Annotated in this window: 43 protein-coding genes, 1 tRNA gene and 2 pseudogenes (1 of these 46 running past the window's edge); 28 read left to right on the plus strand and 18 right to left on the minus strand. The window is 70.8% G+C overall.

Features of this window, described 5'->3' with window-relative positions; all coding sequences use genetic code 11:
* The 12 genes from ACTWQE_RS06810 to ACTWQE_RS06865 all read left to right on the plus strand — a co-directional run.
* A partial coding sequence (locus ACTWQE_RS06810) for a Gfo/Idh/MocA family protein (protein ID WP_443327895.1) occupies positions 1 to 995 on the plus strand: 995 nt, incomplete at its 5' end.
* Complete coding sequence (locus ACTWQE_RS06815) at positions 995 to 2,002, plus strand: sugar phosphate isomerase/epimerase family protein (RefSeq protein ID WP_443327896.1); 1,008 nt, start codon at positions 995 to 997, stop codon at positions 2,000 to 2,002. The genes ACTWQE_RS06810 and ACTWQE_RS06815, both read left to right, overlap by 1 nt.
* 258 nt (positions 2,003 to 2,260) lie before the next feature.
* Positions 2,261 to 4,714, plus strand: coding sequence for a PQQ-dependent sugar dehydrogenase (locus tag ACTWQE_RS06820; RefSeq protein ID WP_443327897.1), 2,454 nt, complete (start codon positions 2,261 to 2,263; stop codon positions 4,712 to 4,714).
* 70 nt (positions 4,715 to 4,784) lie between these two features.
* Complete coding sequence (locus ACTWQE_RS06825; RefSeq protein ID WP_443327898.1) at positions 4,785 to 6,158, plus strand: ThuA domain-containing protein; 1,374 nt, start codon at positions 4,785 to 4,787, stop codon at positions 6,156 to 6,158.
* Positions 6,159 to 6,823: 665 nt separating this feature from the next.
* Positions 6,824 to 7,924, plus strand: a complete 1,101-nt coding sequence (locus ACTWQE_RS06830) for an inositol-3-phosphate synthase (protein ID WP_443327976.1) — start codon at positions 6,824 to 6,826, stop codon at positions 7,922 to 7,924.
* Positions 7,925 to 8,085: 161 nt separating this feature from the next.
* Entirely contained in the window at positions 8,086 to 9,042 is a 957-nt protein-coding gene (locus tag ACTWQE_RS06835; RefSeq protein ID WP_443327899.1) for an SCO3242 family prenyltransferase, read from the plus strand.
* Positions 9,039 to 10,157, plus strand: a complete 1,119-nt coding sequence (locus ACTWQE_RS06840) for a sugar phosphate isomerase/epimerase family protein (protein WP_443327900.1) — start codon at positions 9,039 to 9,041, stop codon at positions 10,155 to 10,157. The genes ACTWQE_RS06835 and ACTWQE_RS06840 overlap by 4 nt, the downstream gene beginning before the upstream one ends.
* Positions 10,154 to 10,993 (plus strand): EboA domain-containing protein, encoded by an 840-nt coding sequence (locus ACTWQE_RS06845; protein WP_443327901.1) that lies wholly within the window; start codon positions 10,154 to 10,156, stop codon positions 10,991 to 10,993. Before ACTWQE_RS06840 ends, ACTWQE_RS06845 begins: the two co-directional genes overlap by 4 nt.
* Complete coding sequence (locus ACTWQE_RS06850; protein ID WP_443327902.1) at positions 10,993 to 11,949, plus strand: TatD family hydrolase; 957 nt, start codon at positions 10,993 to 10,995, stop codon at positions 11,947 to 11,949. The genes ACTWQE_RS06845 and ACTWQE_RS06850 overlap by 1 nt, the downstream gene beginning before the upstream one ends.
* A 3-nt stretch (positions 11,950 to 11,952) precedes the next feature.
* Positions 11,953 to 13,131 (plus strand): metabolite traffic protein EboE, encoded by a 1,179-nt coding sequence (gene eboE / locus ACTWQE_RS06855; protein WP_443327903.1) that lies wholly within the window; start codon positions 11,953 to 11,955, stop codon positions 13,129 to 13,131.
* Positions 13,128 to 14,615 (plus strand): nucleotide pyrophosphatase/phosphodiesterase family protein, encoded by a 1,488-nt coding sequence (locus ACTWQE_RS06860; protein ID WP_443327904.1) that lies wholly within the window; start codon positions 13,128 to 13,130, stop codon positions 14,613 to 14,615. The genes eboE and ACTWQE_RS06860 overlap by 4 nt, the downstream gene beginning before the upstream one ends.
* A gap of 458 nt (positions 14,616 to 15,073) precedes the next feature.
* Entirely contained in the window at positions 15,074 to 16,606 is a 1,533-nt protein-coding gene (locus ACTWQE_RS06865; protein WP_443327905.1) for an aldehyde dehydrogenase family protein, read from the plus strand.
* Between the two features lie 82 nt (positions 16,607 to 16,688).
* Here ACTWQE_RS06865 and ACTWQE_RS06870 read toward each other — a convergent pair whose 3' ends face one another.
* Complete coding sequence (locus ACTWQE_RS06870) at positions 16,689 to 18,011, minus strand: DUF2254 domain-containing protein (protein WP_443327906.1); 1,323 nt, start codon at positions 18,009 to 18,011, stop codon at positions 16,689 to 16,691.
* 167 nt (positions 18,012 to 18,178) lie between these two features.
* Between ACTWQE_RS06870 and ACTWQE_RS06875 the strand changes: the two genes are divergently transcribed.
* A tRNA-Leu gene (locus ACTWQE_RS06875) sits at positions 18,179 to 18,266 on the plus strand.
* A 171-nt stretch (positions 18,267 to 18,437) separates the two neighbouring features.
* On the opposite strand, the gene ACTWQE_RS06880 is transcribed toward ACTWQE_RS06875, so the two are convergent.
* The 5 genes from ACTWQE_RS06880 to ACTWQE_RS06900 form a co-directional block, all read right to left on the minus strand.
* On the minus strand, positions 18,438 to 18,836 hold the full coding sequence (locus ACTWQE_RS06880; protein WP_443327907.1) for a roadblock/LC7 domain-containing protein: 399 nt from the start codon (positions 18,834 to 18,836) through the stop codon (positions 18,438 to 18,440).
* On the minus strand, positions 18,833 to 20,215 hold the full coding sequence (locus ACTWQE_RS06885; protein ID WP_443327908.1) for an ATP-binding protein: 1,383 nt from the start codon (positions 20,213 to 20,215) through the stop codon (positions 18,833 to 18,835). The genes ACTWQE_RS06880 and ACTWQE_RS06885 overlap by 4 nt, the downstream gene beginning before the upstream one ends.
* A 412-nt stretch (positions 20,216 to 20,627) precedes the next feature.
* Positions 20,628 to 20,897, minus strand: a complete 270-nt coding sequence (locus ACTWQE_RS06890; protein ID WP_443327909.1) for a CPCC family cysteine-rich protein — start codon at positions 20,895 to 20,897, stop codon at positions 20,628 to 20,630.
* Positions 20,898 to 20,929: 32 nt separating this feature from the next.
* Complete coding sequence (locus tag ACTWQE_RS06895) at positions 20,930 to 25,606, minus strand: DUF6531 domain-containing protein (protein WP_443327910.1); 4,677 nt, start codon at positions 25,604 to 25,606, stop codon at positions 20,930 to 20,932.
* Between the two features lie 205 nt (positions 25,607 to 25,811).
* Entirely contained in the window at positions 25,812 to 26,249 is a 438-nt protein-coding gene (locus ACTWQE_RS06900; protein ID WP_443327911.1) for an ATP-binding protein, read from the minus strand.
* A 161-nt stretch (positions 26,250 to 26,410) separates the two neighbouring features.
* On the opposite strand from ACTWQE_RS06900, the gene ACTWQE_RS06905 reads away from it, so the two are divergent.
* The 4 genes from ACTWQE_RS06905 to ACTWQE_RS06920 all read left to right on the plus strand — a co-directional run bounded on the left by ACTWQE_RS06905 (position 26,411) and on the right by ACTWQE_RS06920 (position 27,984).
* Positions 26,411 to 27,268 (plus strand): helix-turn-helix domain-containing protein, encoded by an 858-nt coding sequence (locus ACTWQE_RS06905; RefSeq protein WP_443327912.1) that lies wholly within the window; start codon positions 26,411 to 26,413, stop codon positions 27,266 to 27,268.
* A complete protein-coding gene (locus tag ACTWQE_RS06910) occupies positions 27,265 to 27,450 on the plus strand; it encodes a DUF397 domain-containing protein (protein WP_443327913.1) in 186 nt (61 codons plus the stop codon). Before ACTWQE_RS06905 ends, ACTWQE_RS06910 begins: the two co-directional genes overlap by 4 nt.
* Positions 27,451 to 27,531: 81 nt before the next feature.
* The gene (locus ACTWQE_RS06915; RefSeq protein ID WP_443327914.1) at positions 27,532 to 27,717 is read left to right on the plus strand and encodes a DUF397 domain-containing protein; all 186 of its coding nucleotides are present in this window, start codon (positions 27,532 to 27,534) and stop codon (positions 27,715 to 27,717) included.
* Between the two features lie 81 nt (positions 27,718 to 27,798).
* A complete protein-coding gene (locus ACTWQE_RS06920; RefSeq protein WP_443327915.1) occupies positions 27,799 to 27,984 on the plus strand; it encodes a DUF397 domain-containing protein in 186 nt (61 codons plus the stop codon).
* Between the two features lie 54 nt (positions 27,985 to 28,038).
* Here ACTWQE_RS06920 and ACTWQE_RS06925 read toward each other — a convergent pair.
* Positions 28,039 to 28,989: pseudogene (locus ACTWQE_RS06925) on the minus strand (RNA repair domain-containing protein); the annotation flags it as partial.
* A gap of 308 nt (positions 28,990 to 29,297) precedes the next feature.
* Here ACTWQE_RS06925 and ACTWQE_RS06930 point away from each other — a divergent pair.
* Complete coding sequence (locus ACTWQE_RS06930) at positions 29,298 to 30,134, plus strand: DUF429 domain-containing protein (RefSeq protein ID WP_443327916.1); 837 nt, start codon at positions 29,298 to 29,300, stop codon at positions 30,132 to 30,134.
* A gap of 266 nt (positions 30,135 to 30,400) precedes the next feature.
* Here the strand turns inward: ACTWQE_RS06930 and ACTWQE_RS06935 are convergent, their stop codons facing one another.
* The 3 genes from ACTWQE_RS06935 to ACTWQE_RS06945 form a co-directional block, all read right to left on the minus strand.
* Positions 30,401 to 32,473 (minus strand): serine/threonine-protein kinase, encoded by a 2,073-nt coding sequence (locus ACTWQE_RS06935; protein ID WP_443327917.1) that lies wholly within the window; start codon positions 32,471 to 32,473, stop codon positions 30,401 to 30,403.
* A 67-nt stretch (positions 32,474 to 32,540) separates the two neighbouring features.
* On the minus strand, positions 32,541 to 34,949 hold the full coding sequence (locus tag ACTWQE_RS06940) for a protein kinase domain-containing protein (RefSeq protein ID WP_443327918.1): 2,409 nt from the start codon (positions 34,947 to 34,949) through the stop codon (positions 32,541 to 32,543).
* A 45-nt stretch (positions 34,950 to 34,994) separates the two neighbouring features.
* Entirely contained in the window at positions 34,995 to 36,146 is a 1,152-nt protein-coding gene (locus ACTWQE_RS06945; protein ID WP_443327919.1) for a serine/threonine protein kinase, read from the minus strand.
* Between the two features lie 347 nt (positions 36,147 to 36,493).
* On the opposite strand from ACTWQE_RS06945, the gene ACTWQE_RS06950 reads away from it, so the two are divergent.
* From ACTWQE_RS06950 to ACTWQE_RS06975, 6 genes are all read left to right on the plus strand, one after another.
* On the plus strand, positions 36,494 to 37,111 hold the full coding sequence (locus tag ACTWQE_RS06950) for a hypothetical protein (protein WP_443327920.1): 618 nt from the start codon (positions 36,494 to 36,496) through the stop codon (positions 37,109 to 37,111).
* Between the two features lie 260 nt (positions 37,112 to 37,371).
* Complete coding sequence (locus ACTWQE_RS06955) at positions 37,372 to 38,748, plus strand: DUF262 domain-containing protein (RefSeq protein WP_443327921.1); 1,377 nt, start codon at positions 37,372 to 37,374, stop codon at positions 38,746 to 38,748.
* A complete protein-coding gene (locus ACTWQE_RS06960; protein WP_443327922.1) occupies positions 38,697 to 39,209 on the plus strand; it encodes an HNH endonuclease family protein in 513 nt (170 codons plus the stop codon). The genes ACTWQE_RS06955 and ACTWQE_RS06960 overlap by 52 nt, the downstream gene beginning before the upstream one ends.
* Positions 39,210 to 39,324: 115 nt before the next feature.
* Positions 39,325 to 39,924 carry an AAA family ATPase gene (locus ACTWQE_RS06965; protein WP_443327923.1) on the plus strand — a complete coding sequence of 200 codons (600 nt, stop codon included), beginning with the start codon at positions 39,325 to 39,327 and terminating at the stop codon, positions 39,922 to 39,924.
* Positions 39,921 to 40,541 carry a guanylate kinase gene (locus tag ACTWQE_RS06970; RefSeq protein ID WP_443327924.1) on the plus strand — a complete coding sequence of 207 codons (621 nt, stop codon included), beginning with the start codon at positions 39,921 to 39,923 and terminating at the stop codon, positions 40,539 to 40,541. The genes ACTWQE_RS06965 and ACTWQE_RS06970 overlap by 4 nt, the downstream gene beginning before the upstream one ends.
* 7 nt (positions 40,542 to 40,548) lie before the next feature.
* Entirely contained in the window at positions 40,549 to 41,991 is a 1,443-nt protein-coding gene (locus ACTWQE_RS06975) for a hypothetical protein (protein ID WP_443327925.1), read from the plus strand.
* Between the two features lie 49 nt (positions 41,992 to 42,040).
* Here the strand turns inward: ACTWQE_RS06975 and ACTWQE_RS06980 are convergent, their stop codons facing one another.
* A complete protein-coding gene (locus ACTWQE_RS06980; RefSeq protein ID WP_443327926.1) occupies positions 42,041 to 42,886 on the minus strand; it encodes a DUF1932 domain-containing protein in 846 nt (281 codons plus the stop codon).
* On the minus strand, positions 42,883 to 43,242 hold the full coding sequence (locus tag ACTWQE_RS06985) for an HAD family hydrolase (RefSeq protein WP_443327927.1): 360 nt from the start codon (positions 43,240 to 43,242) through the stop codon (positions 42,883 to 42,885). Before ACTWQE_RS06985 ends, ACTWQE_RS06980 begins: the two co-directional genes overlap by 4 nt.
* Before the next feature lie 440 nt (positions 43,243 to 43,682).
* Between ACTWQE_RS06985 and ACTWQE_RS06990 the strand changes: the two genes are divergently transcribed.
* Together ACTWQE_RS06990 and ACTWQE_RS06995 are read left to right on the plus strand one after the other, a co-directional pair.
* A complete protein-coding gene (locus ACTWQE_RS06990; RefSeq protein WP_443327928.1) occupies positions 43,683 to 44,138 on the plus strand; it encodes a serine/threonine-protein kinase in 456 nt (151 codons plus the stop codon).
* A 28-nt stretch (positions 44,139 to 44,166) separates the two neighbouring features.
* Entirely contained in the window at positions 44,167 to 45,123 is a 957-nt protein-coding gene (locus ACTWQE_RS06995) for a TIGR01777 family oxidoreductase (protein ID WP_443327929.1), read from the plus strand.
* Positions 45,124 to 45,243: 120 nt separating this feature from the next.
* Here the strand turns inward: ACTWQE_RS06995 and ACTWQE_RS07000 are convergent.
* Positions 45,244 to 45,517 (minus strand): annotated as a pseudogene (locus tag ACTWQE_RS07000) (excinuclease ABC subunit UvrA); the annotation flags it as partial.
* 551 nt (positions 45,518 to 46,068) lie between these two features.
* On the opposite strand from ACTWQE_RS07000, the gene ACTWQE_RS07005 reads away from it, so the two are divergent.
* Positions 46,069 to 47,778 carry a ricin-type beta-trefoil lectin domain protein gene (locus tag ACTWQE_RS07005; RefSeq protein WP_443327930.1) on the plus strand — a complete coding sequence of 570 codons (1,710 nt, stop codon included), beginning with the start codon at positions 46,069 to 46,071 and terminating at the stop codon, positions 47,776 to 47,778.
* Positions 47,779 to 47,917: 139 nt separating this feature from the next.
* Here ACTWQE_RS07005 and ACTWQE_RS07010 read toward each other — a convergent pair whose 3' ends face one another.
* Both ACTWQE_RS07010 and ACTWQE_RS07015 read right to left on the minus strand, forming a co-directional pair.
* Positions 47,918 to 49,813: an OmpL47-type beta-barrel domain-containing protein gene (locus tag ACTWQE_RS07010; RefSeq protein ID WP_443327977.1), complete on the minus strand. Its 1,896-nt coding sequence runs from the start codon at positions 49,811 to 49,813 to the stop codon at positions 47,918 to 47,920.
* Positions 49,814 to 49,827: 14 nt separating this feature from the next.
* Positions 49,828 to 52,374, minus strand: a complete 2,547-nt coding sequence (locus ACTWQE_RS07015) for a ThuA domain-containing protein (RefSeq protein WP_443327978.1) — start codon at positions 52,372 to 52,374, stop codon at positions 49,828 to 49,830.
* A 324-nt stretch (positions 52,375 to 52,698) separates the two neighbouring features.
* Between ACTWQE_RS07015 and ACTWQE_RS07020 the strand changes: the two genes are divergently transcribed.
* Complete coding sequence (locus ACTWQE_RS07020) at positions 52,699 to 53,601, plus strand: multicopper oxidase domain-containing protein (protein WP_443327979.1); 903 nt, start codon at positions 52,699 to 52,701, stop codon at positions 53,599 to 53,601.
* 77 nt (positions 53,602 to 53,678) lie between these two features.
* Here ACTWQE_RS07020 and ACTWQE_RS07025 read toward each other — a convergent pair whose 3' ends face one another.
* The 3 genes from ACTWQE_RS07025 to ACTWQE_RS07035 all read right to left on the minus strand — a co-directional run.
* Positions 53,679 to 55,241, minus strand: coding sequence for a GMC family oxidoreductase (locus ACTWQE_RS07025; RefSeq protein ID WP_443327931.1), 1,563 nt, complete (start codon positions 55,239 to 55,241; stop codon positions 53,679 to 53,681).
* A 109-nt stretch (positions 55,242 to 55,350) separates the two neighbouring features.
* Positions 55,351 to 56,928 (minus strand): APC family permease, encoded by a 1,578-nt coding sequence (locus tag ACTWQE_RS07030; RefSeq protein WP_443327932.1) that lies wholly within the window; start codon positions 56,926 to 56,928, stop codon positions 55,351 to 55,353.
* A protein-coding gene (locus tag ACTWQE_RS07035) for an aldehyde dehydrogenase family protein (RefSeq protein WP_443327933.1) crosses the window boundary here: on the minus strand, positions 56,925 to 57,671 show its 3' portion. 723 nt of this gene lie beyond the right edge of the window; only the last 747 of its 1,470 coding nucleotides appear in the window; its start codon lies beyond the right edge, outside the window — the gene reads right to left on this strand; it ends in the stop codon at positions 56,925 to 56,927. The genes ACTWQE_RS07030 and ACTWQE_RS07035 overlap by 4 nt, the downstream gene beginning before the upstream one ends.

A 57,671-nucleotide genomic window follows, 5' to 3' on the forward strand; every position in this document is an offset into this window, starting at 1 on the left:
TCGCCCGCGACGACGTCCAGCTCGTGGACATCTGCACTCCCGGGGACAGCCATGCGGACATCGCCGTCGCGGCGCTGGAGGCGGGCAAGCACGTGCTGTGCGAGAAACCCCTCGCCAATTCGGTCGCCGAGGCCGGGGCGATGGCGGAAGCGGCTCGCGCGGCCCGCGCGCGCGGCAGGCTGGCCATGGTCGGCTTCAACTACCGCCGTACGCCCGCCATCGCCCTGGCGCACCGGATGGTGGGCCAGGGCCGGATCGGGGCCCTGCGGCACGTCCGTGTGGTGTATCTCCAGGACTGGATCGTGGACCCGGAGTTCCCCCTGGTCTGGCGGTTGCGCAAGGAGCACGCGGGCTCGGGCGCCCTCGGCGACCTGGGGGCGCACATCGTGGACCTCGCGCAGTATCTGTCCGGCGAGCCGCTGGTCGGCGTGTCCGCACTGACCGAGACGTTCATCCGGGAGCGGCCGCTGCCCGGCGCGGCCCTGCCGGGGCTGTCCGCGGCGGCCGGCGGGGGAGCGGTCCGCGGCCGGGTGACGGTGGACGACGCGGCCCTGTTCACCGGTCGGCTCGCCTCGGGAGCTCTCGCGTCGTTCGAGGTCACCCGGGTCGCCGCGGGCCGTAAGAACGCGCTGCGCATCGAACTCAACGGGGAGCGCGGCTCGCTCGCTTTCGACCTGGAGCGGCTCAACGAACTGCACTTCCACGACCACACCGAGCCCGCCGCCTCCTCCGGCTTCCGCCGGATCCTCGTCACCGAGGCCGACCACCCCTATCTGGAGGCGTGGTGGCCCCCCGGCCACGGGCTCGGCTATGAGCACACCTTCGTGCACCAGGTACGGGACCTCGTGCACGCCATCGCCGCCGGAACCGAGCCCGAGCCCTCGTTCGACGACGGGCTCCAGGTACAGCGGGTGCTGGCGGCCGTCGAGGAGAGCGCCGCCACCAACAGCGTCTACACCCCCGTCCTCCCCGCCCTCGTCCAGGAGGCCCTCTGATGCCCCGACCCTTCACCCTCTTCACCGGCCAATGGGCCGACCTTCCTCTGGAGGAGGTCTGCCGGCTGGCTCGCGACTTCGGCTACGACGGTCTGGAACTCGCCTGCTGGGGCGACCACTTCGAGGTGGACCGGGCCCTGAAGGAGACCGGCTATACGGCCGGGCGGCGCGCGCTGCTGGAGAAGTACGGCCTGGAGTGCTGGGCGATCTCCAACCACCTCGTCGGCCAGGCCGTCTGCGACCATCCCCTCGACGAGCGGCACCGGGCGATCCTGCCGGCGCGGATCTGGGGCGACGGCGAGCCCGAGGGCGTACGGCGGCGGGCGGCAGCCGGGATGGCCGACACCGCACGCGCCGCCGCCGCGTTCGGGGTCCGTACGGTCGTCGGCTTCACCGGCTCCTCGATCTGGCATCTGGTCGCGATGTTCCCGCCGGTGCCGCCCGCGATGGTCGACCGGGGCTACGCCGACTTCGCCGAACGCTGGAACCCCGTCCTCGACGTCTTCGACGCGGAGGGCGTGCGCTTCGCCCACGAGGTGCACCCCGGCGAGATCGCCTACGACTACTGGACCACCCGGCGGGCCCTGGAGGCCGTGGACCACCGCCCGGCGTTCGGGCTGAACTTCGATCCGAGCCACTTCGTCTGGCAGGACCTCGACCCCGTCGGGTTCCTGTGGGACTTCCGGGACCGGATCCACCATGTGGACTGCAAGGAGGCCCGCAAGCGGCTGGACGGCCGCAACGGGCGGCTCGGCTCCCATCTGCCGTGGGGCGACCCGCGGCGCGGCTGGGACTTCGTCTCGGCCGGCCACGGCGACGTGCCGTGGGAGGACGTGTTCCGGATGCTGGGGTCGATCGGGTACGCGGGCCCGGTCTCGGTGGAGTGGGAGGACGCCGGTATGGACCGGATGCAGGGCGCGCCCGAAGCCCTGGCCCGGCTGAGGCGCTACGACTACGCACCGCCGACCGCGGCCTTCGACGCCCCCTTCGGCAGCGGCGACGGCTGAGGCCTCACGGGTCCGGGGCCGGGCCCGGCGGGGAGAGCGGAGGCCCGGCGCTTTGTCCAGACCGTGGATGAAGTCAACTGTCCCTGTTTCAAAGGGGTTTCCGTGCCGAATGAACCCGGCTACGGTCCTTGAGTTGTACCCGTCAAGCACCCCAGGGCGAGTCCTCCCGTACCCGGGAATCCTTTCGTCCGGCCGACGACCGGCCCCGGCGCGGCGGTCGCGCGCCTGTCACACACCGTCATCCCTCCGGAGGACACCGTGCACAGGAAACGGCTCAGATCCCGCAAGACCCTGGCGGTCCTCGCGAGCACCCTTCTCGCCGCCGCGACGCTTGGGTTCACCGCGCCGGGGACCGCGGCGGCACCCGCCGCCGACGCGCCCGCGGCCGAGGAATTCCAGCACGTCGCCCTCGCCAAGGGCGTCGAGGAGACCGGCGAGCCCATGACCCTCGCCGTGCTCCCCGACCGTTCGGTGCTGCACACCTCGCGCGACGGCACCCTCCGTATCACCGACGAGGCAGGCAACACCCGGATCTCCGGCAGGATCCCCGTCTACTCGCATGACGAGGAGGGCCTCCAGGGCGTCGGCATCGACCCCGGCTTCGCGGACAACCGCGCCATCTACCTCTACTACGCGCCGCCGCTCGGCACCCCGTCCGGCGATGCGCCCAACGACGGCTCCCCCGGCGACTTCGCCCCCTTCGACGGTGTCAACCGGCTCTCCCGCTTCGTGCTGGAGGCCGACGGCACGCTGGACACCGCAAGCGAGAAGGAGGTCCTGGACGTGCCCGCCTCGCGCGGCATCTGCTGCCACGTCGGCGGTGACATCGACTTCGACGCCCAGGGCAATCTGTACCTGTCGACCGGGGACGACTCCAACCCCTTCGCCTCCGACGGCTTCACCCCCATCGACGAGCGGGCCCGCCGCAACCCGGCCTACGACGCCCAGCGTTCCGCGGGCAACACCAACGACCTGCGGGGCAAGATCCTGCGCATCAAGGTCGCCGACGACGGCTCGTACACCGTCCCCGGCGGCAACCTCTTCGCCCCCGGAACCGCCGGGACCCGGCCCGAGATCTACGCCATGGGCTTCCGCAACCCCTTCCGGCTGAGCGTCGACCAGCCGACCGGCACCGTCTACGTCGGCGACTACGGGCCGGACGCGGGCACCGCCGACCCCGCGCGGGGACCTGCCGGGCAGGTCGAGTTCACCCGGGTCACCGAGCCCGGAAACTACGGCTGGCCGTACTGCACCGGCAGGAACGACGCCTACGTCGACTACGACTTCGCCGCCCAGACCTCCGGCCCGGCCTTCACCTGCGCGTCCCCCCGGAACGAGTCGCCGCACAACACCGGACTGACCGAGCTGCCGCCCGCGCAGGAGGCCTGGATTCCCTACGACGGCGGGTCGGTCCCCGAGTTCGGCTCCGGCTCCGAGTCACCCATGGGCGGGCCCGTGTACCGCTACGACGCCGCGCTGAACTCCCCGGTGAAGTTCCCCCAGGCGTACGACGGCGACTTCTTCGCCGGTGAGTTCGGCCGGCGCTGGATCAAGCGGATCGAGCACGGCGCCGACGGCACCGTCCAGTCCATCAACGCCTTCCCCTGGACCGGCACCCAGGTGATGGACATGGCGTTCGGGCCGGACGGGGCGCTGTACGTCCTGGACTACGGCACCGCCTGGTTCGGCGGCGACGAGAACTCCGCTCTCTACCGCATCGAGAACGTCACCGCCGGACATGCGCCGGTCGCCCGGGCCTCGGCCGACCGCACCTCCGGCACGGCGCCGCTCACCGTGGCATTCTCCTCCGCGGGCAGCTCGGACGCCGACGGCGACGCGCTCACCTACGCCTGGGACTTCGGCGACGGAGGAGGGTCGGCCGCGGCGAACCCCACGTACACGTACCGCGAGAACGGCACCTATACCGCCACGGTGACGGCCAAGGACGCCTCGGGGCGTACGGGCTCGGCGAGCGTCCATCTCACGGTCGGCAACACCGCCCCGACGGTGCAACTCCAACTGCCGGGCGACGGACAGCTCTTCACCTTCGGCGACGAGATCCCGTTCAGGGTGCAGGTCACCGACCCCGAGGACGGGACGATCGACTGCACCCAGGTCAAGGTCACCCACATCCTGGGGCACGACAGCCACGGCCACCCGGTCACCTCGGCCACCGGCTGCTCGGGCACCCTCAGGACCACCGCGGACGGCGAGCACGACCCCAACGCCAATATCTTCGGGGTCTTCGACGCCGAGTACACCGACCGGGGCGCGGGCGGGCAGCCGCCGCTCACCACCCACGACCAGAGCGTCCTCCAACCCAAGCACCGGCAGGCCGAGCACTTCGGCGACTCCCGGGGCGTCAAGGTCACCGTTCACACCCCGGCCCACGGCGGCAGGACGGTCGGTGACATCCACAACGGCGACTGGATCTCCTTCACGCCCTACCGCGTCGGCAACGCCACATCCCTGACCGCCCGGGTGTCCTCCGCCGGTGCGGGCGGGACGCTGGAGATCAGAACCGGCTCGCCCACCGGCACGCTCCTCGGGTCGGCGACGGTGGCGCCGACCGGCGGCTGGGAGACGTTCACCGACGTCACCACGGCTCTCGACCGGCCGCCGACCGGGACCACCACGCTCCACCTGGTGTTCAGGGGCAGCGGCACCCGGGCGCTCTACGACGTGGACGACTTCACTCTGACCACCGGCTGACCGTTTCCGGAGCCGGGGCGGGCAGGGAACCCGGGACGCGCCCGCCCCGGCCGGAGGAAGGAGCACCCGTATGCGCACCTCCGCACGCCTCCTCGCCACCGCCGCCGCCCTCGCCTCGGCAGCACTGCTGCTCGGCGCGTCGGCCCCGCCGGGCGGCGCGGCCGGGCAGGAGCACCCGGAAGGAGGACGGATCCTGGTCTTCTCCAAGACCGCCGGCTTCCGCCACGACTCCATCCCCGACGGCATCGCCGCCGTCAAGGACCTTGGCACGGCCGGCGGTTTCGCGGTCGACGCCACCGAGGACGCCACCGCGTTCACGGCGGACAACCTCGCCCGCTACGACGCCGTGGTCTTCCTCTCCACCACCGGCGACGTGCTGGATTCCGCCCAGCAGAGCGCCTTCGAGGGCTACATCGAGCGGGGCGGCGGCTATGCCGGCGTCCACGCCGCGGCCGACACCGAGTACGACTGGCCCTTCTACGGAGGCCTCGCCGGGGCCTATTTCCAGTCCCATCCGCACATCCAGCCCGCGACGGTCGACGTCGAGGACCGGGCCCACCCCGCGACCGCGCATCTGGGCGCGCGGTGGGAACGCACGGACGAGTGGTACAACTACCGCACCAACCCCCGGGAGCGGGCACACATCCTCGCGACGCTCGACGAGTCCTCGTACACGGGCGGTTCGATGGGCGGGGACCACCCGATCTCCTGGTGCCAGAACTACCGGGGCGGCCGGGCCTTCTACACCGGCGGCGGCCACACCAGGGAGTCCTACGCGGAGCCCGCTTTCCGCAGCCACCTCCTGGGCGGCATCCGGTACGCGGCGGGCGCGGCGCAGGCCGACTGCCGTCCGGAGCGCGGCTACACGCCGCTCTTCGACGGCTCCGGGACACAGGGCTGGAAGCAGGCGGGCCCCGGCTCCTTCCGGCTGGAGGACTCCACCCTCACCTCGGTCGGCGGCCTCGGCATGCTCTGGTACGGGGAGAAGGAACTCGCGTCGTACTCCCTGAAGCTGGACTGGCGGATGGCGGGGGACGACAACTCCGGTGTCTTCGTGGGCTTCCCGGCCTCCGACGACCCGTGGTCGGCCGTGAACCACGGCTATGAGATCCAGATCGACGCCTCGGACGCCCCGGAGAGGACCACCGGTTCGGTGTACGGATTCCAGGCCGCCGACCTCACGGCGCGGGACCGGGCCCTCAATCCGGCGGGGGAGTGGAACACCTACGAGATCCGGGTCCAGGGGGAGCGCCTGCAGGTCTGGCTCAACGGGGTGAAGATCAACGACTTCACCAACCGTGACCCGGCGCGCAGCCTGCGGCAGGGGCACGTCGGAATCCAGAACCACGGTGAGGCGGACGAGGTGTCCTTCCGTGACATCCGGCTCAAGGAGCTGCCCGACTCGCCTGGACCGGCCAGGGGCGGCGGCCACGGAGCCCCGTAGAACCGCTACCGGCCGGACACACCCACGGTCCGGCGCCCACGTCCGGCGCCCACAGCCGGACCCGCACGGTCCGGCTCCCACGGTCCGGCTCCTACGGTCCGGCGGTCCGGCCGGTGGCAGGGAGGGCCCGCCCGGCCGCTGTGGGCGGGGTGGCCGCCGTGGCCCGGCTGCCCTGCTCCGACCGACCGGCCGGGCGGACCGGCCGGACGGACCGCGGACGGACTGGCAGGACGGACCGGCAGGACGGACCGGCCACCGGCGTCCCGAGGCGGGCTGCCGACGGCTCGGGCGGCGGGCGAGGAGACCGCCCACTCCTCCCCGCCGCCATCCCGCCGACGTCCCCTGGGGCGGAGTCTCCGTCGCCCGCTGGCGGACACGGCCCCGCGCCACGCACCGCCCTGCACAGCACCTCATCCACAACCGGGAGGCAAACCGTGACCACCCGCTCCGACCCCAGCCGTTCCCACCCCGCACCAGGTGCCGGCACGGCGGTGGGCTCGCCCCACGGCTCAGCCGCGTTCGTGGGGCACCCCGGCAGGGCCGCTCCGGATGCCCGCCCTCCGGCCCGCGTCACCGCGCCGGGCGCCCGTACGAACGACGCGGCGGAGCCTGCCGCGCGGGGCGCCACGCTCGGTGACCGCTGCTCGCGGGCACCGCGTACGGGCGTGTGGTTCGTCGGTGCCCGCGGCTCCGTCGCCACCACCGCCGTCGCGGGCTGCGCGGCCCTCGCCGCCGGTCTGCACCTCCCCACGGGCATGGTCACCGAGACCCCGCCGTTCGCCGGCTCCGGCCTGCCGCCCCTGGGCTCGTTCGTTTTCGGCGGGCACGACCCCGCGAGTTGCCCCCTGCCCAAGAGGGCCGAGGCCCTGGCCGCGGCCGGTGTTCTGCCGTACGGCCTCCCCGCCGCCGTGCACGCCGAACTGGCCGCGGCCGACGCCGGGATACGCCCCGGAGTGCCACTCTCCGGTGAGGGGCGCAGTGACGATGAACTGATCGCGGCCTGCGCCGCCGACCTCGCGGGCTTCGCCATCGGACATGGCCTCGACCGCGTCGTCGTGATCAACGTCGCCTCGACCGAACCCGTACGCGTACCCGGGGCGGACGGGGACCGGCTGCCACCCAGCTCCCTCTATGCGGCGGCTGCCCTCCTGGCAGGCTGTCCGTACATCAACTTCACCCCCTCGACCGGGCTGCACCATCCCCGGCTGCGCGACACCGCCGCACGCTCAGGCCTCCCGTACGCCGGCCGCGACGGCAAGACCGGACAGACCTTGCTGCGGTCGGTGCTCGCGCCGATGTTCGTCCAGCGCGCTTTGGACGTACGGGCCTGGTCCGGCACCAACCTCCTCGGTGGCGGTGACGGGGCCTCCCTCGCCGACCCGGCCACCGCGGCCGCCAAGAACGCGGGCAAGGCCCGGGTCCTCGCCGACACCCTCGGCGAGGACCCCGTCGGCGAACTGCATATCGACAACGTCCCGGCTCTCGGTGACTGGAAGACCGCTTGGGACCATGTCGCCTTCGAAGGCTTCCTCGGCACCCGGATGGTCCTGCAGACGATCTGGCAGGGCTGCGACTCGGCGCTCGCCGCGCCGCTGGTCCTGGATCTCGCGCGCCTCGCCGCTACCGCCCACGCGGCGGGCCTGTCCGGCCCGCTACCCGGACTCGGCTTCTTCTTCAAGGACCCCGACACCGGTGCGTCGTCGTCCCTGGCCGACCAGTGGCAGGCGCTGCTCGGCTTCGCCGGCCGGCTGCGGGAGCGGGCGTGACGGGCCCGGGGCGGGGTGGCTCCCTGCCCAACGGCCGTGGCCCCGTCGGCACGGGGCCACGGACCTGCCGGACCACGCCCGGCGCGCCGGGGGATCGGCCGGGATCCGCCGCCGGTCCGGCGGCCGTGCGGGAGCCCCGGGGGCGCCGGCGCGGAGGAGCCGTGGCGTGGGCTGAACTGCTGCGGATCCCGGCCCTCTTCAGCGTGCCCGGTGATGCCGTCGCGGGCGCGGCAGCCGTCGGACGCCGCCCGAACCGCGGCACGCTGCTCGCTGCCGGAGCGTCCCTGTGCCTCTACGAGGCGGGTATGGCACTCAACGACTGGGCGGACCGCGACCTCGATGCCGTCGAACGGCCGGACCGGCCGCTGCCGTCGGGGCGTATCGCACCGGCCGCGGCGCTCGCGGCGGCCGGCGGGCTCACCGCGGCCGGGCTGGCCCTGGCGGCCGCGGCGGGCCGCCGGTCCCTGGCGACGGCGACGGTTCTCGCCGGTACGGTCTGGGCCTACGACCTGCGCCTCAAGGCCACGGCGGCGGGACCGGCCGCCATGGCGGCGGCCCGCGGCCTGGACCTGATGCTCGGCGCCACGGCCTCGATGCCCTCGCGTACGGCTGGGAATCCGGCCACCGGCCCTTCGTCGTACGGGGAGCCGGGCCCGTACGGGCGGTGTGCCGTACGGGCCGCGCTGCCCGCCGCCGGGCTTCTGGGCGCCCATACGTTCGCGGTCACCGCCGTCTCCCGCCACGAGGTCCACGGCGGCTCGTCGGCACCCCCGCTGGCGGCGCTGGCCACCACGGCCGGGATCACCTGGTCGGTTGCGCGCCACGGCGGACGCGGGAATCCCGCGCCCGGAGGCGGTCCGGCCGGCCGCAGGGCCGCCCGGGCCACGGCCACCGCGGTCGCCGTGGTCTACGGGGCCACCGCCGGGCGGCCATTGGCCCATGCCGCGCTCCACCCGTCGCCGCCGCTCATGCGGCGCGCCGTCGGTGGCGGTATCCGCGCCATGATCCCGCTGCAGGCCGCACTCGTCTCCCGCGCCGAATCCGTGCGGACGGCACTGCCCGTGCTCGCGCTGCTGCCCCTCGCACGACGTCTGTCCCGAAAGGTCAGCCCGACATGAGCACGCAACCGGAACCGGCGGGGCAGGACCCGCGCTTCGCCTACGGCACCAACGGACTCGCCGACCTCCGCCTCGGCGACGCCCTCGGCCTCCTCGCCGATCTCGGCTACGACGGCGTGGGGCTGACGCTCGATCACATGCATCTCGACCCGCTCGCTCCGGATCTGGCCGCCCGTACCCGGCACATCGCCCGGCAGCTCGAGGGGCTCGGCCTCGCGGTCGCCGTCGAGACCGGGGCACGCTACGTCCTGGATCCCCGCCGCAAGCACCATCCCACGCTCCTCGACCCGGACCCGTACGCCCGCGCCGCCCGGACCGGCCTGCTCCTCACGGCAGTCGAGGTCGCCGCCGAGCTCGGAGCGACCGCGGTGCACTGCTTCAGCGGCAGGACCCCGGAAGGTACCCCCGAGGCCACGGCGTGGCAGCGGCTCGCCGACGCCCTCACGCCCGTACTCGACGCTGCCCGCGCCGCGGGTGTGCCGCTCGCGATCGAGCCCGAGCCAGGGCATCTGCTGGGCGATCTCGCGGGCTTCCACCGGCTGCGCGCGGCTCTGGGCGACCCGGACGGCCTCGGCCTGACGCTGGACATCGGCCACTGCCAGTGCCTCGAACCGGTGCCGCCGGCCGAGTGCGTACGGGGAGCCGCGCCATGGCTGCGGCATGTCCAGATCGAGGACATGCGGCGGGGCGTCCACGAGCATCTCCCCTTGGGGGAGGGGGAGATCGACTTTCCGCCCGTCCTGGAGGCCCTGCGGGCGGCCGGTTACGAGGGGCTGGTCGGGGTGGAACTTCCCCGGGACTCGCACGCGGGCCCCGAACTCGCCCGGACCTCGCTCGACTTCCTGCGGCGGGCGGACCGCCCCGCCCGCGCCTGCCCGGACGACACCCCGCCCGACGAGCCGTCCCGGGCAGGCCAGGATCAGGGCGAGGGCCAGGGCCACGAGGCTCAGGGCCAGGATCACGGCCAGGGCCAGGACCGTGACGGGACCCTCGCCACAGGACTGCGACAGCCGTTGACGGCAGCGGACATCAGCCCTCCACCGTCGAGTACGTCCCCCGAGCGTTCCGAGCGGCTGCTGTCGGCGGGCAGCGCCGCCGCCGGGAGCGTACGGTGACGCAGCCTCAGGACCGAAGCGTCGCCGACCTGCACACATGGCTCCGGGACCGCCTCGGCGGGCCGGGCCGGGCCTGGCTTGAGCAAGCACTCGGTGACGCGGCCGCCGCGGCGGAGATCCCCCTGCCGCCCCAGAAGCCTGCGGATCTCGCGCCCCCGGACCTCGCGCCCGCGGACTTCGCTCCTGCCGCCTGGGAGCTGCACTTCGCGGCTGCGGGGCGCCACTGCGGCCGTTCGGCCCCGCGCGACGCGGCCGGCCCCGCCGCCGCGACACGAGAGGACGGGGCCCACCCCGCGGCCACGCCCCGGAACGCAACGCCGACGACGCCGACCGAGCCCGCGGACGCGGCCCGCATCCTGCTGCTCCACGCCGCCCGCGCCGACAGCACCACGGCCACTCGCCTCTACACCCACGGCACCGCCGCCGAGCGCCGTGCCGTACTGCTCGCGCTGCCCCACCTCGACGCCGGGAGCGCCGCGCTCGGGCCCTCCGCCGTACCGCTCGTCGAGGATGCCCTGCGCGCCAACGACACCCGGCTGGTCGCCGCGGCCGTCGGCCCCTACGCCGCCCGGTACCTGGAGCCGCACACCTGGCGGCACGCCGTCCTGAAGTGTCTGTTCACCGGCGTTGCGGTGACCGCCGTCGCACAACTCGCCCACCGGGCCCGCGGTGACGCCGAACTCGGCCGGATGCTCACCGACCACGCCCGTGAGCGCCGGGCAGCGGGCCGCCCCGTACCGACCGATCTCCACCACGTCCTGGCCCTCACCGGCACGACCGCCGCCACGGGCGGGACCGATGGCACCGGCACCACCTCCCCCTCCGAGGAGTCCTGATGCGCATCTTCGACCCGCACATCCATATGTCCTCCCGGACCACCGACGACTACGAGGCCATGTACGCCGCCGGTGTCCGTGCCGTCGTCGAGCCCTCGTTCTGGCTCGGCCAGCCCCGCACGTCACCGGCCAGCTTCTACGACTACTTCGACTCGCTCCTCGGCTGGGAGCCCTTCCGCGCCGCCCAGCACGGCATCGCCCACCACTGCACCCTCGCCCTCAACCCCAAGGAGGCCAACGACCCCCGCTGTACGCCCGTCCTCAAGGCGCTGCCCCGCTACCTCGTCAAGGACTTCGTCGTCGCGGTCGGTGAGATCGGCTACGACTCCATGACCCCCGCCGAGGACACCGCCCTCGCGGTCCAGCTCCAACTCGCCGCCGACCACGGTCTGCCCGCGCTCGTCCACACGCCTCACCGCGACAAGGCCGCAGGCCTCGAACGGACCCTCGACGTCCTGCGTGAATCCGCACTTCCCCCGGAACGCGTCGTCCTGGACCACCTCAATGAGACAACCGTGGACGACGCCCGCGACAGCGGCTGCTGGCTCGGGTTCTCCATCTATCCCGACACGAAGATGGACGAGGAGCGGATGGTGCGGATCCTGCGCAGCCACGGCACCGAGCGCATGCTGGTCAACTCGGCCGCCGACTGGGGACGCAGTGACCCCCTCAAGCCCCGCCGGGTCGGCGAGGCCATGCTCGCGGCGGGCTTCACCGACGACGACGTCGACCAGGTCCTCTGGCGTAACCCCGTTGCCTTCTACGGGCTCAGCGGCCGCCTCGACCTGCACCTCGACGAACACGCCGCGGACCGGGAGGCCACCCACGAGGGCAACTCGGTCCTCCGCGGCGGGGGGACCGCCCCGGCCCGGCCGGGGGAGAAGCGGCCCACCCCGGTCCGCCCGGACGCGGACGAGACAGGGCAGCCCGACCCGGCACGTCAACGGGGCGAGTGAACCATGCGCTTCCGCCACCCCGACGGCTCGACCATCCACCTCGCCTACTGCACCAATGTCCACCCGGCCGAGGACCTCGAGGGCGTACACCGCCAGCTCCGGGACCACGCCGAGCCGGTGCGCCGACGGCTGGGCCGCGACCTGCTGGGCATCGGCCTGTGGCTGGCCCGCGACGCCGCCCGGGCCCTCACCGCCGACCCCGCCGCCCTCCGGGCTCTGCGCTCCGACCTCGACGACCGGGGCCTCGAAGTCGTCACCCTCAACGGCTTTCCCTACGAGGGGTTCGGCGCGCACAAGGTCAAATACCGCGTCTACCGGCCCGACTGGACCGAGCCCGAACGTCTGGACCACACCACCGATCTCGCCCGGCTTCTTGCCGCCCTCCTCCCCGACGACGTCACCGAGGGCACGATCTCCACCCTCCCCCTCGCCTGGCGCACCGCGTTCAACCAGCCACGGGCCGAGGCCGCCGACCACGCCCTCACCACCCTGGCCCAGCGGCTCGACGCCCTCCAGGAACGCACCGGCCGTAACATCCGCATCGGCCTCGAACCGGAGCCCGGCTGCACCGTCGAGACCACCGCCGACGCCGCCACGACCCTCGCCGCCCCCGGCGCACCGCCGGCCGAGCGCATCGGCGTCTGCGTCGACACCTGCCACCTCGCCACACAGTTCGAGGACCCGCACACCGCGATCGACGGCCTCACCACCGCCGGAGTGCCCATCGTTAAGGCCCAGCTCTCCGCCGCGCTGCACGCCGAGGAGCCGCACCTCCCGGCCGTACGGGAGGCACTCGCCGCCTTCGCCGAACCCCGGTTCCTGCACCAGACCCGGACCCGTACCGACGACGGCGTCCGGGGCACCGACGATCTCGACGAGGCCCTGGCGGACGGCGCCCTGCCCACCACCGCACCGTGGCGGGTCCATCTGCACGTGCCCCTGCACGCCCCTCTCGCCCCGCCGCTCACCTCCACCCTCCCCGTCCTCCGCGACGCACTCGCCCGGCTCGTCGGCGGACCGGTGCCCCTCACCCGCCACCTCGAAGTCGAGACCTACACCTGGCAGGCCCTTCCGGCCGGGCTGCGCCCTCGTACGCACGGCCGGCTCGCCGACGGCATCGCCGCCGAACTCGGCCTCGCCCGCGACCTGCTGACCGGCCTCGGCCTCAAGGAGCTGCCATGACCGAAGACACCCCCACGAGCACCCCCGGTCACGGCGGCGTGCCGGCTCCGACCACACCCCGCCGACTGCTCGTTCTCGACGTGGTCGGGCTCACCCCGCGCCTCTTGGAGCACATGCCCCAGCTCGGAGACCTCGCGGAAGCCGGCTCCTTCGCCCCGCTCCGTACGGTTCTGCCCGCCGTCACCTGCGCCGCCCAGGCCACCTTCCTCACCGGCACCACACCCGCCGGGCACGGCATCGTCGGCAATGGCTGGTACGTCCGCGAACTGGGCGAGGTGCTGCTCTGGCGCCAGCACAACGGCCTCGTCGGCGGCGACAAGCTGTGGGACGCCGCCCGCCGTGTCCACCCGGGCTACACCGTCGCCAACATCTGCTGGTGGTACGCCATGGGCGCCGCCACCGACATCACCGTCACCCCGCGCCCCGTCTACTACGCCGACGGCCGCAAGGAACCCGACTGCTACACCCGCCCGCCCGGCCTGCACGACGAACTCACCGAGACCCTCGGCACCTTCCCCCTGTTCCACTTCTGGGGCCCCGGCGCCGGTCTCCGGTCCTCCCAGTGGATCGTCGGCGCGACCCGCCACATCTTCCGCACCCGCCCGACCGATCTGACCCTCTGCTACCTCCCCCACCTGGACTACGACCTCCAGCGCTACGGCCCGAACGACCCCCGCTCGTACGCCGCGGCCACCGCTCTCGACACCGTCCTCGCCCCGCTCCTCGACGACGCACGTGCCGCCGGGGCCACGGTCGTGGCCCTCTCCGAGTACGGCATCACGCGCGTGACCCGGCCCGTCGACATCAACCGGACCCTGCGTCGCGCGGGCCTCCTGGAGGTCCACACCCAGGACGGCATGGAGTACCTCGACGCCGGTGCCTCCCGGGCCTTCGCCGTCGCCGACCACCAGCTCGCCCATGTGTACGTACGCCGCGCCGAGGACCTCCCGGCGGCCCGTTCCGCACTCGCGGACCTCCCCGGCCTCGCCGGACTCCTGGACGACGAGGGGAAGAAGGCCCACGGTCTGGACCACCCCCGCTCCGGTGAGCTGGTCGCCGTCGCCGAGCCCGACGCCTGGTTCACGTACTACTACTGGCTCGACGACGCCCGCGCCCCCGACTTCGCCCGGCTCGTCGACATCCACCGCAAGCCCGGCTACGACCCGGCCGAGCTGTTCCTGGACCCGCTCGACCCGTACGTCCGCGTACGAGCGGGGGCCGCGCTCGCCCGGAAGAAGCTCGGCATGCGCTACCGCATGGCCGTCGTCCCCCTCGACCCGTCCCCCGTCCGCGGCAGCCACGGGCGACTGCCGGACCGGGACGAGGACGGCCCGCTCCTCATCTGCTCGCGGCCGGACGCGGTCGACGGGCCGGTGGCGGCCACCGACGTGAAGGCGCTGCTGCTCGGCCTCGCCGGGCTGCACCGGCGGCCGTCCCCGACGCCGAACCCCCACCCGCATCCCACGACCGGAGTCCCGCAATGACAGGGGTGCCGCAGTGACCGAACTCGCCCGTGCGCGCCGTCGCTTGCTCGGCGTCGCCGCGGGCACCACGGCCGCCGCCGTGCTCGGCGCGGCCGCTGCCTCCCCGGGTCGCCACCGCCCCGCCGGGCGGCGGGCCCGCCGTCGCGGCGGCCCCCTGCGGCACCGTCCTCGCTCCGGCCGGCGGCGGCCCGCCCCTCGCCCGCCCGCGACGCGAGGCCCCTCGTCGGGAGTCCGGGTGCGGTAACCACGCCGTACGGCCGCATTCGCACAGGCGGCGTACGCCACGCCATACGGCGGTGCGTGGCCGGAAGCCGCCACGGACCGTATCGCTCCGCTACGTGACGTCACTCATAGTTGACGCACAGCCCATATCGAGATCGCCCCCCGATCACTACCGTCCGGTAAACACGCAAGCGAGCGCCACCCCTCCCGTCTGTGCAACGAGAGCGGAGAACCCGATGGCACCCACCCTCATCCTCAAGCCCGGGACAGCGTGGTCCGACGCCTGGCAGCGATGCCTCGCCGTCGCACCGGAGGCGTTCCGGGACGACCGCGTACTGAACCTCTGGAACGGCACCTGGCAGGCCGACGGCCGCCCCCTGCCCGCCACCAGCCCCGTCGACGGCAGCCCCATCGCCGGACCGCCCCGGCTCGACGCCCCGACCGCCCAGTCGGCCGTACGCGCCGCCCTCGACCAGCACCGCGCCTGGCGGCAGGTGCCGCTGTCCGAGCGCCGGGCAAGGATCACCGCCGCCCTGGACGCCCTCACCGAGCACCGCGAACTGCTCGCCCTGCTCCTCGTCTGGGAGATCGGCAAGCCCTGGCGGCTCGCCCAGGCTGATGTGGACCGCGCCATCGACGGGGTGCGCTGGTACGTCGACGGAATCGAGCCCATGCTCGACGGCCGCGCGCCGCTCGACGGCCCGGTCAGCAACATCGCCAGCTGGAACTACCCCATGAGCGTGCTCGTCCACGCCATGCTCGTCCAGGCTCTGGCCGGGGACGCGGTCATCGCCAACGGCGGCCTCGCCTGCCTGACCCTGGCCTGTGCGCTCATCCACCGCGAGGGCGTCCCCGTCACGCTGGTCAGCGGCAGCGGCAGCGAACTCTCCGAGGCGCTCGTCCGCTCCCCGGAGATCGGCTGTGTCTCCTTCGTCGGCGGCCGCGACACCGGCGGGCGCGTCGCCACCGCCGTCGCCGACCTCGGCAAGCGCCACATCCTGGAACAGGAGGGCCTCAACACCTGGGGCGTGTGGGAGTACGGCGACTGGGACACCCTCGCCGGCCACATCCGCAAGACCTTCGACTACGGCAAGCAGCGCTGCACGGCCTATCCGCGCTTCGTCGTCCAACGGTCGCTGTTCGACTCCTTTCTCGCCGCCTACCTCCCGGCCGTACGGTCCGTGTGCCTCGGCCATCCGCTGGCCGTCGCGTCCCCCGACGACCCGCTGCCCGAACTGGACTTCGGGCCGCTGATCAACGCCGCGAAGGCCAAGGAGCTGGGCGACCAGGTGGCCGAGGCGATCGACCGCGGCGCCGTACCCCTGCACCGTGGCGGCCTCGCCGACGGCCACTTCCTCCCCGGGCAGGACACCTCCGCGTACATGCCGCCCGTGACGCTGCTGAATCCGCCGCCCAGCTCGCCGCTGCACCACGCCGAGCCCTTCGGCCCGGTCGACTCCATCGTGCTCGTGGACACCGAGGCCGAGCTGCTCGCGGCCATGAACGCCAGCAACGGCGCGCTGGTCGCCACCCTCTCCTGCGACGATGAGCGGACCGCGACCCGCCTCGCGACCGAGATCCGCGCCTTCAAGGTCGGCCTGGGCAAGCCCCGTTCCCGCGGCGACCGGGACGAACTCTTCGGCGGCTTCGGCGCCTCCTGGCGCGGTGCCTTCGTCGGCGGGGAGCTGCTCGTACGGGCCGTGACACAGGGCCCGGAGGACGAGCGCCCGCCGGGCAACTTCCCGGACTACCACCTGATGCCCGCCTGAGAGCCGGGCCCGCCGCCGTACCCGAGCCTCGCCGCGGCGTGCCCGCAGGGGGCTGCGCACGCCGAGACAGCGGCGGTGGGGATCAGCCGATGCCCTGCCGGTCGGGCCGCATCGAGAACGCCCGGTCGGCAGGTTCGGGCAGGGCGCGGGCCACGGCCCGCTCGAGGAGCGCCCGGTGCCGCAGCAGCGGCTCCCGGCGCCCCTCGGGCGCCGTCGGCAGCAGATCGTCCAGCGCGGCCACCAGCCGCCGTGACACCTGCGGTGCACCCGCCCCGGCGTGGCGGATCTCCACCAGGGCCAGATCCAGGAGCTCCGCCCAGCCGGGCAGCGGTTGCACGAGACGCAGCACGCCGTCGCCGTCCAGGTGGTGCACCTCGCCCAGCGGCCGCTCGACCAGGGCCGCGAGCAACTGGTGGAGACGGTCCAGGGCCTGTACGGCCGTCGAGGGGTCGTTGATCGCGGGGGAGAGGGCGCGCAGCGCGATGTCCGAGAGCTGCCGCAGCCCGTATCCGAGGTCCTGGTGGAACGTGCGTTCCACTCCGACCTGGAGGGCGAAGCGCAGCCGTCGGACGGCCGGCACCGGCCCGCCGTGGACCGTGCACACCGGGGTGCCCGGCACGATGAAGTCGCCGATCCTCGGCTCCAGCCGCACCACCACGTCGTGCCGGCGGGCGAGCCGGACGAGCCGCGCGACATGGATGCCCCGCAGCACCCCGGCGGGTCCGGAGTAGGTGATCCGCCCGTCGGCCGGCGGGAGGACCGCGCGCTCTTCGGCGACCGTGAGCAGCCGGTGCTCGCCGAGCACGGCCAGGGACTCGCGGGCCACCCTGTCGATCACCTGGGTGACGCGCATGAGCCGCAGGATGGAGTGCACATAGGCGATGAAGAGCAGCAAGCTGATCATGACCAGCGCCAGGCCCACGATCCCGGACACCACCGGCACCGAGGTCACGGTCCTCGGATTCGCGGCGCCCTCGTTGCCGAACTGGACCAGCAGGGTGAAGGCGAAGGTGGCGAGAAAGACCGCGAACGTCACCCGGGTGATCCGGCTGCGGACGTAGAGCCGCAGCACCCGCGGGGAGAACTGGTTGGCCATCTGCAGCGCGACGAGCGAGATGGAGAAGACCACGCCGATGAAGGTCAGCATCGATGAGCCGACGGTGTTCAGCAGCGCCTTGGCGTCGTCGGAGATCCTGATCAGATCGTCGATCGCTTCGGTGTCGCCCCCCTCCCGCAGCAGATCGACCACCAGGGAGTCACCGGCCGTGGTGAGAACCGCCAGCACGATCGCGCCGAGCAGCCCCAGCACAGGAGCGAACCAGAACGCCTCCCGCAGCCACTCCCGCAGCGGCGAGAGACGCGGAGGACGCCGCCGCATACGCCGTCCGATCACCGAATGTGTCATGTCGGGCACTGTATGTCCGCCCGGCGGTCACCCCGGCGCTGTCACGGCCGGGCAGCCGCGCCGAGCCCTCCGGACCGGCCCGGACCTCGGGATACGCGGGTGAAAGCTCCGTCGAACCCCTGGTATCGTTATGCCTGTCGCCGCGGGGAACTGCGGCTCATCACCTGGTCCGGGTGGCGGAATGGCAGACGCGCTAGCTTGAGGTGCTAGTGCCCTTTATCGGGCGTGGGGGTTCAAGTCCCCCCTCGGACACCACGGGGACGTTCACGGGATCGTCCCGCTTTCGTTCGCGCATGACCGGCTGGGCCCTGAGCTCGCCGGTCATTCGTCGTTCGTGGGCCGTTTGCGCCCTGGGTGCGGCGCGGGAAACGGTGCGGCTGTTCACCTCGTCGGTGAGCCGAGCGGGATGGGCCATGAGCCAGGACGTCAGGACGGGCGCGGCGGACTGGTCAGTTCCTTGCCGAGCCGGTCGACCAGCTTGTGCATGCTGTAGGTGACGGCTTCCATGTCGACGTCCTGCCCGGCGGAGACCGCCAGATAGGCGCCTGTGCCGGCGGCCACCAGAAAGACGTACCCGTCGACGAACTCGACCAGTGTCTGCTGCCACGGCGAGGCCTCCTGTGCGCAGAACTCGGCGGTGGTGCGACTGATCGACTGCAGTCCGGACAGCGCCGCGGCTTGCCGTTCGGCCTCGTCGCGCTCGATGCCCTGGGAGTGGGCGCGGAGCATGCCGTCCGCGGAGAGCAGGATCGCGTGGCGGGCTTCCGGGACCCTGAGGACCTCGTCGAGCATCCACCCGAGTTCGTCGGGCATATGGCCGGTCATTCCCGGGCCTTCCCTTCGCTGTCGGGAGAGGCGTCGCGGCCGGAGCGGGTGCCGCGGGCGAAGGCGCTCATGCGGGATGCGGTCTCGGCGGCGGGGCGGGCCGGTGCGGAATCGGAGCGGGCCTGGTCCGCGGGGTCGCCGGCCGCCTGGTGCTGCGGTGTACGCCGGCGGCGCTTGGGCAGGCCTCCGACGGTGGACGACGGGGCTGTCTCCGCCTCGGGTGACGATTCCGCGGACGGCCGGAGGCCGGCGGCTGCCGTGGCGGAACCCGGCTGGGCTGCTGCGTCCGCGACGGCTCCGGCCTCGGGTGGTCCGGGTGACCCCGGCTCCGGAGCGGGCGGTCCCTCGGCCTCCAGCGCGGGGATCGGCGGGCCCATGAAACGCACCCGGTTGAGCAGCGCGTTCGGGAGAAAGAGCACGGCCCGCACACCGCCGTACGGAGACTGCGAGTCGACCGAGACGCTGAATCCGTACCGGGCGGCAAGTGCGCCGATGACGGCGAAGCCGAACTTCGGTGGAGCGCCGAGCCGGTTGATGTCGATGTCCGCTTGGCCGGACAGGCGCCGTGCGGCTTCCTCGATGTCTTGCGCATCCATGCCGACGCCGGCGTCGTCGACGACGATGCTGACGCCGTTGTAGGCGGGCTGGATACCGACTTCGACAGCGGTGTTGGGCTGGGAGTGCCGCGCCGCGTTGTCCAGCAGCTCGGCAACCGCAAGGACGGCAGGCTCGACAGCCCGGCTCACCACGTCCATGTCGACCCGGGAGTGCACCGTGACGCGTCGGTAGTCCCGGATCCTCGACGTCGCACCGCGTACGACGTCGAGCAGCGGTGACGCGCCCCGCTGCCGCCCGGGCCATGAGCCGCAGAGCACGGCGATGGCCTGCGCCCTCCGGCCGAACTGCGAGTTGGCGTGGTCGATCTCCAGGAGATCCTGGAGCACATCGGGGTTGTCGTGCCGGTCCTGCATGTCCGAGATCGCCAGCTGCTGCTCGTTGGCCAGGGCCTGCAGGGCGCGCATCGCCGCCTTCAGCGTTGTCTTCGTCGACTTGTCCGCCCGGGACTGTGCGGCCGTGGCCACCCCGGCGAACTGCTGGATGATCTCCTGCAGGTTCCTTCCGTACGTCGTGCCGACGAGATCCGCGTGGAGCGGGCCGGGCACGGGCGTCGTACCGTGCGCCGCCTCGGCCAGAGCAGGGAGCCGAACTTCGGCGAGGTGCCGGACCTCCTCTTCACGGGCGAGCAGGCCGGCTTCGTGGATCGTCAGTCGACGGCGCAGGATGGCGCTGATCCGGTGCTGGCGTACCAGGAGCGACAGTCCGGCGAGCGTGACCGCGGCAAGGCACCAGAACACCGCCTCCGGTATGTCGTGTGTCATCAGGTCCTCGTGAAGGGGTAGTGCGGCAAGCCCGGAGGAAGCGGGACAGACAGAAACCGGCTCTGAGGACCCATCGGATTTCGATCGGCCGGGCCGGACGGGGGCACCGTGGCGTTGGTGATGCCAGGGGCCACCCGCGTCCATCAGGGGGCGTTGGAGGCCTGATCATGCTAGGTCCGACGTGCGGCTTCAAGCGCGGGGCGGGAACAAATGGATCTCAACGCATCGCTACTGCCTGGTAACTGTCCGTCCGTTACATCGGGTATGCCGGACAATTCATGCCCCAGCAGTGCTGACGCGATGGGCCATGACCAGGTAATTGCCGTAGAAGGGTCGGGTCATCCGTTCAGCCCGCAACTGCGAAACGAGTCGACAGGGACGGTCAGCTGAGGTTGCAGTTAAGTGAGAAGACTCAGTTTGGGTACTCTTCCGGGAGGGGGAGCCGCACCCGGGGGCGATCTCTTTCCTCTGCGGCACCGAACCTGGAGTAATTTCTTCGAGCCTCGCTCAATGAAACTCGATTGGGTCCGCCAATGTATTCGTCTGCGTTATGGTCGTCCTGGCCGTCGTCCTCCCATCCGCAAACTGGGCAGATTTCATACCATCCTCTGCGTCCGAGCGTGAGAAATCCGCAACAGGGGCAAGGGGATTTGCCTGCGGAGTTCGCTTGGTTGGCATACATCAGAGTTCCCTCGGGTCGTTTCTTGGTGCGGATCAAAACAGCAGTTCCGTGCCTGTAGCTCGCTCGTCCCAGTATCTCCTGGCGTTTGCTCTTGTGGAGTTCCCGTCGCGATCGAGTGAGCTGTCGAAGAACGTAATTATCTTTCCTGTGTTGCGGTCCTTTGTCCCGAATTCATTCGTTGATGGGTCCCAGCGGTATATCTGTCCTCTAATGAGGTCCTCCTTTTCTCGCACGCCCTCTGCCCGTGGCCCCAGCATGAAATCGCGAGCGGCTTCTGCATAATCTTCTTCAGTGTAGTAACCCAGGTCTCGGCCGTGCCGCCCATAATGATCACTCAGGCTGGCTTCGCTCGTCCAAGCCTTCTTAGCGCATTCTTCCGGTGCGAGTCCGAGAGAGTCGGTCCAGGTATGCGGATTGGTGACGTACGTCGCCGGGTTGGGGGCGGGCGTGAGGCCCAGCGGGTCGGGGGTGAGGTAGCGGGCCGTTTGGGGGTCGTAGGTGCGGAAGTAGTTGTGGTGGAGTTGAGTTTCGGGGTCGAAATACTGGCCGGGGAAGCGGAGGGGGGTGTGGGCGGTGGCGTCTGCGCTCCAGACGGTGGAGCCCCATAGGGTGGTGCGGGTGCGGGCGGCGATGGTGCCGGTCTCGTCGAGGAGTTCGGTGGGAGTGCCGACGAGGTCGGTGATGATGGCGAAGAAGCGCTGGTCGACCTCGTGTTGGGGGGCGTGGGCGGCGGTGAGGCGTTCGCGTTGGGTCAGGGGAGTGAGGCCCTGATGGTCCCAGGTGATGGTCGCTTGAGTTGAGCGGCCGCGGACGAGGGTGGTCTGCTCGCACAGGGTGGCGCCGTCCCAGGTGAAGTCCACCTGTTCCAGGACCGTTTGGTGGTCGTCGGCGAGGCGCTGTTTTGATGTGCGGCGGCCCAGCGGGTCGTAGGTGTAGCGCCAGACCGTGCCGTCGGGGGTGGTGCAGGCGATCAGGCGGTCTTCCGCGTCCCAGGTGTAGCGCCACGTGTCGGGTTTGCGGGAGAGGCGGGTCTTCTGGCGCAAGGTGGTGCGGCCCGCCGCGTCGTATTCGTAGCGGATGCCTCCTGCTCGGGTGACGCGGGTGCCGGTGTAGGTGCGTTCGCCCCGGGCTTCGGGGGCCGGGTGGCGGTCGGGCCAGGTGGCGTGGGTCTGGTTTCCGGCCGCGTCGTAGGCGTAGGTCTCGGTCCAGTTGTGGGCGGAGACGGTGGTGACGCGGCCGGCGGTGTCGAGCTCGAACCGGCGGGCACCGTTGAGGTGATCGTCTATGCCGGTGAGGTTGCCGTCCGCGCGGTAGGTGTACGCGCGGTGCTGGATGGTTTCAGCGGCTGAGGTGACGTGCTGGTCGGTGAGGCGGCCGAGGGCGTCGAATGAGTGGTCGAAGGTGATATCGCCGAGGGTGCGGGAGATTTCCTGGCCGAGCGCGTCGTGCGTGAAGGCGAGGGTGCGGCCGGAGACGTCGAGTCCGGTGCGCTGCCCGGCCGCGTCGTAGGTCCATTCACTCACCGCGCCGGTGGGGGTGGTGCGGGATATGCGGCGGCCCAGGGTGTCGTAGCTGAAGGTGGTGGTGCGACCGTTCACCGTCTCGGCGACGGCTCGTCCGAACTCGTTGCGGGTGTAGGTGACTTCGCTGTCCGGGGCGGCGATCCGGGTCAGGCGCCCGGCAGCGTCGTACGTGAAGGTGGTGAGCTCACCGTCGACATCCTTGGTGGCTGTGCGCCCCAGTGCGTCGTGGGTGAAGCGGATCGTGTGGCCGAGCGCTGTGGTGCGTGAGGTCAGTCGGCCCGCCGCGTCGTGCGTGTAGGTCTGGGTACGGGCGTCGAAGTCCGTTTCGGATATCAGACGTCCGGCCTCGTCGTACTCGTAGCGCCAGGTCAGGCCCTGGGGGTTGGTGACCTTCATGAGCTTGAGTTCGGTGTCGTGGATGAACTCGTGGCGTGCCCCGTCCGGGTCGGTGCGCGCCTTCAGCTGGTCGAAGTGGCCGTACTCGAATGTGGTGACCTGACCCATAGGGTCGGTGTGTGCGGTGCAGTTGCCCTCGCCGTCGTAGGTCCAGGCTTCCCGGGTGGAGTCCGGGTTCAGGCGGGTCGCGAGGCGTCCTTCGGGGGTCCACTGGTAGGTGGTGGTCTTGCCGAGGGGGTCGGTGACGGAGGCGGTGCGGCCGAAGCGGTCCCGGCGGAAGGACGTGACGGCGCCGAGCGGGTCGGTGACCGTCAGCGGGAGTCCCGCCGCGTCGCACTCGATACGCGTGATGCTTCCCAGCGGGTCGGTGACCGAGGTGAGGTGGCCACGCTCGTCGTAGGTGAAGCGGGTGGTCTGGCCGGTGGGGTCCGTGACGGCAATCCGGTTGCCCTTGGCGTCGTACTCCTGCCGGACGGTCCGGCCATCCGGGCCGGTGACCTCCGCGGGGAGGCCGAGGTCGGTGTAGGTGGCGGTGCTGGTGGAGCCGTCCGGGTGGACGACCGAGACGAGGCGCCCCTCCTCGTCATACGCGAGCCGCCTGGTCGCGCCCAGCGGGTCGGTGATCTCGAGCGGCCGGTCGTGCGTGTCGTAGGTGGTGCGGGTGGTGTTGCCGAGCGGGTCGGTGACGGCGACGACCTGGAGGCGCTCGTTGACGAGGTACCGGGTGCTGAAGCCCTGTCCGTCGGTGTGCGTGGTGGTGCGGTGGCCGGTCTCCGGATCGACCTCGTCGTAGGTGAACCGGTTCGCGAAGTGTCCCTCTGCGCCGGACTGGGAGGTGCAGCGGTGACGGGGGTCGTAGGCGTACTCGTAACGGGAACCGTTGGAGTCCACCCAGGCGGTCATCCGGTGCTCGGTGTCGTACTCGAACCGGGTCACCGCGCCGGTGGAGTTGGCGACACTGGTGAGGTTGCCTGCCTCGTCGTGCCCGTAGGACATCACCAGTTGGTCCGAGCCGTCGTCGCCCGCGCCCGCCAAGTGCAGGGCGCTGAGACGGCCCTGCTCGTCGGTGGTCAGCTTCAGCTCGTATCCGGCACTGTGGCGGATCGCGTACGGGGTACCGGTCTCATCCTCGTAATCGAAGGTGATCCGGTGCCCGTTGCGGTCGGTGATCTCATCGAGCAGGGCGAGTCCGGGGGCGTGCAGGGCGTCACTGAAGTAGCGGGTCCGACCCGTCTCCGGGTCGTTGACGGCCCAGTCACCCTGCATCGTGCGCATCAGCGGCCAACGCGGACCATGCTTCGGGAGCACCCGCTCACCGGTCTCCGGGATCGCGTAGCGCAGCAACATCCCGGTGTCGGTGACGAAGACAATGCTTCCGGCGTCGATCTCCAAGCGCTGGTCCACCGTGGAGGACCAGGACGGCCCGATATGCCGTCCGATGCGGGTCGATGACTCGTATTTACGGGTGAAGATCAGCGGCAGGGCGCCGGGCAGCGCGATGTCGGTCTGGGACAGGAACACCTTGCCCGTGGCCAGGTCGACCGGGTCGGTGCCATCTGTGCACTTGCCCTCGTCCCTGCGGGTCTTGTCCTGAGGATGGTCGGCGTCCGCCTCCTTGGCGGCCTCGCTCTTCGAGGGCACCTTGGACTGGGCACCCCTCGAGTTGGGCGCCCCGTCGCCACCGCTGCCGCTGCCTGGGTGGCCCGGGCCCTTCCTGCCGCCCCCGCCTCCGCTGCTGCCTGGGCTGCTGGGGCCCTTGTCGCCCTTGCCGATGCCTTGGAAGCTGTCAGCGAGTTTGTCGTCGTTGTCGCGGTGGTTCTTGGCCATCTGCTTGAGGCCGCGGCGCATGTTGTCGTCGAGGTGTTTGGCGGAGGTCTTGGCGGCGTTCTCGATGCCGTCGATGACCTTGTCGAGCATGGCGTTGGCGGCGTCGGCGATGGGGTCCTTGCCGCGGGTGCGGCCGTGGTGGCTCTTGGCTCTGGAGATCTTGCCGCCGGCCTTGTCCCGGAAGCCGCCGCCGACACTGTTGAGCTTCATGTCGAGCTCGTCGTACTCGTTCGGGTCGAACCTGAACCCGCCCGCAGCACCACCGCCCCCGCCATTCCCGCCGCCGCTGCCGCCCTTGGCGCTGAGGAGCTGCATTCCGGCGGCTTCGTTGACGCCGCCCTTGCCGGCTTTGGCGGTCCGGCCCAGGTCGACGCCGTCCTGTGTGCCCAGGGCGTTCGAGCCGAGCTGGACCACCAGGTCTCCGGCCATCGAGCCGAGGGCCTCGTAGACCGGGCCCATCGCCATGTCGACGACCTGTGAGGCGACCTCCTGACAGACCTGCTGGAAGATCTCCCTCACGATCGTCCGCGTTGCCTGCGTCGCCGCGAGTCCACCGAGGGCGGATAGGCCCAGGGTGAAAGGAGCGGAAGCCGCCGCGGCGGCGATCTCCGCTGCAAGGATGCCGAGTTGGACCAAGGTGGCGATTTTGGCGCCCTCGATCAGCAGGGCCACACCGTCCAGCGCGTTGGCGGTCAGGCGGCCCGCCTCGGCAAGGTTGGTCAGGTGGGTGTCCTTGACCTTGGACCAGTGCATGTTGAGGGCTTCAGTGGCCAAGCCTCCGCCGCCTGCCGACACCAGCTGCTGTATGGCGGTGTGTGCTTCGGTGGCACCATCGTCGATGTCGCCCGCAAACTCACGCATGGCCGTTGACATCTCGCGGTAGTCGTCCTCGTCGACATTCGGCCAGGAGACCCCGATCAGATCCAGCAGCTCATCCGCCCAGCCAGGCAGGACAACACCCACGACAAGAACCCCCGTTCGATCATGATCCGATGAAATGTAACGTCAGGGCTGCTTGCCGAACAAGTGACCAATGAGTCAAAGGGTTACGTCATCCGGCAGGTGCGGCCCGGCACCTTCTTGCTCCCGGCGTAGCCCGGCGTTGCGGCCGGACCGAGGCGGCGGTCCGCAGTGACCGCGAGTCGACCGGTGCGCTGTGCAGGCCGGGTCACCGGCCTGCGAGGTCAAGCTCGGCCCAGACCGTTTTGCCGCTGGGAAAGTACTCCTCGGTTCCCCAGCGGTCGGCGATTGCGCCGACCAGGAGCAGACCGCGCCCCGACTCGCTGTCCGGCTGAGTGGCGGGCCCGACAACGGGCAATTTCTCGCCGCGGGTGTCGGTGATCCCGATACGGAGGGTGCCTGTCGTGGCGTCGAGCGTGAGGGTGAGCCGGAAGTCCCGGCCCTGTACGCGTCCGTGCAGCGCAGCGTTGGCGGCCAGCTCGGCAACGATCTGCTCGGCCCGTTCGCTGACACCGTGAGGCACCGGCCAGGTGCGGAGCCGCTCGACGGTGAGCAACCGGGCGAGACGGGCCCCGCGCCGCGTGGACGACAGCAGCTGGGCAAAGGTTCGTACGGTGGTGGGGAGTTGGGGTGTGGTCGCGCTCATGAGGCCACGGTGGCGGGCGATCACCAGGCTTCGCCAGCGCTGCGCCCCGTACGCTGCGTCAGCGTACGAGCACGTTCGGTGGACGGTACGCCGATCTTTCCGTCACGCTGGGTGAGTCGATCGCGGGGACACCGCATGAACAGCACCTGGAGGGGCCGTGTATGACGACTGACCATTCCTGTGCGCCGGGAGACGCCGACTGGGAGCGGGAGCCCGACCACTCGGACAGTCTGGGGACCTTCGGGGCCGTCGTCCAGGCCCTGCGCGAGCATGCGGGGCTCAGCCGGGTCGAATTCGCGGAGCGGGTCCGCTTCTCCAAACACACCGTGGAGTCGGTGGAGCTGGGTCGGCGGATGCCCGACGAGTCCTTCGTGGAGCGGGCGGAGGAGGCCCTGGGCGACACCGGCGCGCTGCGGAAGGCGGCCAGATATCTGACGCGCGGTGAGCCGGGGCTGGCGGCGTGGTTCCGGCGGTGGGCGCGGCTGGAGAAGGTGGCGGTCAGCCTGTGTACGTACGAGTGCAGGCTGGTGCCAGGGTTGTTGCAGTCGGAGGGGTACGCGCGGGCCCTATGCGAGAACGACATTCCTCCCCTGACCGACGAGGCGTTGGAGGCCACGGTCGCTGCCCGCATGGAACGTCAGAGGTTGCTGCGTGAGAGGTCCAACACCACGTTTGACTTCGTCATTGAGGAGGCTGTCCTCATGCGCCGCCTCGGAGGAGTCGACGTCACTCGCGAACTGTTCGATCACATCCTTGAGCTCAGCTCCTTGCGGAACGCCACGCTTCAGGTCATGCCTGCGGACAGCGAGCACCACGCATGCCTTGCCGGGCCGGTGCGACTTCTGGAAACGCCGGACGGTCGCAGGCTCGCGTACTCCGAAGGGCAGGAGAACGGCCGCTTGATTGCTGACCAGAAAGAGGTCAGCCGGATCCAGATGCGCTATGCGAGACTGCGTTCGCAGGCCCTTTCCCCGAAAGACTCCGCGGGTCTGCTGGAGCGGATGCGAGGAGCGCTATGAGGACGACGGAACTCGCCTGGTTCAAGTCCAGCCACAGCAGCGCCCAGGGCGACGACTGTGTGGAGGTCGCCGTTACCGAAGGGGTCATCCACGTACGGGACTCCAAGGACAAGGGCGGTCCTCGCCTCAGCATCGGTCGTGACGAGTGGGCGCGGTTCGTCCGCTTCGCCGCGGACAGCTGAGCCCGACCCCTGGAGGAACCGTGCGCAGGCCCTCTCGCCGAAAGGCTCCGCGGGTCTGCTGGAGCGGATGTGAGGAGCGCTATGAGCACGACGGAACTCGCCTGGTTCAAGTCCAGCTACAGCGGCACGCAGGGCGACAGCTGTGTGGAGGTCGCCGTTACCGAAGGGGTCATCCACGTACGGGACTCCAAGGACAAGGGCGGTCCTCGCCTCAGCATCGGTCGTGACGAGTGGGCGCGGTTCGTCCGCTTCGCCGCGGACAGCTGAGCCCGACCCCTGGAGGAACCATGCGCAGGCCCTTTCCCCGAAGGACTCCGCGGGTCTGCTGGAGCGGATGTGAGGAGCGCTTTGAGCACGTCTGAATTCGCCTGGTTCAAGTCCAGCCACAGCGGCAGCCAGGGCGACGACTGCGTGGAGGTCGCCGCTACCGAAGGGGTCATCCACGTACGGGACTCCAAGGACATGGACGGTCCTCACCTCAGCATCGGCCGTGACGAGTGGGCGCGGTTCGTACGGTTCGCCGCGCACGGCTGAGTCCGCGTTACCGCACGCTGGACCTCGGCCGTCCGGGGCCTACGTGGCCGGCGCACTGGGGCCGGTCTCGGGCAGCCGGCGCACCTCGCCCGTGCCGAGAGCGACCGTGGCCCGCGGCCGCATGGGCTCGTCGGCCCGGCGTGACAGCAGGACGAGCTCTCCGACCGTCGCCGTCATGGTGTCGAGCCGGGCGTCGCACTCGGCGGCCACCCGCTGTGGGTCCCGGGTCCGGCCCAGGGACAGGTGCGGGGTGAAGCCCTTGACGCGCCCATGGCACCTTGGGAACCGTTCCACCAGCGCGCTGTAGAGCCTCTCCCACGGCGCCTTGCCGTCTGCCGCCGGGTCGATCCATACGGTGGAGTACTCCCGGTGCCGGAAGGTGTGCACTCCGTGCAGCCGGGCGGTGAAGACCGGCGTCTCGGCCGCCGCTGCCGCGAGCGGCGGGGCCGCCCGCTCGAAGTCGGACTCCGGCACGAACCCGAACAGCACATTGACATGCGGCGGCCAGCGGCGGATCTGCGGATCGTGCTCCCGGCGGATGGTCTGGATCGGCGGCCACAGCTCCTGGGGCGGGATCCACGCCAACGCTGTGCGAGGCGTCGGGGAGACGTCGAAGACGCCGGTGGGGTCGCTCCCGCCGAAGCCCAGGTGCGCTTCCACGCCATGGTGGTCCGATACGTATGGGCCCTCCGGGGCATGTGAGTCGCCCCGCGAGGCGTTCCCGGTCGCGCCGTCCGCGGGGGGCCACCCGGCTGCCGGGTCCCGCATCCGGCCGGCGGGCGACGCATCGATGCGGTCCACACCCGTGGCACGGTCCCACACCACCTCGCCGTCCGCCTCGATGAACAACACCCGGTGCCACGGGATGTCGCCGCCGGGTACGAAGTCGGGCAGCGGGATTCGCTCGGGGGAGGCCCCGCGCTGCCTGATGCCCAGCACGAATCGGGCGGGGTCGAACCGCGGGTCCCATAGGACCTGGTGATAGATCTCCGCGCTGGTACGCATCACCGCTCCTCTCCCTCCAGATCCTCTCCCTCCAGAGTGCCGTGGACGTCGTCGATGGCGCTCCAGCTCCGACGTGCCAGGTCCGGTACGCCTCAGCCCTGTCGTCCACGGGGCCGTGGCCGCGGGCTCCTCCAGGGACGTGGGGGCGGCCCGGGGGCGGCGGGCGCTGCGGGCGGGCTGGCCGGGTCGATGCGCCGGGGTGCGGCGGGGGCCCGCCGCGCAGCTGTCCCAGCCGAGGACCGCGCGGGCTGCTGTTCCGGCCGAGGACCGTGCCGCACCCATGGCTGGTTCTCTGGTACTACCGACGCATGGGGATGGAGCGGTTCATCGGCATCGACCTCGCTTGGGCGGAGAGCGGAGCCCGTACCAGGCCCAATGAGACAGGCGTCGCGGCCGTCGACCGTCGCGGCGTGGTGATCGATTGCGGCTGGACCTGTGGGCTCGGAGAGACCATGTCATGGCTTGCCGAGGTGGCGGTCGACGGATCGACCCTGGCCTTCATCGACGCGCCGCTGGTCGTTGACAATGCGGCCGGCCAGCGGCCGTGCGAGCGGGAGGTCGGCCGGCGGTACGGCCGGTGGAAGGTGAGCGCCAACAGCACCAACCAGAACTCCCCCCGCCGGGCCGGAGTGCTCCTGCGTGAACGGCTGCGGGAGTCGGGCTGGGCCTACGACGACGGCAGGGGCGGGCCGCCGACGGGCGGGCTGGTCATGTCCGAGTGCTATCCGTACACGACCTTGGTCGGAGCCGTCGAGTTGGGCTACGACCAGGAACGCCCCAGGTACAAACGCCGGCCGGCGCGAGTGCCGACGGCACAGTGGCGAGCGGTGCGCGCCGAAGAGTGCGACACGCTGATCGCGCGCATGGCGGGCCTGGCCACCGTCGATCCGCCCCTCGTGCTCTCCTCCCACCCGGTCTCCCGCCGACTGATCGATGAGCCCACTCCTCAGAGGGCGGCTGACTACAAGCATCGCGAAGACCTCATCGACGCGCTGCTGTGTGCCTGGACAGCCGCACTGTGGTCCCGGTACGGATTCGCGCGCTGCCAGGTACTCGGAGCAGACAGCCCTGCACCGGCCGGACGTGCACCCACGATCATCGCGCCTGCCCGCCCCGAGCAGCGGCGTGACCAGGCGTCGCGCTGAACCGGCCGTGAACTCGGCCGGCTCACAGCGGACCCCTGCGCGGGGGTGCAGACGAGCCGCAGACCGAGGAACCGGTAGACCCCGGCCGGTGTCTTCGGTTGTGGCCTGCCGGATGACGGCGGTCGTGGCCTGCCGGATGACGGCGGTCAGATCGCTGACGGAGGGCGGACGCGCCGGGCGATCTCACCGCAGGCCATCAACGCTCCTGGCCGGCAGGATGGCAGGCCGCGTCAGAGGGCGGCCATCAGACGACCGGCATCGGGTCATCAGACGACCGGCATCGCGGTCAGCTTCTGGCCGCGCAGCGCGAACACGCGGTTGCCCGCCCCTGCCACCGACCAGCCGCCCTGCGCGCCCCCGCCCTTCTCGTGGTGCGTCCACAGTGGTTCCCCGGTGTCCTTGCGGAAGGCCTTGAGTCCTTCGGTGCCCCGCTCGGAGGAGACCCAGACGGTGCTGCCCGAGACGGCGGGCGTGCCGAGGAGCGTGTTCTGCAGCTCGCGCACCCACTGCTCGGAGCCGTCCTCGGTGCTGTGGCACCGCAGTTCGCTGCCGGCGACGAGATAGAGGCGGTCGCCGTCGACCGCTCCCACGGACAGGCCGCTGTTGGTCGAGCCGGGCTTGGACCAGCCGCGGTCGCCGTCGCTGAGCCGGAAGGAGCGCACCGACTGACCGCCCAGATAGACCGTGTCCCCGGAGATGTGCGGCGTCCACGCGCTGCCGGACTTTCGGGGCACCGTCCAGGCCTTGCCGCCGTCCGCCTTGTTCAGGGCGACGGCGCCGTACTCTCCCGCCGTCAGCACCAGGCGGTCTCCGCCCGCGACGGCCTCGATGTCGTCGGCTTCGGGGCTGAACGGCATGCGTACGCTCCACAGCGGGGTCGCCCCGGTCTTCGCGACGCGGAGGGCCACCACCTTGCCGGGGTCCTTATAGCTGGGCGCGATGTCGTGGTAGTAGTACACGTCCCCGTCGACCGCGAGCGGGGTGACGATGTCCACGAACTGCTTCCACAGCTTCCTGCCGGTCGTGGGCGAGATCCCGTACAGATTGTCGATGTCCATGGCCAGGAGGAGATCGAGCGACGCGGAGTAGAGCGCGTTGCCGACGCTGTTCACCGTCCACTTCCGCTTCCCGCTGGTGACCGAGTGGGCGACGAGGTCCGGCTGCTGGGTGTCGAGGACGACCAGGTCCCGGATCGTGAGCAGATCGACGCGACCGGTGCCCAGGGTCTTCTTCGGGCCCCACAGCGGGTCGGGCGCCTTCCCCTTCTGGTAGTCGCCCTCGGCGAGCGGGTCCGCGTCCCAGGGGTGCTCGCGCGGCGGGGTCTCGTCACGCAGCATCCACCAGGCGCCGCCTCCGCCCGCCGCCAGCACGGCTCCGCCCGCGGCCAGCCCGGTGACGAAGCGTCTGCGGGACGTGCCCCCCGTCGCCGTGCCGGTACGGGCGTCCGGGTCCGGGAACGTCGCCAACTGGCGCACCCGCTTCTCGGACTCGCCGATCTCCGTGGCCACCGGGCCCTGCTTCCACAGCTTGCCCGCGCCCCGCGGGGCAGCCATGGCCGAGGTGACCTGAGCGGGGAGGGGACGCAGCGCGGGCTCCTTGGCCAGGCACGGCTCGATGAGCTGCCGCAGCCCGGGCGGAAGCGCGTCCAGCCGGGGCTGCCCGTGCACCACCTCGTACTGCACGGCCGCCACATGCCCGCCCCCGTAGGCGGGTGTCCCGGTCGCCGCGTAGACGAGTACCGCGCCCAGCGCGAAGACGTCGCCGGGCGGGCCCGTGCGCTGCCCGAGCACCTGCTCGGGCGCACCGTAGCCGGGGGTGACGGGTATCTGTCCCGTGGTGGTCAGGGTCAGCCCGTGCTCGGGCCGCGCGATGCCGAAGTCGATGACGCGCGGTCCTGCCGACGTCAGCACGATGTTGGACGGCTTGAGGTCGCGGTGCACCAGGTCTGCCGCGTGGATGTCGCCGAGGGTCCGGGCGAGCGCCGCCCCGAGCGCCCGTACGTACGGCTCCTGGAAGGCGCCGTAGCGCTGCACCGCCGTGTCGAGCGTCGGACCGGCCAGGAACTCGGTGGCGATGAACGGCCGTCCGCCCTCGGTCTGCACGGTCAGTACGCGGGCCACGCCCTTGCTCCGTACGGCCTGGGCGGCCTGCGCCTCCCGCAGGAAGCGCTGCGACATCTGCGCGTTGTGGGCGAGCTCGGTCCGCAGCACCTTGACGGCGGCCGTACGGCCGGAGCGGTCGCGTCCGAGATAGACCTTCCCCATGCCGCCTTCCCCGAGCACGGCGATGAGACGGTAGGGGCCGAGTCGGAGGGGGTCGCCGTAGCCGAGGGGGTTCATCCGGTGCTTCTCCTGCTGTCGCTGCCGAGCGTTGTCTGCCGCATGTCCGGTGTGCTCACTCCCGGGGTCACTCCAGAGGGATGGCGTAGGTGCCCTGGAGGGTCGAGCCGACGATCCGCCCGGAGTCCTCGTCCAGGATCAGGCTGGTGCCCGCGCCATCGGGGCCGGCCTGCGTGAAGCTCCAGTCGGAGCGGTGCGTCCGGCGGTTGACCGCGTTGAGGTGCGTGCGGCCGTTCTCCTCGGCCTCCACGACGTAGACGTACCTCTCGCCGACGAGCGGCTCGCAGCCGAGGGAGGGATGGCGGCCGCTCTCGGGCCGCCCCTGCTGGCGCCAGAGCAGGCGCCCGTCCGAGGCGTCCAGGGCGATGAGGCCGTGCCCGCTCTCCACCGCGTACACCACGCCGTCACGCAGGGCCGGCGGGCCGTAGAGCGCCAACGGATTCCCGTTGGCGTCCTCGTCCCCTTGGTCGAGGCCGGAGTTGGCGTACGCCCAGGCCTTCCCCCCGTCGGAGAGGCGCCGCGCGGCCACGCGCCGGGAGCCGAAACAGAGGTGCGTGCTGTTCGAGGGGACCGGTCTGAGCGAGGTGCCGCGATCGTTGTGCGTGCCCAACGGGACCCGCGCGCCTTCCCACAGCTCCTCGCCCGTACGGGCGTCCCAGGCGCGCGTCACGAACGCGTCGTTCTCTCCGCTGCCTTCGACACGGGTCAGCAGCAGCCGGTTTCCCCTGACCGTCGTCACATAGCCGCTGACTTGGAAGTGCAGGCCCGCGAACGGGTAGCTCTCGAGCGGTCTGCGCCACAGCTCCCTGCCCGCGCGCAGATCGAAGGCGACGACATTCCAGCCGACCGTCCTCTCCTCGAACGCCGCGTTCGTCCTGCGTGTCCTCGCCGCCAGATAGAGCACGTTCCCGACCGTGCGGAGCGGCTGGACCGTGGGGTCGGGGTCGGTGGACCCGTCGTTGATCTCCCTGCCGTCGAAATCGGGGAGGGTACCGAGGGTGTCCTGCCGGGAGCCCGAACGGGGGTCGAGCGTGCAGATCGCCAGCCCCTTGCCCGCGCCGCGGTCCTTCCCCTTGCCCTCCCCTCTGCCTCTCTGCCTCGGCCCTCCGGGCTCGGGGAGGATCGCGTAGATCCGCTGCCCGTCGGTGCTGATCTGCTTCGCGTGGATGTCCGGATTTCTCCAGCGCCGCTCGCCGCCCTTCGCGTCGAACGCCACGAGGCCCTTCGTGTCCATGCTGAGAATCAGGCCGCCCGCCGCGATCGGCGGCAGGTCGTACGTGTCGCCGGCGCTCAGGGTCGGCGCCTTCCACACCGGCTTGGGTTCGCCGCCCGGCCCGCGCGATGGTGAGGCGACGGGGCCCGGCTCTCCGCCCGGACCGATGCCGGCCCAGGCAGCCCCGGCCACGGCAGCGCCCAGCCCGAGCGCCGAACCGCCCGCCACCGCCAGGACCTTGCGCCGCGAGGGCCGCTTCGGCCCGTACGGCGACCCCGACGAGAACTCCGTCGAGCCCGGGCCCGTGCCGTCGTGGTGCGCGACCCCGCCCGGCGGCGGAGGCTCTCGCCGCGGGGCGACCTGCCATACGGCGCCGGCGCGCCACGCGATCCCGGCCAGCACCTGCTCCGGCAGGAGGTCGGCGAACTCGCCGCCGCCGCTGTCCTCGTGCAGCAGAGCACCCAGCTCCGCCGTACTGGGCCGGTGGTGCGGCTCCTTGAGCAGGCACCGCTCCAGCGCGGGCCGCAGAGCGTCCGGTACGCCGGTGAGGTCCGGCTCGCCGTACCGCACCCGGTAGAGCAGGTCGGCCGGCTGACCGCCGCCGAACGGGCCGCGCCCCGTCAGTGCGAAGACCAGCACCCCCGCGAGCGCGAACACATCACCGGCCGCGGTGTGTTCGCCGCCCGTCGCCTGCTCGGGCGACATATAGGCGGGGGTTCCCGCCGCGGCTCCGGTACGTGTCAGCCGGTCGTCACCGATCGCGCGCGCGATGCCGAAGTCGATGACCTTCGGGCCGAAGGCGGTGAGGAGGATGTTGGACGGCTTGAGGTCACGGTGCACGACGTCCGAGCTGTGCAACTGCCCCAGCGCCCCGCACAGCGCGGCGCCCACCGCCCGTACGGACATCTCGGGCAGCGGCCCCCACTGCTCGACGGCGTCGTCCAGCGGGGGACCGAGCAGGTACTCGGTCGCCAGCCACGGCGTCGGCGCGAGCGGATCGGCGTCGACGACCTCGGCACCGTGCCGTCCCCCGATGACCCGCGCCGCGTCCGTCTCCAGGCGGAAGCGGATGCGGAACTCGGGGTCGGCGGCGATCCGCGCGTGCATGGTCTTGAGCGCCACGGTACGGCCGGCCGCGTCCCGCCCGAGGTAGACGGTGCCCATGCCGCCACTGCCGATCCTGGCGATCAGCCGGTACGGGCCGAGCATGTGCGGATCGTCGTAGGCGAGCGGGAAGCCCAGGGGAGCGGGCGAAGAGTGCATCGGGTCGTCAGTCCACGGTGAAGGAAGAGGCGGAGGTGGCGGGAGTCACGGCCTCGGGGAGGCGTGGGGGTAGAAGGCCGGCGCACCGGGTCCGGGGAGGGCACCGGGGGCTGTGGGGGCACCCGACCCGGGGAGGGCACCGGGGGCTGTGGGCGCTGCGCGGGGCGCACCGGGCGGGCCGGACGCACTCGTCACGGTGACGGCTCCGGCTGCTGGCACGGCTCCGGCCGCGCCCGCCGCATCCGAAGGTGCCGAAGAACCCCGCGCGTCCAGGGCCCGCGCCGACTGCCGCACCAGCGCCGCGATCACCCGGCCCGGCAGCCAGCCGGGAGCGAACGCCTCGGCGCCGCCGTCCAGCACCGTGACCGGTGGCGTGCCCGGGGCGGGGGGCGCCACCGGTGGGACCGGTGCGGTGAAGCCGGCGCGCAGTTCATCCCGTACGGCCGCGGCCCGCGGCCTGTCCGCAGGGTCGGGGGCCAGGCATGCCGTGACCGTCTCGCGCAGCCCCTCGGGCAGTCCCGCCGCATCCGGCGCGAGGCGTCCGGTCGCCGCGTACGACAGCACGGCACCGAGCCCGAACACATCGCCGGGCGGACGCGGCCGTCCGCCCGAAAGCTGCTCCGGCGGCAGCGCCTCCGGCGGCAGACCGGGCACGGCCGCGCGCTCCTCTCCCTCCGGAGCCAGGGACCGTACGCTCCCGAACCCGGCGAGCCTCGGTCCGTCCGCGGCCAGCAGGACGGTGCCGGGTGTCAGACCGGCGTGGGCGAAGCCTTGTTCGTGCAGCGCGGCGAGTGCCTCGGCCAGCGCCAGGCCGATCGCGCGCAGCGTACGTTCACCAAGACCGCCGCCGTGCGCGGCCAGTGCTCCGGGCAGCGGCAGCGCGGGCGCGTAGGGCGAGACGTACCACGGCAGTCGGCCGTCCGCGCCCCAGGAGACCTCCACGATCTGCTCCAGGGCGGGGCTGTGGCCGCTCAGGCGCCGGGCCTGCTCGGCCTCTGCCACGAACCGCTGCCCGTAGATGCCGTCCCGGGCGAACTCCGGCCTGGGCACGCTGAGAAGGACCGTATGGTCGCCCCCTGGCGTGCGCGCGATGAAGCGCCGTACGGGTACGGGAACGCCGCTGTCCGCCGCATCGATCCGGCCGACGGTGCTGTAGACACTGAGCTGCCCAGGATCGTCCTGCCGCAGCGGCTCCATGTGCTCCCCCCGTGGTGCAGCTGAGGCTGAAAGCCTAGTGCCTGGCCATATGAGCTGGAGAGGGAGGGGTGAGAACCCCTGGGGTGACACACCTCACCAGCGGGACACCGCCACCCCGCGAGTTCCCGGGCCGCGTTGGCCCAGGTCCGTACTCGTGGAGATACAACCCGGCAGGCACCCGGAGGCCGGTCGGCCCGCGCTCTCTGAGGCGTGTGACGGCTTCCAGGAGCGCTGGAGGTGTCGCTTCCGGATGCCGGGAACGAAGGGCCAGACTTCGCTGCGGGTACGGCGGACAACCCCTTCGGATGAGTGATGAACCTCGCCCGGCCGAGTTGAAAGGAAACCCGATGGCAGAGACGCCCGATGTTGCGAACCCGCCCGAGGCCATTGATGTGGACCTAGTGCTGCGGCGCAACTACCTCCGGATGGTCAAGGATTTCGTTCTGCGCATGGCGATCGTCGCAGCCCTGGTCGTGGCGGGAGGTGCCTTCGAGGAGTGGTCACCCTGGGACTCCCCGCTCATGGGCGTGTTTATCGCCCCCTCGGGTTTCGTCTTCATCTTCACGGCTTACCGGTTCCTGTTCGGCGTACGGATCATCAAGTGCAAGGGCGTGCTGCGTCACTACCCCCTCGAATTCCGTCCGCGAGTGGTCAAGAAGAGCGAGGACTGGACCAAGTACGGTGATGTCTTCACTGTGAGGGTCGCGGACGACAAGCCGGGGTACGCGCCGCTGCTGCGGGCCGCGAAAGCGGTGGGCGGCCGCCGCTGGCCGAAGGGGACCGAGGGCGGTGTGTGGGTCGCCGGCGATGTCCCCTTCGGCGGGGTCATCGTCGTCCCCGGCACCAACGAGATGCTGTTCTTCCAGCCCGCGAGGTGGGAAAAGTTGGCCCCTGAGCGAGAGCAGGCCGGTGCCGAACGCATCGAGAGGGCGAAACGAGCGCGTCTGCTGCGCAAGTCCGTTTGACGGTCGACTCGGGACCTGGGCCATTCACAGGGGCTCAGTCGATGCCGTGGCAAACATGCCTGGTCGGTGAACTCCCAGTCCCAGCGGCGCCAGACGCGTTCTCGGCGGCTACCGGGGCGCGGTGGTCGTCGGAGACGGGCGGTACGTCGAACTCATTGGCGAGCGGTTCCACGTCCGCCCTGACCCGATGACAAGGCGCCGCGGAGCTCTTCCTCGGTACGCTTCGGATCACGACTGCGTCGACCGAGGCTAGGGGGCTCATGCAGGCCGGGGACGTCAAGCTGGGCATGGTGTTCGCGAACGACCACCAGAACACCATTCCGCTCTTCCAACGCCCTTATGTCTGGGACCGCGAGGGCAACTGGGCTCCGCTGTGGAGTGATGTCCGTCAGGCCGCCGAGGAGGTGGAGGCGGAGGCGCAGAGCCTTCACGAGCAGCAGGAGCCGCGGACCTACTTCCTCGGCGCCATCGTGATGCAGCAGCGCCGGACGCTCAAGCGTCGTGTCAGCTCCTCGCACATCATCGACGGTCAGCAGCGCATGACCACCCTCCAAGTGCTGTTCGCCGCCGCGCGTGCGGTGGCCCGTGGCCTGGGGGCGGACAAGGTGGCGGCCCGGTACACCAGCCTGTTGGAGAACCGGCCCGAGACCATCCACGAGGACCATCCGGACGACCGCCACAAGGTGTGGCCGCTGCCTCAGGACCGCCGGGCCTTCCTGTGGGCCGTACGCCCGCCGGGTGACGACAGCCCGGCACCGGACGCCGGCCACCGACTGGTCCGCGCGCGCGAGTGGTTCGAGTCGGAAGCCCTGGAGTGGGCCACGGCGGCGGACGACCCCGTCCAGCGCCTCGACGACCTGTTCTACACCCTCCAGGAGCGCATGCAGCTCGTGGAGATCAGCCTTGACGCCCGCGATGATCCGCAGGTCATCTTCGAGGCGCTGAACCACCGCGGCGTCCCGCTCGACGCCGCCGACCTGGTCAAGAACCTGCTGTTCCAGACAGTCGACACGCAGGGGCAGCATGCCTTGGCGGACACCTTGTTGATGGAGCACTGGCTGCCGCTGGACGCCGACCCGTGGCGAGCCGAGATCACCACCGGGCGTATCAAGCGGGCCCTGGTCGACCTCCTTCTCGCCTACTGGCTCACTGCCCGCAGCGGTCAGGAAGTGGCCGTCGAGCACCTCTTCGCCGACTTCAAGACGTGGCTGCACGACAGCGGAGTCCAGGCCGCGGATGCCATCAGGGACATCAGACGGTACGCCGACACCTACAGCGCCATGCTGACGCTTCCCTCGACCGATCCGACGGCGCAGTTGCTCGACCGTATGGAAACGGCCACCGCCACCCCCTGGCCCCTGCTCCTCCATCTGCACGCCGACGCGGCCGTACCGGCCGAGCAACGGCACATCGCTGCCCGTGCCATCGATTCCTTCCTCATGCGCAGGGCGGTGTGCGCCATGACGACCAAGGACTACAACCGGCTGTTCGTCCAGGTCCTCGGTGCGGTGCAGAAGGCGGAGCCTGCGGTGGCCGGTGACTGTGTGGCCCGCAGTCTCGCCGACCAGACCTCGGACTCACGCCGTTGGCCCAGCGACGCCGAGTTCGTGACCGCGCTGGCGGTGCCCAACCTCTAAACCAGCTGCGAACCGACAGGACCGAGCCGGGTGTTCTCCACGGCAACGGGGCCGCGCAGCTGAACATCGAGCATCTGCTGCCCCAGAAGTGGGAGACGCACTGGCCTCTCGAAGCCGACGCCGACGAGGAGCGGATCCGGCGACGCGGCGACGCCGTGCACCAGCTGGGAAACCTGACGCTCACCACGACCAAGCTCAACCCGTCACTGAGCAACCAGGGCTGGAGCGAGAAGAAGGACGGCCTGCGCCGCCACAGCTTGCTGCGGCTCACCACCGCATCGGTCCTGACGGTCCCGGACGAGCTGAGGCGGTCCTCGCACTGGGACAGCGACACCTGGGCGGCGGACTGGAACGAGACACGTATCGGTCTGCGCACCATGTGCCTGGCCAGACAGGCACTACGGGCGTGGCCTGGAGTCGATGTCATCTCGAAGGGGAACAAGGAACCCGACGCCGAGTGATGTGCGCTGCTCGGCGCCGAGGCGCCGGATGGGCCGAAGGATTCAAGCCTCAATTCCCTGATGCAATAGGGTGATTGCTCCGAGTGAGAGCTTCAGGGGGGGCAGAAGCGTGACGGTGGCGACCGGATCGGCGGGCGTACTCACATTGGCCCTTGTCGGCGGCTTCGCGGGATCGGGTAAGTCGGAGACAGGAAAGCTGCTGGCTGCATCGACCGGCTGGGCCATGCTCGACAAGGACACCCTGACCCGGCCCCTCACGGAGGCGCTGCTGGTGTCGTCCGGAAGTGACCCCGACGACCGTCACAGTGCCGAGTACGTGGAGCGGATCAGGCCGCTCGAGTACGCATGTCTGATGAAGGCGGCTTGGGAAAACCTGGAGTGCGGCGTCTCCGTCGTCCTGGTGGCTCCTTTCATCAAGGAAGCAGGCGAGGCAGCGTGGATGTCCCGGGTCATGCGTCGGTGCTCGCGCCTCGGCGGACGGTTCGAGACGTTCTGGGTGAACAGTGACGCCGACTCCATGCGCGAGCGGCTCACCATGCGCAATGCCTCCCGGGACACCTGGAAGCTCGCGCACTGGTCGGAGTACCTTTCGACCATTGATGTCGGACTGCGTCCGGTGACCGGCCACCATCTCATCGACAACCGCATCGATGCCGTCCGGCCACTCGCCGAGCAGGTGGAGTCGGCGGCCCGCAACCTCCTGGTGTGTTCATGAACGCTGTGGTCATCTACGGTCCTCCGACCGCCGGGAAGGACACTGTCACATCGGTTCTCACGGAGTCGGACAGCAGGTTCCAGCTGCTCACCAAGCTGAAGCAGGGGACCGGACGGTCGGCCGGGTACCGCTTCGTGAATGCGGAAGAGCTCGACGCACTCCGGGCCCAGAACCGCATCATTGTCGAGACACACCGGTACGGCAACATCTACGCCGTCGATCGTCACGACCTCGACGACATGAGGTCCCGAGGTCAGGTGCCCATCGTGCACATCGGCAACATGGCCGATCTCCGTAAGCTTCTCGGGCGTGCCCGCGACGAGTGGCTGCGTGTGCTGCTGTGGGTGCCGCGCGGGATCTGCGCGGAACGATCGCGGATGCGCGGAGACCGGGACGCCCCCGACCGGCTCCGTGCCTGGGACGAGACGCAGAAGGACCTGCTCGGAACCGACGGACGGGATCTGTTCGACCTCATCCTCCGCACCGACCAGGTGAGCCCCCGCTCCGCCGCCGACGCCATCACCACGGCTCTGCTGTCTCCCACCACCGCGTGTACTCGCGAGGAGTTGCATGCGGCGATGGGATCGGCCACCTCTGTCGTCAAGCCGACCGGGTAGAACGGCTGTGGGGACTGTCCGGACGCTGGAGGAACTGGCCACGGTCGGCCGGCAACGGACCGTGAGCGGCCGTAGCCTCAGCCTACGGCGCGACGAGATCGAAGGTGGGCTCCAGCTCGACACGGTCTTCGCGGACCGTATCGCCTTCGAACATGTCGGACTCGACGGACCGCTGACCGTCCGCTCCTGCCATGTCGAGGAACTGGTCATCGACCACGTCTCCGCCGATGCCGTACTGGTGACCAACTCCCATATCGGCCGACTCACCATCCGCAATGCGTCGATCGGCTGTGAGGTGACCGTCACCGACACCTCGCTGATCTCCCTCGACATCCATTCCTGCGGTGATGTCAGCCTTCAGCGTCTGCGGGCCGAACAGCTGGTCCAGCTCACCGCATTGCGCGGATCAGTGCGCATCGGCTCATCACGGATCGCCTCTCTTGCCTGCCGGAGCCAGGTCACCGCGGGGCGCCTCGGCCGTCCCCGGGTGGAGGCACAGAGTCTTCATGTCGCCGAGGACCTCACGTTCGATGACTTGTGGCTCTCGGCACTGTGCCTGCGTGATGTGGACACACGGGTGCTCACCCTCAAGCGTGTCCGTATCGACGAACCTTTGTTGACGACGGAGCTGCGGTGCAGCGACACCGTACGCATCAACGGTCTGGTCGTCCCCGCCGGTGAGAGCTGCATCACTGATAGCGACATCCGGGGACCGGTCGAACTCCGGGAACTCGAGGTGCACGGCGGCGGGAGCGCGGGGCCCGCCCAGTTGTCCTTCCACAACACCACCCTGAACCGTCTGTCCGCCGGTTCCAACGACCCCTCGGTCATCAGCCTGCGCAACTCCTCCGTGACCGGCACCCTCGGACTGCCCACCGGCCGGTCCCGGTACAGCCTGGATGAGCGCTGCAGCGTCAGCGATCTCGAGCTGGCCGGAGAGACGTTCCGCAACTCCGAGCAAGTCCTCGCCTTCCTGGACCGCTCGTTCAGCGAAGTGTCCGCCACGGCGTTGGAATCCGTTCGCACCGCTCTTGCCAAGAGGAACAGGAACCGTGAGGTCGACCAGCTCTACTACCTCACGCGTCAGAGGGAAGCCGCCCTCCTCCCGGGATTCCGCAGGGGTACCGCGCAATGGTTCATGGGCGGTGTGCTCGGCTGGGGCGTACGTGCTCGCAACCCGCTGCGCATGCTGCTGACCGGCGTACTGCTCACCGCGCTGGGACTGCACATGGCGGGCTCACTGCGGAGCGGAGGGCAGGACATCATGAGCGTTCCGGCGGCCTCGAAGGCCTTGGTGCTGGCAGCCGCACTCTGGCTGAACGTCGGCACCGGGATGCCGTCGCAACTCGAATCGCCTGCGTGGTCGGCGTTGGCCGTCATCTTCACAGCCGCCGGGCTGCTGTTCACCACACTGATCGTGGGCATCGTCATCCGTCGACTGGTGCGCTGAAGCCCCCGGGCTTCCTTCCGGCTGTGGGCCGCCCGGGGCCGGGAGCGGTTCAGCTGTCACCGTGGAGCAACTCGAGGGCCTCGGCAACGCTCAGGTCGGCATCACGCGTGCCCTCCCAACGGGCGAGGACGGCAGCGGCAGCCCGCATCAGCTCGTCCGGGAGACCGCACTCGCTGAGAAGATCGGCGGCCTCCTCCAGCTCGGGGCCCCAGCGCCACGCACGGGTCACTGTCTTGGGAATGTAGCCCGTCTCCGACAGGTAGCTCCCCGGCCGCCGTTCCGCGATGTCCAACAGCTCGTCGGCGACCCCGTTGGCTTCGGCCAAACCATAGGCGACGGCTGCCACAACGCGGGATGCCTTCTGATAACTGGTGTAGGAAAGCTTGAGGGCCGACGCCTTGCCGATCTGCTCGCCGAGACGGTGGACCCGCACATCCGTGGCCGAGAAGAGACCGCTGAGCCGCGCGACCGCTGCGCTGTCCCCCGAGACGTAGAGTCTCGGACTCTTTCCACCGACGGGCGGTGAACCCACCACGGCAGCGTCGACCACGACCGCGTCCGGTAGAAGCTGCGCGATACGTGACACTCGCTGCGGGGCGATGGCGTTGGCCTCGACAAAGACCTTGTCGGCGAAGCCGCCGTCAGCCGCCAGTCGGGCGTTGTCCTCGGCCGCGGCCGGAGGGCACAGAGAGATGATGATGTCGGCGCGCTCCAGCAGAACAGGGAGATCTCCGACGGCTTCCAGTCCTGCCGCGTCAGCGCGGGCGAGAGTGGCGGGACTGCGGCCTTCGGGATACCACAGTACTGTTACGCCGAACCGACGGAGCTGAGCTGCGACTGCCGCGCCCATACTGCCGGGATGCAGCATTCCCACGGTCGTGCCGAGCCCGTTCATACGGGGATCCGGGAGGAGTGGAGGCCGACCAGCACATCCATCGCCGAGCGGATGTCGGGCACCCGGTGATCGGGCTCCCGCAAGTCCTTCGGCCAGGCACCGGCGTGATCGACCCACACCGTGCGCAGTCCGGTGACTCTGCCTCCCTCGATATCCTTCATGGGGTTGTCGCCGACCATCCAGCCGTCGATACCGCCGAGCGCGGCACCGCACCGACGTACAGCCTCCCGGAACACAGCCGGGTCGGGCTTCCGCGCCCCGACTTCCTCGGAGATGCACACGGCGTCAACGCGATCGGCGATCCCGGTGGCACACAGCTTGGCCTCCTGGATGTCCGTGGCCCCGTTGGTCGCCACTCCGTGAGCCAGCCGCCGGCGCGTAGCTCTCGGAGCCCGGAGAGCACCGGTTCCGGGCAGACGACGGCGTCGGCGATATCCGCGCAGTAGCTCCTCCACAGCACGTCAACGGGGTCGGACAGCCCGAACCGGTCGCGAACCTCGGCGAAGTGAGCGGGGGTGGCCCGGGCTGCCAGGTGGTTGAGGAGCCACGGCCCGGCCTCGGCGTCGAGACCGTGACGTGCCCCGAAGCGGGGGGCCCATCCGACCAGCGTGTTCTGCCGGTCCACGAGCGTGTTGTCGAGGTCGAAGAGCACCAGTGGCTGCACAGGAGGGACTCTACCGATACAGCGGGACAAGCCACTGAGACCCTCGGCTGATCCTTCAGCCAAGGGCGCTTGTGCGCAGGCTCGCCTGGCTCGGCGTAGGGGACCGGACCGGGCGAAGCATGGACGGCATCCGTGCCGCACCGCGATCTCAAGCCCGGGAATGTCATGGTCGACCGGGCCGGCACGGTCAAGGTCCTCGACTTCGGGATCGCCGCCGTGCTCCGCACCGACGCCACCCGTCTCACTTCCACCGGCCGGGGCCTGGGCACCCGTCCCTGTATGGCACCGGAACAGATCGAGAACGCCCCGGTCAGCCCACGCACCGACCTCTACGCTCTGGGCTGCCTGGTGCATGAACTCCTCATCGGCCGACGGGTCTTCGACGCCGTGGACGAAATTCCGCTGATGTACCAGCATTTCTCCGAGCCGCCCGTCCCTCTGCGGAACCTCCGCCCCGACGTCCCCGTGGAGCTGGAGCAGCTGGTCCTCGACCTGCTGGCCAAGGACCCGCCCCACCGTCCCGCCGACGCGTGGACGGTGCACGCCCGGCTGCTGCCCCTTTTGAACGCGTTCAACTTTCTGCGCTAGGCTCGTCCCACACACCTAGGGGAGCCTGATGAAGATAGTGATACCGGGGGGAACCGGGCAGGTAGGCACGATCCTGAATCGGGCGCTGACCGCCGCGGGCCATGACGTCGTGGTCCTGACCAGACGACCGGTGCGCGACCGTGAAGTCCGCTGGGACGGCGAGACCCTGGGGCCGTGGGCGGAGGAGATCGACGGCAGCGACATTGTGGTCAACCTGGCCGGACGCAGCGTCAGCTGTCGCTACACCGCAGCCAATCTGCAGACCATGATGGACTCACGCGTGCGCTCCGCCCGGGTTGTGGGTGAGGCGATCGCAGCCGCCGTGCGGCCTCCCCGGCTCTGGTTGCAGATGAGCACGGCCACTGTCTACTCCCACCGCTTCGACGCGCCCCACGACGAGGCGACCGGCGTGCTCGGCGGCACTGAACCCGGCGTCCCGAGCTACTGGGCCTACAGCGTCGAGATCGCCAAAGAGTGGGAGCGGGCGCAGGAGCGAGCCGAAACCCCGTACACGCGCAAGGTCGCCCTGCGCTCCGCCATGGTGATGAGTCCCGATCGCGGCGGCGTCTTCGACGTCTTGCTCCGGCTGGCGCGGCTCGGCCTCGGCGGCCCGGTCGCGGGCGGCGCGCAGTACGTGTCCTGGATCCACGACCGCGATTTCGTCCGCGCCGTCGAGTTCCTGGCCGACCGGGACGAGCTCGCCGGGCCGGTGAACCTCGCCGCTCCCGTTCCTCTGCCACAGCGCACGTTCATGCGCGTGCTGCGCGCCGCGTGGGGTGTGCCGGTGGGGCTGCCCGCAACGAAGTGGATGGCCGAGCTCGGCGCGTTCGCGCTGCGCTCGGACACCGAACTCCTGTTGAAAAGCCGCCGCGTCGTCCCCGGCCGACTGCTCGAGGCGGGTTTCACCTTCGACCACGCCCGGTGGTCGGAGGCCGCCGACGACCTCGTGCGGCGCGTACGTGGCGGGCCTGGCCTCACCGGGTGAGCCTTCGGCTCCCGCCGACCATCAAGGTCTCGCCGTTTCGCATTCCGCGGCCCGTAAGCGTTCCTTCCGCTGACGGGCGCACGGGCTGGTGCTGCCGTCAACGAACGGTGATGCGCACTTTCACCACACATCCGGCACGGTGCTTGCGCCGACGTACTCGCGTAGGTGCCGTGCCGTGAGCGTGTCGCCGTGGGTCGGCAGGTCCGCCGGGGTGCCGGTGAAGACCACCTGGCCGCCGTCGTGGCCCGCGCCCGGGCCGAGGTCCACCGTCCAGTCGGCGTGCGCCATCACGGCCTGGCGGCTCGATGACGATCACGGTGTTGCCGTCGTCCACCAGCCGGTCGAGGAGGGCGAGCAGCTGGTCCACATCGGCTATGTGCAGCCCGGTGGTCGGAATCGTTGATGCTCCGGCCCGGGAAGCCGGAGCATCGATGTGGCGCCGTGGCGCCGTGGCGCCGTGGCGATGTGGCGCCGTGGCGATGTGGCGATGTGGCGATGTGGCGATGTGGCGACGTGCCGGCGTGCCGGCGTGCCGGCGTGCCGACGGGCGACGGGCGACGGGCGACGGGCGACGGGCGACGGCGTAAGGGTGACGGCGAATGTGCGGCGGCCGGGGCGGAGGAGCGGAGCCCCGCCGGGGCCCCGCGGACGGTCGGGTACGGCGCCGCGGTTCGGGTACGTGCACGGTCGGGTACGTGCACGGTCTAATGCCATGCCACCGCCCGGTACGGAGGCACACCTGAAGACACCAAATCCTCAGCGTTTCCCGCAGTTTGGCCGTGCGATATCCAAGCGATCAACCTCGGGGCTTACCGGCGGAAACCCCTTTCCCCCCGCGTGGATGTCGTTCACTATAGGCACCCCTGTATCCAGCAGTTACGCCGATGACAGCAATGTCAGCGGCACGCCAGTCCGACCGGACGGTATGAACGAGGAGTCGCAAGGGTGCCTGAGTTCCACCTGACCGAACACAGCCCTGCGGCCGAGCAAGTGACATACGCCGACCTGCCCGATGCCGAGCTCACCGAGCGCGTACGCGCCGGAGCACCGACCGCCGACCCGGCGATGAAGGAACTCCGGCGGCGCCACCTGCCCACCGTGCTGTCCTACGCCCGTCTGTGCAGCAGGAACCAGACCGCCGGGAACCAGCTCGCCGCCCAGGCGTTCGCCCTCGCCTGGCCCGAAGTACGGCGGGGCTTCGACCCGTTGGGCACCTGGCGGCACCATCTGCTGATGCTCGTTCAGCAGGCGGCCGCCACACGGGCCGCGGGCAGCTTGAGGGACCGGCTCGACAGCGACTTCGCCGCATGGCTCGACGCCATCGCGAACGCCGCTGACGGAGCGCCGCAGGGCCCGGAGGGCTCGTCGGCGTGGCGGCTGCGGCTCCAGGAGCGGTCCACCATGCTCGGCGCCTACTACAGCCTGCCGCAGCCCCTCCAGGGCGTCCTCTGGTACGCCGTGGTGGAGGGCGAGTCCGACGCCGCCGTGGCCACCCTCCTCGGCATCGAGGCCCCGACCGTCTCCGACCTCAGGGTCAAGGCGCAGGCCGCCATGCGGAGCGCGTATCTGCGGACGTATCTGCAGCGCAACGACGACAGGAACTGCCAGGGGTTCCGTCGCCTCATCGAGGCCGCCGTACGGCCGGTGAGTCCGCGGCGCAGCGACGACCTGGACCGGCACACGGCGGAGTGCCCGCACTGCAACCTGGCGCTGGTGGAGCTCCTCGGGATGAAGGAGAATCCCCGGGCCGTGCTGGCTGACGGCCTGCTCGGGTGGGGCGGAGCCGCCTATGTCGCCGCCGGTGCGGCCCCCGTCCCGCCGCCGGCCGAGCCGGCGGCTTCCGCGTACGGGTCGTCGTTCACCGTCGAGCTGCCCGTGACGGCGCCTGCCCCGGAGCGCGCGAACGTCCCTGCCACGCCCGGCCGTTGGCAGTGGATGACCCGGCCCGTGCCGCTCGCCGTGACGGCCGGCGGGGTGGTCACGGCCCTTCTCATCGCCGTACTGGTGACCGGCTTCGGCGACCCCGACCCGGCCGGCGCCGGCGTCGCGCCCCAGCGCCCGCCGGCTGCCACGGTCACCGAGACCACCGCCGTGCCGGCACCGTCCGCGAGCAGGACGGCCGCCACGGCACCGTCCGCGAGCAGGACGGCCGCCACGGCACCGTCCGCGAGCAGGACGGCCGCCACGGCACCGTCGGAGGAGGGTACGGGGACCGCGGCCTCCGGCTCCCCGGCCCCGGGCGACTCCTTCTCCGAGGTGGTCAATGTGAGTTCGGGGCTGTGTCTGGACGTCGAGGACGGGGACGTGGAGAAGCGCAACGATGTCGTCACCGCCCCGTGCGACGGGGCGCCGACCCAGCAGTGGCGCCTGGATCCCCGCGGGCTGCTGCGCAATTTCGCCGATGAGGAGTTCTGCCTGGACTCGCGTGGTGACACGGACAAAGGGGTCGGCATCTGGCCGTGTTCGTCCGCGGACGGCGACAACGGGGAGAACCTGACCTTCGTCATCGACCGGACGGGCGTCATCAGGCCGGTGATCGCCCTGGACCACGCCCTCACCCCGGACGAGGACCTCCCCGTCGGCGAACTCGAGTGGCGTCCGGTGTCCGACGAACCCGACCAGCGCTGGAACGCCGGATCGGCGGCGACGGACTGACACCGCCGCGGACACGGAGGCGCGCAGAACCGGCATCCCCTCCCGCATGACCGTGCCCGTGCGGGAGGGCAGCCGGGGCGAGCGCGGCCACCCGCGCCGGCGCCCGGGGAGCGGGCGGGCGGCGCCACCGCCGGCGCCGCTACAGCTCCTGGATGCGGATGTTGCGGTACGAGATCACATCCGTGGTGCCGTGGACCTGGAGGCCGATGTACCCGGAGGCGTACCGCCGGCCGTCGGTGCCGGGATCGTCCGCTCGCGGCGGGGAGAACACCTGGCCCCCCGTGTTCTCGAACTCGTTGATCAGCACGCCGTTGCGGTGGACCGTGTAGTGCTGGCCGACCACCCGGATCTCGTAGTCGTTCCAGGTTCCCTTGGGCGTGATGCCCGCGCCGCCGAGGCCGACGCGGTCGAAGCCGTAGACCGAGCCCGTCTTGTACGGGTCACCGTCCGGGCGGTCGAGGATCTGCACCTCGTGCCCGTACGTGATGGCGACCCATTCCGGGCGGGGCTCCTCGGGGTGGTCGTGCACCCGGGGGAAGCGGACGAAGACACCGCTGTTGGCGTTGGCGTCTCCCGGTGCGTCGTCGCGGAACTGCAATCTCACGGAGAAGTCGTCATACGTCCGCGCCGGGAACCACAGCATGCCCATGCCCGGTGTGGTGGCGCTGCTGGTGATCGTGGAGTCGTCCTCGTCGAGGCCGAACGCCCCGCCGCCCACGTGCTCCCACCGCTCGAAGGACTTCCGTGTCCCGTCGAACAGATGGCGGTAGCCCTGGTGCTGGCCGGGTGCGCCGATGCCGGAACGGCCGGCGGCCTCGTTGATCGTGTCGTGCTCGCGCTCGTCGACGACGCCGTCCTCGAGCAGCGTGCCGGTCACGTTGCGGACGTGCTTGAGGAAGAGTGCGTGGGAGCTCCAGTCCTTCTCGTCCTCGATGAGTTCGTTGATGGTGCAGCGGTTGCGGGTGACGCGGTTCGGGATGCCGGTGCCGACCGTGCCGACGATCACCGTGAGCCGTTCGTCCCACTCCGGGCAGGGCGGGGCGGGGACGCCGCCGCCTTCGGCCACGGTGAACGATGCCGCCTTCGCCGCCGAGGTGTTGCCCGCCGTGTCGGTGGCGCGGTGGGCCACGGTGTGGCGGCCGACACGGTCCACGACGACCGGGGCGGTGTAGGCGAGATAGGGGCCGCCGTCCACGGAGTACTCGACTCTCCTCACACCCGATCCGGTGTCCGTCGCGGTCACGGTCACCGTGGCCGTGCCGATGTACGCGCCGTCGGAGTTCTTGGACCCCTCGACCTTCGCGGAGGTCTCCGGTGGTGTGGTGTCGCCCGTGGGGGGCGCGACGACACGGAAGCCGACGGACTTCTCCGGGGCGGTGTTGCCCGCGGTGTCGGTGGCCCGGTAGCGCAGCGTGTGGGTTCCCGCCTCGTGGACCACGACGGGCGCGGTGTACGGCGTGAAGGGGCCGTCGTCCAGGGCGAATTCGATGCCCTTCACGCCCGACCCGGTGTCGGAAGCGGTCACGGTGGCCGTGGCCGTGCCGATGTACGCGCCGTCGGGATCCTTGTCACCCGAGAGCGTGACGGAGGTCTCCGGTGGTGTGGTGTCCTCGCCGCCGCCCCCGCCGGTGACGACGAGGATGCCCTGCATCGGCTCATGGCCCGGCATCGTGCAGAAGTAGCGGTATCGGCCCGGGGTGAGGGTCACCTCGGCGGTGTGCCTGCCGCCCTGGTCGTCCCCGGGGTTGGCGAGGATGTTCAGGGTGACGTCGTGGTTGTACTCGGGGTCGGAGACATCGAAGGTCAGCGTGTGCGGCATGCCGGTGGTGTTGCCGGTGGCCGTGCTGTTCTCGAAGACGATCGTGGTCTTCCCCGCGACGGCGGTGGCGGGTGCCGAGGTGTACTTCGTGATGTCGTCGCCCGCGGTCCAGGTGAGCACCTGGTCCGCGGCCTGTGCCGGCTCCCGGCCTGCCCGCTGCCCGGAGGAGGCCGGGGCCGTAACCAGGAGCATGAGCAGGGCGGTGACCAGCGCCATCCACGTTCTGCGGTTCACCGTGCCGCCTTTCGATGGGTCGCCGGTGCCGTCGGCCGCGCCGACGGCTTGCGCACCAGGTCCCGGGGCAGCGGGGTCGCCTCGCCGCCGTGGTAGGTGACGCGCCACAGCGCCGACTTGGCGTCGGAGGTGAAGAAGCCGCGCCCGTAGTCGAGGACGTACAGGGCGCCGTCGGGGCCGAAGCGCCAGTCCATGAGGTTGCGGATGCCGTCGGCGCCCACGGGGACGATTCCGTCGAGGCTCTCGGCGTGGACGGGCAGCCCGCCCTTGTCAAGGGTCGCCGGGTCGGTCACGACCGCGTGCCGGGGCTGGTCGCCGTCGTAGAAGTCCCCGACGAACCACTTGCCGTCCCAGTACGCGGGCCACTTCTCCGGACCGGCGTCCGCGGAGTCGCGGTAGACCGGACCGTTCATCGCCGCCTGGCCGCCGCCCTTCAGCCAGGGCAGCAGCAGCTTCTGCTCGTCGAGCCGGTAACTGGGCACGCCGGCGGAGTTCCGCGGGAAGTCGGGGGCGCCGCCCTGCGGGGAGTACCAGATGGTGTTGGACTCGGCGGGCGGAAGGTTCACCAGGCCGTCGTTGTGGGGCGACTCGTTCCTGAGGTGGTCGCAGTCGTACCAGCCCAGCGGCCTGCCCGGATCGGGGAGATTGCGGTCGCGGTAGGGCTGCTTGTTGCCCATGCAGTACGGCCAGCCGCGGTTCCCGGCGTGCGTGATCGCGGCGAAGGTGTCGTACTTCGCGGGGCCCCACTCCGTACTGGGCGTGCCCGCGTCGGGGCCGACCCACCCGGCGTAGAGCGTGTCGGTCTTCGGGTCGACGGAGATACGGGCGGGATTGCGGACGCCCATCACATAGATCTCGCCGCGGGTTCTGCCCCCGCCCTCGTCCTGCTCCTCGCCGGTGAAGAGGTTCCCCTCCGGGAGGGTGTAGGTGCCGTCGTCCTCGGGGTGGATCCGCAGGATCTTGCCGTTGAGGTTGTTCGTGTTGCCCGCGGTGCGCCGGGCATCGGCGAAGGCGACGCCCTTGAACGTCGGCCCGGGGTTGTTGCCGGAGTAACCGCCGCTGAAACCCGAGGAGTTGTTGTCCCCGGTGGCGATGTAGAGGTTCTCGTGGGAGTCCCAGGCCATACCGCCGCCCGCATGGCAGCAGCTGTGGATCTGGACCGGCCAGCTGAGGAGCACCTTCTCGGAGGCCGGATCGAGCGTGCCGGTCTCCGGGGCCAGGGTGAAGCGGGAGATCCGGCGCTCGGCCATGCGCCGGTCGCGGTCGATCCGGGCGTGCGGCGTGTAGTGGAGATAGATCCAGCCGTTGGTGAGGAAGTCCGGGTCGAGCTCGATGCCGAGGAGGCCCTCCTCGTTCTTGGTGAGCTCGTCGCCGCCGCCCTTGTTGCCGAAGACCGCCACGGTGCCGGCAAGGGTCACCTTCCTGGTCCTGGGATCCCATAGGTGGACGGTGCCCTGGCCCTTGCCGATACCGGGGTCGTTCCAGTCAGTCGTCACCGGGGTGTTCGCGTCGCCACCGCCGCGGCCGATGTAGAAGACCCGGCCGTCCTGGGCGGTGACCAGGCCGTGCGGCTCGCCGATCTGGTCGGACCGGCCGGGCTGGTTGGGCCGGGTGGCGCGCTCGGCCTTGTAGTGGGCGGTGATGGTGGCCTGGCAGTCGGCGCGGGCCAGGCGGGTCGTCCACAGCAGCGCGCCGTGCAGATGGGAGCGGAAGTCCGCCTCCCGGAAGCTGTCCGGGGTGCCGCCCATGCCGGTGTAGAAGGACCGGCCGCCGTCGTAGTCGCGGCACCAGGAGACGGGATGGTCCCAGCCGTTGGCGCCCGCGCCGGGCCGATAGCTGCTCTCCCGGACACGGGCGACGGTGTGGACCTTGCCGGAGGGGTTGGGGGCCCAGTTGAACCATCGGTCGGGGCGCTTCCACTGGAGTGGCAGGCCCTCGGTGGCGGGATGGGCGCGGTCGCCGACCTCGACGACGGCACGCTGGACGGCGGACGGGCCGCCGGGGGCGGGACGGGCGCCGACGAGACCGGTGAACCAGTCCGAGTACGGTTCCGTACGAGCCGCGTCATGGATGCCGAGGAAGCCGCCGCCGGCCTCCATGTAGCTTTCCAGGGCGCTCTCCTGCTCCGGGTCCAGCACATCGCCGCCGCCGGTCAGAAAGACGACCGCGTTGTAGGTGCCGAGCTCGTCCGGGGTGAAGATACGGGCGTCGTCCGTCGCGTCGACGCCGAAGCGCTGTGCCTCCGGGCCCTGGCCGCCGATCCGTTCGATGGCCTCGATACCGGCGTCCACCGACGGGGGCTCCTCACCGGCCGAGGCGTGGAAGACCAGGACCCGTACGTTCTGTCCTCCCGGTGGTGACGGAAGGGCCGCCGGCCCCGGTTCGGGCCGGGCCGAGGCCGGCGTACCGACCAGCACGGCCGCGATGACGGCACCGGCGAGGAGGGCGGCCACCCGGCCGCGACGGCGCCGCGAGCGCGGTCCGGCCCGGCGTATCCCTGACGCGCGTCTCGTCGGCGGTCTTCGGTGCGCTCCGTCCCGCATGGTCACCCAGCCCTCTCCGGTCACAGCGACAGCCGATGAAGCTAGACCTCTTTTCGTGGCCCGCCAAGAGCTATGACCGCCATTCAACAAGCTTTGTCCTGGGCGTGGATGAACGAAGATCAGGTCGCTACCGTGAGTTCGTCGTCGGGCGTCCGCGCCTCACCGGCCCCCACGAAGAACAGGGTGATGACAGCACCGTCGACGAGATCCCCCACCGTTTGCGTCCGAGGGAGAGCGATGACCGAGGCAGCCGGCCCGATGCCCCGACGCAGCTTCAGCCGACGGCTTCTCGCCGGCGGCGCGGCCGCCGCGACCCTCACCCCCATGGCCATCGCCGCCCCCGTCTCAGCGGCGAAGCGGGGCCACCGCCGGGCGACGGGCGCGGGGGAGGTCCGCCATCTCAAGCTGTACGCCGAAAAGTTGCCCGACGGGCGGCTGGGCTACGGGCCGGAGAAGGGCAGGGCGTCCGTACCCGGCCCGCTGATCGAGCTGACCGAGGGCGACACCCTGCACATCGAGTTCGAGAACACCCTGGATGTCACGGCCGGTCTCCATGTGCACGGGGTGGACTACGACATCGCGAGCGACGGCACCGGGCTCAACAGAAGCGCCGTGGAGCCGGGCGGGACACGGACGTACACCTGGCGCACCCACGCCCCGGGCAGACGCGAGGACGGCACCTGGCGGCCGGGGAGCGCGGGCTACTGGCACTACCACGACCACGCGGTCGGTACGGACCACGGCACGGGCGGCATCCGCAAGGGCCTGTACGGGCCCGTGGTGGTGCGCAGGAAGGGTGACATCCTGCCCGACAAGCAGTTCACCATCGTCTTCAACGACATGACGATCAACAACACGACCGCGCCCCACACTCCCGACTTCCGGGCGACGGTGGGCGACCGGGTCGAGATCATCATGATCACGCACGGCGAGTACTACCACACGTTCCATGTGCACGGTCACCGCTGGGCGGACAACCGCACGGGCATCCTTCAAGGCCCGGACGACCCGAGCCGCGTCATCGACACCAAGATCACTGGACCGGCCGACTCCTTCGGGTTCCAGGTGATCGCGGGGGAGCAGGTCGGCGCCGGCGCCTGGATGTACCACTGCCATGTCCAGAGCCACTCCGACATGGGGATGGCCGGACTCCTCCTGGTCGCCAAGCCCGACGGCACCATCCCCGGCTACGAGCCCCACCACCCGGCCGGCCGGGGGCACGGGTAGGTCCGCGGCGGCGAGGCCCGGCCCCTGTCAGCGGGAGGCGACGGCGGCCCGCCCGTCCCGGTGTCACGGCGGCCGGCTCAGCTCGCCTTGATCATGTCCGCGCACTTCTCGCCGATCATCATGGTCGTGATGCAGGGGTTGACCGCCGGGAGGAACGGCATGACCGCCGCGTCGGCGACCCGCAGTCCGCTCACCCCCCTGACGCGCAGCTGAGGGTCCACCGGAGCCGCCGGATCGTCGTCCGGCCCCATCTTCACCGTGCCCGCCGGGTGGTAGACGGTGTTGTGGGTCTTGCGGATGTAGTCGAACAGCTCGTCGTCGGTCCGGGTGTCCGGGCCGGGGGCGAGTTCCGCCCCGGCCCAGCCGGCCATCGGGGCCTGCCCGGCGATCTCACGGGCGAGCCGGAGCCCGTACGTCATGACCCGTACGTCGTGCTCATGGGTGAAGTACTGCGGGTCCACCTTCGGCTTGTCGCGGAAGTCACGGGTACGGAGCCGGACGGTCCCGGTGGAGCGGGCGCGCGTGACGTTCGGGGTGAGGCAGAAGGCGTTCTCGGACGTCGGATAGCCGTGCCGGTAGGTGTTCATGTCGAACGGCACGGAACCGTAGTGGAACATCAGATCGGGCCGGTCCAGGCCTGGTTGCGTATCGGCGAAGATCCCGATCTCCCACCACTGGGTGGAGGACGTGACCATGGGCTGCTTCGCGTCCCACATGATGATGCCCTCCGGATGGTCGATCAGATGGGACCCGACGCCGGGGGAGTCGACCCGGACCTCCACCCCTGTCTCGCGGAGGTGCTCGGCCGGTCCGATACCGGAGAGCATCAGCAGCTTGGGCGAGTCGATCGCCCCACAGGAGACGATCACCTCCCTTCGGGCGGCGACGCTCCGTGAATGGAACAGGTCGCGCTCGAGATACTCGGCGCCCGTGCAGCGCCCCGCCCCGTCGATGAGCACCCGTTTGGCCTTCACCCCGGTCCGGACCTCCAGGTTCGGGCGCTTGCCGAGAATGGGGTGGAGGTAGGAGACCGAGGCCGAGGAACGTACGCCGTCCTCACGGGCGTTGATCTGGAACCAGTGCGCGCCGCGTACCACCGTCGTACCGGTGTTGAACGGGGTGGCGGGGATGCCCGCGGCAGCGCAGGCCTCCAGCAGCGCCCGCCCGCAGGGGTCGTGGGGCGGGATCGTGCGGATGCGCACCGGACCGGACCGGCCGTGGTGATCGCCGGGGGCGTCGTTGTTCTCCAGCCGCTGGTAGAGCGGGAAGCAGTCGGCCGCGCTCCAGCCGGTGCACCCCATGGCCTCCCACTCGTCGAGGTCCTCGGCGGGCGCCCAGAAGGCGATGGCGGAGTTGTGCGAGGAACATCCGCCGAGCACCCGGGCGCGGGCGTGCCGCATGAAGCTGTTGCCGTTCGCCTGGGGCTCGACCGGATAGTCCCAGTCGTAGCCCGACTCCAGCAGGCCCATCCACTGGTCGAGGCGGAGGATGTTCTCGTCCCCGACGTCGGACGGGCCTGCCTCCAGAAGGCAGACGCTGACGTCCGGATCCTCCGTCAGGCGGGCGGCCACGACGGCTCCGGCGGTACCGCCGCCGACCACCACGTAGTCGAACGTGTCCACAGGGGCTTCTTCGGGCATTGCGCTCTCCTGCTCGGTGCTCGGTGCTCGGTGCTCGGTGCTCGTACGGGACGGCGGGACGGCGGGACGGCGGGACTTCGGGAGGAGTGGTGTCCGGGCCGCTCCCGGGTCAGGGTGCCTCCTGGATGCCCATCACTTCGGCCTGGTGTTCGGTGAGGATGCCGGTACGGTGCCGCTGGACGAACCAGTAGTAGAGGAAGCCGCCGCCGGCCACGATGCCGATGAAGAGGAAGGCCCCCCACTGGAGGTACCAGTGGCGCGGCGGTTGCGCGTTGTAGACCTCCGGGCGGGGCCAGGCCAGGTTGATGGCCATCGCCGTGCCCCACAGCACGGCGAGGACATTGACCGGCAGCCCGAACCTGCCGAGCGAGAAGGCGCCCTCCCGCGGCTGCCAGGTGCCGCGCAGTCGCTGCACCAGCATCGGCACGGTGACCAGCAGATACGCCATATAGATCATGATGATCGCGATGCTGGTGATCACCGAGAAGATCTGCGGCTGGTTGATGTTGATCACCAGGATGACGACGCCCACCAGGCCGATGACGATGGCGGGCACCACGGGGGTCTTGAAGCGGGGGCTCACCCGGGCGAGCAGCGACCCGGCCGGGAGGTTGTTGTCCCGGGCCATGGCGAACATCAGCCGGATCCCGGCGGCTTGTACGGCCAGCACGCACACCGTGATGGCGACGACCACACACCAGAGCACGATCTCGCCGATGGTGGAGCCGAGTGTCTCCAGGACGACGTACTGCAGGCCGCCCGTGGACAACTGCTCCCGCGCCGTACCCGACGTCAGATCCGGCACGGCCAACAGGGCGAAGAGCAGGATGAACGCGCCGAGGAGGAAGGAGGCGACCAGGGCCCGCAGGATGGCGCGGGGTGCGTTGCGCGCCGGATTGAGGGACTCCTCGCCGAGAGACGAGGCCGTGTCGAAGCCGTACATCACATAGGCGGAGGCGAGCGACGCGGTCAGGAAGGCCCCGAAGTAGCCGAGGTTCTCGCCGCCGCCCAACCCGTACGTCTCGGTGAGCGCGGTGCCGGGGCCACGGGTGATGTGGGCGGCGAGCAGAATGATGAGGGCGACGGCCGCGATCAGCTCGATGAAGACACCGGCGGAGTTGATCCGGGCCATCAGCTTGACCCCGAAGGCGTTGACCACGGTGGAGAAGAGGATGAGCGCGGTGCCCAGGAGCACGGCGTTGGCCGCGGCGTCGGTCTCCCCGCTCCCGTCGCCGATGAACTGGAAGGCGGGGTCGATCTGCGGCAGCGTCACCTGGTAGGCCAGCGCCACGGCCGAGAGGGTGACCATGGTGGCCGTCATCATCATCCAGCCGCCGAGCCAGCCGATGTGCGGCCCGCCCAGGGTCTTGGACCAGTTGTAGACCGATCCGGCGACCGGATAGCGGGCGGCCAGCTCGCAGAAGCAGAGGGCCACCATCAGCTGCCCCACGAAGACCATCGGCCAGGACCACCAGTAGGCCGGGCCGCCGTTGGCCACACCGAAGTAGAACAGCTGGAAAGTGCCGGTCAGGATCGAGATGTAGCTGATCCCGGCGGCGAAGGTGTGGAAGTTGCCGAGCGTGCGTTTGAGTTCGGGACGATAACCGAGTTCGGCCAGTGAGGAGTCGTCGTCGCGTTGGCCGCCGCCGGCGGGCCCGCCCGGGCCCGCGGGCTCGGTGGCCGTCACGCGAACCACCTCTGGGGCCGCGGTGCGGTATGACGCCAGATGTGTTTCGGCTCCTGGTACTCGGCCAGGCCGGCCGGCCCCAGCTCCCGGCCGATACCGGACTGCTTCATCCCGCCCCACTCCGCCTGGGGGACATAGGGGTGGAAGTCATTGATCCAGACGGTCCCGGCGCGCAGCCGGGAGGCCACCCGGTGCGCCACTTCGGCGTTCTGGGTCCACAGCCCGCCCGCGAGGCCGTAGACGGTGTCGTTGGCGAGCGCCACCGCCTCGTCCTCGTCGCGGAACTGCTCCACGGTCATCACGGGGCCGAACGACTCGTCGCGCACCACGGACATGCCCGGCGTGCAGTCGTCGAGCACGGTCGGCAGATAGTAGAAGCCGTCCTGGAGCGCCGGATCGTCCGGGCGGCGGCCACCGCAGCGCAGCACGGCGCCCTCGGCCAGGCCTGCCGCCACATACGCCTCGATCTTCCCCCGGTGCTCCTCGGAGATCAGCGGTCCCGTCCGGGCGTTCTCGTCGAACGGGCCGCCGAGCCGGATCTCGCGGGCCCGGGCGACGACCTCGCCGACGAACGCGTCGTGCAGTTCCTGCTGGACCAGGAGCCGGGCACCCGCCGAGCAGACCTGGCCGGAGTGGAGGAAGACCGCCGTGAGGGCGTAGTCGACGGCGGTGTCGAAGTCGGCGTCGGCGAAGACGATGCAGGGGTTCTTGCCGCCCAGCTCGAGAGCGACCTTCTTCACCGT

The sequence above is a fragment of the Streptomyces sp. 8N706 genome, from assembly GCF_052245415.1.
In the GTDB taxonomy this organism is placed as follows: Bacteria; Actinomycetota; Actinomycetes; order Streptomycetales; family Streptomycetaceae; genus Streptomyces.

Bases quoted from the DNA above. Each gene is read 5' to 3' on its own strand.
- ACTWQE_RS06815 (WP_443327896.1), top strand. From the start codon at position 995: ATGCCCCGACCCTTCACCCTCTTCACCGGCCAATGGGCCGACCTTCCT.
- ACTWQE_RS06825 (WP_443327898.1), top strand. From the start codon at position 4,785: ATGCGCACCTCCGCACGCCTCCTCGCCACCGCCGCCGCCCTCGCCTCG.
- ACTWQE_RS06840 (WP_443327900.1), top strand. From the start codon at position 9,039: ATGAGCACGCAACCGGAACCGGCGGGGCAGGACCCGCGCTTCGCCTAC.
- ACTWQE_RS06850 (WP_443327902.1), top strand. From the start codon at position 10,993: ATGCGCATCTTCGACCCGCACATCCATATGTCCTCCCGGACCACCGAC.
- eboE (WP_443327903.1), top strand. From the start codon at position 11,953: ATGCGCTTCCGCCACCCCGACGGCTCGACCATCCACCTCGCCTACTGC.
- ACTWQE_RS06860 (WP_443327904.1), top strand. From the start codon at position 13,128: ATGACCGAAGACACCCCCACGAGCACCCCCGGTCACGGCGGCGTGCCG.
- ACTWQE_RS06865 (WP_443327905.1), top strand. From the start codon at position 15,074: ATGGCACCCACCCTCATCCTCAAGCCCGGGACAGCGTGGTCCGACGCC.
- ACTWQE_RS06870 (WP_443327906.1), bottom strand. From the start codon at position 18,011: ATGACACATTCGGTGATCGGACGGCGTATGCGGCGGCGTCCTCCGCGT.
- ACTWQE_RS06880 (WP_443327907.1), bottom strand. From the start codon at position 18,836: ATGACCGGCCATATGCCCGACGAACTCGGGTGGATGCTCGACGAGGTC.
- ACTWQE_RS06885 (WP_443327908.1), bottom strand. From the start codon at position 20,215: ATGACACACGACATACCGGAGGCGGTGTTCTGGTGCCTTGCCGCGGTC.
- ACTWQE_RS06890 (WP_443327909.1), bottom strand. From the start codon at position 20,897: ATGTATGCCAACCAAGCGAACTCCGCAGGCAAATCCCCTTGCCCCTGT.
- ACTWQE_RS06900 (WP_443327911.1), bottom strand. From the start codon at position 26,249: ATGAGCGCGACCACACCCCAACTCCCCACCACCGTACGAACCTTTGCC.
- ACTWQE_RS06905 (WP_443327912.1), top strand. From the start codon at position 26,411: ATGACGACTGACCATTCCTGTGCGCCGGGAGACGCCGACTGGGAGCGG.
- ACTWQE_RS06910 (WP_443327913.1), top strand. From the start codon at position 27,265: ATGAGGACGACGGAACTCGCCTGGTTCAAGTCCAGCCACAGCAGCGCC.
- ACTWQE_RS06915 (WP_443327914.1), top strand. From the start codon at position 27,532: ATGAGCACGACGGAACTCGCCTGGTTCAAGTCCAGCTACAGCGGCACG.
- ACTWQE_RS06930 (WP_443327916.1), top strand. From the start codon at position 29,298: ATGGGGATGGAGCGGTTCATCGGCATCGACCTCGCTTGGGCGGAGAGC.
- ACTWQE_RS06935 (WP_443327917.1), bottom strand. From the start codon at position 32,473: ATGAACCCCCTCGGCTACGGCGACCCCCTCCGACTCGGCCCCTACCGT.
- ACTWQE_RS06940 (WP_443327918.1), bottom strand. From the start codon at position 34,949: ATGCACTCTTCGCCCGCTCCCCTGGGCTTCCCGCTCGCCTACGACGAT.
- ACTWQE_RS06945 (WP_443327919.1), bottom strand. From the start codon at position 36,146: ATGGAGCCGCTGCGGCAGGACGATCCTGGGCAGCTCAGTGTCTACAGC.
- ACTWQE_RS06950 (WP_443327920.1), top strand. From the start codon at position 36,494: ATGGCAGAGACGCCCGATGTTGCGAACCCGCCCGAGGCCATTGATGTG.
- ACTWQE_RS06955 (WP_443327921.1), top strand. From the start codon at position 37,372: ATGCAGGCCGGGGACGTCAAGCTGGGCATGGTGTTCGCGAACGACCAC.
- ACTWQE_RS06970 (WP_443327924.1), top strand. From the start codon at position 39,921: ATGAACGCTGTGGTCATCTACGGTCCTCCGACCGCCGGGAAGGACACT.
- ACTWQE_RS06980 (WP_443327926.1), bottom strand. From the start codon at position 42,886: ATGAACGGGCTCGGCACGACCGTGGGAATGCTGCATCCCGGCAGTATG.
- ACTWQE_RS06995 (WP_443327929.1), top strand. From the start codon at position 44,167: ATGAAGATAGTGATACCGGGGGGAACCGGGCAGGTAGGCACGATCCTG.
- ACTWQE_RS07010 (WP_443327977.1), bottom strand. From the start codon at position 49,813: ATGGCGCTGGTCACCGCCCTGCTCATGCTCCTGGTTACGGCCCCGGCC.
- ACTWQE_RS07015 (WP_443327978.1), bottom strand. From the start codon at position 52,374: ATGCGGGACGGAGCGCACCGAAGACCGCCGACGAGACGCGCGTCAGGG.
- ACTWQE_RS07020 (WP_443327979.1), top strand. From the start codon at position 52,699: ATGGCCATCGCCGCCCCCGTCTCAGCGGCGAAGCGGGGCCACCGCCGG.
- ACTWQE_RS07025 (WP_443327931.1), bottom strand. From the start codon at position 55,241: ATGCCCGAAGAAGCCCCTGTGGACACGTTCGACTACGTGGTGGTCGGC.